The 57,671-nt window shown below is 36.2% G+C and carries 43 protein-coding genes and 1 tRNA gene (1 of these 44 only partly in view); 18 read left to right on the top strand and 26 right to left on the bottom strand.

Translation table 11 applies throughout. The features are described from left to right. The 5 genes from ACK4R1_RS05830 to ACK4R1_RS05810 form a co-directional block, all read left to right on the top strand. A protein-coding gene (locus ACK4R1_RS05830) for an AAA family ATPase (RefSeq protein WP_409684599.1) crosses the window boundary here: on the top strand, positions 1 to 41 show its 3' end. The gene continues 496 nt to the left of window position 1, outside the view; 41 of the gene's 537 nt are visible here — the last part of the coding sequence; its start codon lies beyond the left edge, outside the window; the stop codon is at positions 39 to 41. 92 nt (positions 42 to 133) lie between these two features. Next, the gene (locus ACK4R1_RS05825) at positions 134 to 2,026 is read left to right on the top strand and encodes an ATP-dependent DNA helicase RecQ (protein WP_409684597.1); all 1,893 of its coding nucleotides are present in this window, start codon (positions 134 to 136) and stop codon (positions 2,024 to 2,026) included. Between the two features lie 2 nt (positions 2,027 to 2,028). Continuing rightward, a complete protein-coding gene (gene fmt / locus ACK4R1_RS05820) occupies positions 2,029 to 2,976 on the top strand; it encodes a methionyl-tRNA formyltransferase (RefSeq protein WP_409684595.1) in 948 nt (315 codons plus the stop codon). A gap of 175 nt (positions 2,977 to 3,151) precedes the next feature. Continuing rightward, a complete protein-coding gene (locus ACK4R1_RS05815; protein ID WP_121314922.1) occupies positions 3,152 to 3,424 on the top strand; it encodes an HU family DNA-binding protein in 273 nt (90 codons plus the stop codon). A gap of 121 nt (positions 3,425 to 3,545) precedes the next feature. Next, positions 3,546 to 4,106, top strand: coding sequence for a YqgE/AlgH family protein (locus ACK4R1_RS05810; protein WP_409684593.1), 561 nt, complete (start codon positions 3,546 to 3,548; stop codon positions 4,104 to 4,106). Here ACK4R1_RS05810 and ACK4R1_RS05805 read toward each other — a convergent pair. Both ACK4R1_RS05805 and ACK4R1_RS05800 read right to left on the bottom strand, forming a co-directional pair. Continuing rightward, positions 4,103 to 4,939: an aminotransferase class IV gene (locus ACK4R1_RS05805; RefSeq protein WP_409684591.1), complete on the bottom strand. Its 837-nt coding sequence runs from the start codon at positions 4,937 to 4,939 to the stop codon at positions 4,103 to 4,105. The genes ACK4R1_RS05810 and ACK4R1_RS05805 overlap by 4 nt on opposite strands. A 48-nt stretch (positions 4,940 to 4,987) precedes the next feature. Beyond that, a complete protein-coding gene (locus ACK4R1_RS05800) occupies positions 4,988 to 5,380 on the bottom strand; it encodes an START-like domain-containing protein (RefSeq protein WP_409684589.1) in 393 nt (130 codons plus the stop codon). Positions 5,381 to 5,525: 145 nt separating this feature from the next. Here ACK4R1_RS05800 and ACK4R1_RS05795 point away from each other — a divergent pair. After that, positions 5,526 to 5,599 (top strand) — tRNA-Met (locus ACK4R1_RS05795). Between the two features lie 421 nt (positions 5,600 to 6,020). Then, the gene (locus ACK4R1_RS05790) at positions 6,021 to 14,918 is read left to right on the top strand and encodes a LamG-like jellyroll fold domain-containing protein (RefSeq protein WP_409684587.1); all 8,898 of its coding nucleotides are present in this window, start codon (positions 6,021 to 6,023) and stop codon (positions 14,916 to 14,918) included. Between the two features lie 92 nt (positions 14,919 to 15,010). Here the strand turns inward: ACK4R1_RS05790 and hisS are convergent, their stop codons facing one another. Next, a complete protein-coding gene (gene hisS, locus ACK4R1_RS05785) occupies positions 15,011 to 16,369 on the bottom strand; it encodes a histidine--tRNA ligase (protein ID WP_409684585.1) in 1,359 nt (452 codons plus the stop codon). Between the two features lie 171 nt (positions 16,370 to 16,540). On the opposite strand from hisS, the gene ACK4R1_RS05780 reads away from it, so the two are divergent. After that, positions 16,541 to 17,788 carry an ABC transporter permease gene (locus ACK4R1_RS05780; protein WP_409684583.1) on the top strand — a complete coding sequence of 416 codons (1,248 nt, stop codon included), beginning with the start codon at positions 16,541 to 16,543 and terminating at the stop codon, positions 17,786 to 17,788. Positions 17,789 to 17,808: 20 nt separating this feature from the next. Here ACK4R1_RS05780 and prmC read toward each other — a convergent pair whose 3' ends face one another. Then, positions 17,809 to 18,666 (bottom strand): peptide chain release factor N(5)-glutamine methyltransferase, encoded by an 858-nt coding sequence (prmC, locus tag ACK4R1_RS05775; protein WP_409684581.1) that lies wholly within the window; start codon positions 18,664 to 18,666, stop codon positions 17,809 to 17,811. Positions 18,667 to 18,672: 6 nt separating this feature from the next. Next, entirely contained in the window at positions 18,673 to 19,164 is a 492-nt protein-coding gene (locus tag ACK4R1_RS05770; protein ID WP_409684579.1) for a GNAT family N-acetyltransferase, read from the bottom strand. Positions 19,165 to 19,316: 152 nt separating this feature from the next. Between ACK4R1_RS05770 and ribD the strand changes: the two genes are divergently transcribed. From ribD to ACK4R1_RS05755, 3 genes are read left to right on the top strand one after another with little or no spacing between them, the layout of a single operon-like run. Next, positions 19,317 to 20,357: a bifunctional diaminohydroxyphosphoribosylaminopyrimidine deaminase/5-amino-6-(5-phosphoribosylamino)uracil reductase RibD gene (gene ribD / locus ACK4R1_RS05765; protein ID WP_409684577.1), complete on the top strand. Its 1,041-nt coding sequence runs from the start codon at positions 19,317 to 19,319 to the stop codon at positions 20,355 to 20,357. Then, a complete protein-coding gene (locus tag ACK4R1_RS05760; protein WP_409684575.1) occupies positions 20,350 to 20,958 on the top strand; it encodes an HAD family hydrolase in 609 nt (202 codons plus the stop codon). Before ribD ends, ACK4R1_RS05760 begins: the two co-directional genes overlap by 8 nt. Before the next feature lie 21 nt (positions 20,959 to 20,979). Then, positions 20,980 to 21,588: an IMPACT family protein gene (locus ACK4R1_RS05755; RefSeq protein WP_409684815.1), complete on the top strand. Its 609-nt coding sequence runs from the start codon at positions 20,980 to 20,982 to the stop codon at positions 21,586 to 21,588. Here ACK4R1_RS05755 and ACK4R1_RS05750 read toward each other — a convergent pair. Continuing rightward, entirely contained in the window at positions 21,585 to 21,983 is a 399-nt protein-coding gene (locus tag ACK4R1_RS05750; protein ID WP_176306334.1) for an acyl-CoA thioesterase, read from the bottom strand. The two genes, ACK4R1_RS05755 and ACK4R1_RS05750, sit on opposite strands and share 4 nt — an antisense overlap. A gap of 188 nt (positions 21,984 to 22,171) precedes the next feature. On the opposite strand from ACK4R1_RS05750, the gene dnaA reads away from it, so the two are divergent. From dnaA to ACK4R1_RS05735, 3 genes are read left to right on the top strand one after another with little or no spacing between them, the layout of a single operon-like run. Further along, positions 22,172 to 23,599 (top strand): chromosomal replication initiator protein DnaA, encoded by a 1,428-nt coding sequence (gene dnaA, locus ACK4R1_RS05745; RefSeq protein WP_121311646.1) that lies wholly within the window; start codon positions 22,172 to 22,174, stop codon positions 23,597 to 23,599. Between the two features lie 38 nt (positions 23,600 to 23,637). Further along, positions 23,638 to 24,105 carry a low molecular weight protein-tyrosine-phosphatase gene (locus ACK4R1_RS05740; protein WP_409684572.1) on the top strand — a complete coding sequence of 156 codons (468 nt, stop codon included), beginning with the start codon at positions 23,638 to 23,640 and terminating at the stop codon, positions 24,103 to 24,105. Next, the gene (locus tag ACK4R1_RS05735; RefSeq protein WP_409684570.1) at positions 24,102 to 24,824 is read left to right on the top strand and encodes an SAM-dependent methyltransferase; all 723 of its coding nucleotides are present in this window, start codon (positions 24,102 to 24,104) and stop codon (positions 24,822 to 24,824) included. The genes ACK4R1_RS05740 and ACK4R1_RS05735 overlap by 4 nt, the downstream gene beginning before the upstream one ends. Here the strand turns inward: ACK4R1_RS05735 and ACK4R1_RS05730 are convergent, their stop codons facing one another. From ACK4R1_RS05730 to dapF, 6 genes are all read right to left on the bottom strand, one after another. Next, positions 24,825 to 25,460: a peptidoglycan-binding protein LysM gene (locus tag ACK4R1_RS05730; RefSeq protein WP_409684568.1), complete on the bottom strand. Its 636-nt coding sequence runs from the start codon at positions 25,458 to 25,460 to the stop codon at positions 24,825 to 24,827. 97 nt (positions 25,461 to 25,557) lie between these two features. Beyond that, the gene (locus tag ACK4R1_RS05725; RefSeq protein ID WP_409684566.1) at positions 25,558 to 26,469 is read right to left on the bottom strand and encodes a DUF2279 domain-containing protein; all 912 of its coding nucleotides are present in this window, start codon (positions 26,467 to 26,469) and stop codon (positions 25,558 to 25,560) included. A 3-nt stretch (positions 26,470 to 26,472) separates the two neighbouring features. After that, the gene (gene mltG / locus ACK4R1_RS05720; RefSeq protein WP_409684564.1) at positions 26,473 to 27,501 is read right to left on the bottom strand and encodes an endolytic transglycosylase MltG; all 1,029 of its coding nucleotides are present in this window, start codon (positions 27,499 to 27,501) and stop codon (positions 26,473 to 26,475) included. 19 nt (positions 27,502 to 27,520) lie between these two features. Next, positions 27,521 to 28,045, bottom strand: coding sequence for a GNAT family N-acetyltransferase (locus ACK4R1_RS05715; RefSeq protein WP_409684562.1), 525 nt, complete (start codon positions 28,043 to 28,045; stop codon positions 27,521 to 27,523). Positions 28,046 to 28,065: 20 nt separating this feature from the next. Then, positions 28,066 to 28,419 carry a four helix bundle protein gene (locus ACK4R1_RS05710; RefSeq protein ID WP_409684560.1) on the bottom strand — a complete coding sequence of 118 codons (354 nt, stop codon included), beginning with the start codon at positions 28,417 to 28,419 and terminating at the stop codon, positions 28,066 to 28,068. A gap of 23 nt (positions 28,420 to 28,442) precedes the next feature. Then, complete coding sequence (dapF, locus tag ACK4R1_RS05705) at positions 28,443 to 29,225, bottom strand: diaminopimelate epimerase (protein WP_409684558.1); 783 nt, start codon at positions 29,223 to 29,225, stop codon at positions 28,443 to 28,445. Positions 29,226 to 29,358: 133 nt separating this feature from the next. Between dapF and ACK4R1_RS05700 the strand changes: the two genes are divergently transcribed. The 3 genes from ACK4R1_RS05700 (at position 29,359) to ACK4R1_RS05690 (ending at position 32,885) form a co-directional block, all read left to right on the top strand. Next, a complete protein-coding gene (locus tag ACK4R1_RS05700) occupies positions 29,359 to 30,753 on the top strand; it encodes a S1C family serine protease (protein ID WP_409684556.1) in 1,395 nt (464 codons plus the stop codon). Positions 30,754 to 30,905: 152 nt separating this feature from the next. After that, a complete protein-coding gene (locus tag ACK4R1_RS05695) occupies positions 30,906 to 32,354 on the top strand; it encodes a glyceraldehyde-3-phosphate dehydrogenase (protein ID WP_409684554.1) in 1,449 nt (482 codons plus the stop codon). Positions 32,355 to 32,507: 153 nt separating this feature from the next. After that, positions 32,508 to 32,885, top strand: a complete 378-nt coding sequence (locus tag ACK4R1_RS05690; RefSeq protein ID WP_409684553.1) for a hypothetical protein — start codon at positions 32,508 to 32,510, stop codon at positions 32,883 to 32,885. A gap of 52 nt (positions 32,886 to 32,937) precedes the next feature. On the opposite strand, the gene ACK4R1_RS05685 is transcribed toward ACK4R1_RS05690, so the two are convergent. From ACK4R1_RS05685 to ACK4R1_RS05655, 7 genes are all read right to left on the bottom strand, one after another. Then, a complete protein-coding gene (locus tag ACK4R1_RS05685) occupies positions 32,938 to 35,202 on the bottom strand; it encodes an aconitate hydratase (protein ID WP_409684551.1) in 2,265 nt (754 codons plus the stop codon). Positions 35,203 to 35,368: 166 nt separating this feature from the next. Beyond that, a complete protein-coding gene (locus ACK4R1_RS05680; RefSeq protein WP_409684550.1) occupies positions 35,369 to 36,484 on the bottom strand; it encodes an acyltransferase family protein in 1,116 nt (371 codons plus the stop codon). A gap of 52 nt (positions 36,485 to 36,536) precedes the next feature. Continuing rightward, positions 36,537 to 36,890 carry a hypothetical protein gene (locus ACK4R1_RS05675; protein ID WP_409684548.1) on the bottom strand — a complete coding sequence of 118 codons (354 nt, stop codon included), beginning with the start codon at positions 36,888 to 36,890 and terminating at the stop codon, positions 36,537 to 36,539. Positions 36,891 to 36,931: 41 nt separating this feature from the next. Then, positions 36,932 to 37,885, bottom strand: a complete 954-nt coding sequence (locus ACK4R1_RS05670) for an AAA family ATPase (protein ID WP_409684546.1) — start codon at positions 37,883 to 37,885, stop codon at positions 36,932 to 36,934. Positions 37,886 to 37,957: 72 nt separating this feature from the next. Next, a complete protein-coding gene (locus ACK4R1_RS05665; protein ID WP_409684813.1) occupies positions 37,958 to 39,385 on the bottom strand; it encodes a peptidylprolyl isomerase in 1,428 nt (475 codons plus the stop codon). Further along, positions 39,348 to 40,196 carry a hypothetical protein gene (locus ACK4R1_RS05660; protein ID WP_409684544.1) on the bottom strand — a complete coding sequence of 283 codons (849 nt, stop codon included), beginning with the start codon at positions 40,194 to 40,196 and terminating at the stop codon, positions 39,348 to 39,350. Before ACK4R1_RS05660 ends, ACK4R1_RS05665 begins: the two co-directional genes overlap by 38 nt. 1 nt (position 40,197) lies before the next feature. Then, positions 40,198 to 42,165, bottom strand: coding sequence for a peptidylprolyl isomerase (locus ACK4R1_RS05655; protein ID WP_409684542.1), 1,968 nt, complete (start codon positions 42,163 to 42,165; stop codon positions 40,198 to 40,200). Positions 42,166 to 42,418: 253 nt separating this feature from the next. On the opposite strand from ACK4R1_RS05655, the gene ACK4R1_RS05650 reads away from it, so the two are divergent. Continuing rightward, complete coding sequence (locus ACK4R1_RS05650) at positions 42,419 to 44,008, top strand: peptide chain release factor 3 (RefSeq protein ID WP_409684540.1); 1,590 nt, start codon at positions 42,419 to 42,421, stop codon at positions 44,006 to 44,008. Positions 44,009 to 44,079: 71 nt separating this feature from the next. On the opposite strand, the gene ACK4R1_RS05645 is transcribed toward ACK4R1_RS05650, so the two are convergent. The 7 genes from ACK4R1_RS05645 to rplJ form a co-directional block, all read right to left on the bottom strand. Then, positions 44,080 to 44,292, bottom strand: a complete 213-nt coding sequence (locus ACK4R1_RS05645; protein ID WP_409684538.1) for a hypothetical protein — start codon at positions 44,290 to 44,292, stop codon at positions 44,080 to 44,082. 58 nt (positions 44,293 to 44,350) lie between these two features. Next, positions 44,351 to 47,377, bottom strand: a complete 3,027-nt coding sequence (locus ACK4R1_RS05640) for a T9SS sorting signal type C domain-containing protein (protein WP_409684536.1) — start codon at positions 47,375 to 47,377, stop codon at positions 44,351 to 44,353. Between the two features lie 460 nt (positions 47,378 to 47,837). Then, entirely contained in the window at positions 47,838 to 48,149 is a 312-nt protein-coding gene (locus ACK4R1_RS05635) for a DUF3467 domain-containing protein (RefSeq protein WP_121311667.1), read from the bottom strand. A 117-nt stretch (positions 48,150 to 48,266) separates the two neighbouring features. Further along, a complete protein-coding gene (rpoC, locus tag ACK4R1_RS05630; RefSeq protein ID WP_409684534.1) occupies positions 48,267 to 52,571 on the bottom strand; it encodes a DNA-directed RNA polymerase subunit beta' in 4,305 nt (1,434 codons plus the stop codon). 80 nt (positions 52,572 to 52,651) lie between these two features. Further along, positions 52,652 to 56,464 (bottom strand): DNA-directed RNA polymerase subunit beta, encoded by a 3,813-nt coding sequence (rpoB, locus tag ACK4R1_RS05625; protein WP_409684532.1) that lies wholly within the window; start codon positions 56,462 to 56,464, stop codon positions 52,652 to 52,654. 267 nt (positions 56,465 to 56,731) lie between these two features. After that, positions 56,732 to 57,106: a 50S ribosomal protein L7/L12 gene (rplL, locus tag ACK4R1_RS05620; protein ID WP_409684530.1), complete on the bottom strand. Its 375-nt coding sequence runs from the start codon at positions 57,104 to 57,106 to the stop codon at positions 56,732 to 56,734. A 53-nt stretch (positions 57,107 to 57,159) separates the two neighbouring features. Then, the gene (rplJ, locus tag ACK4R1_RS05615) at positions 57,160 to 57,660 is read right to left on the bottom strand and encodes a 50S ribosomal protein L10 (protein WP_409684528.1); all 501 of its coding nucleotides are present in this window, start codon (positions 57,658 to 57,660) and stop codon (positions 57,160 to 57,162) included. Between the last annotated feature and the right edge of the window lie 11 nt (positions 57,661 to 57,671).

The following is a 57,671-nucleotide window of genomic DNA, read 5'->3' as shown; positions in this document are numbered from 1 at the left end:
TTGAAGAGCGAATTCAATATATCTTAAGCCAACTTTCTTAGTACACTTTTGTTGTAACTGCAACTCAATCTTATTTTATACCTTTATACCATAAACTGAGTTAGCTCATAACTCATAACTCATAACTCATAACTTGGATAAAGCCTCAGAAATCCTTCAAAAATATTGGAAACACAATGCTTTTCGCGAACCGCAAGAAGCCATTATAGCTTCGGTTTTAGAAGGTAAAGACACTTTTGCATTGATGCCCACCGGTGGCGGAAAATCGGTATGTTTTCAAGTTCCGGGCATGATGATGGAAGGCATTTGCTTGGTGATTTCTCCGTTGATTGCTTTAATGCGTGACCAAGTGCAGAATTTGCAAAACAAAGGCATCAAAGCCATTGCGTTGACCGGCGGAATTCATTCCCATGAGATTATCGATTTGCTCGATAATTGTCAGTTTGGGAATTACAAATTCCTTTATTTGTCTCCAGAACGTTTGCAAAACGATTGGATTTTGGAACGTATTAAAAACCTTCCTATTAACCTTATCGCCATAGACGAAGCGCATTGTGTATCGCAATGGGGACATGATTTTCGTCCGGCTTATTTGAAGATTGTGCTGCTTAAAGAATTCTTCCCAAAAGTGCCTTTTTTGGCTTTGACTGCTTCAGCGACACCACGAGTTAAAGAAGACATCATTACACAATTGAAACTCAATACGCCACAAATTTTTACCAAGTCTTTTTACCGTGATAATATTGCTTACATGGTTTTTGAAACAGAAGACAAATTGCATTTATTACAACAGATACTATATAAAAATCCGCAACCGTCTATCATTTATGTAACCAATAGAAAGTCGTGTAATGAAACGGTTCACCAATTGGAAAGTCTGGGTTTTACTGCCACTTTTTATCACGGCGGTTTGTCTTCCAAAGACAAAGAAAAACACATGCAACTTTGGATGGATGAAAAAGTTCAGGTAATTGTCGCGACAAATGCTTTCGGAATGGGTATTGACAAGTCGAATGTGAAAACGATTATCCATTTACATTTGCCACAAAACTTAGAGAATTATTACCAAGAATCAGGTCGTGCCGGAAGAAATGGCGACAAAGCTTTTGCCATTTTATTGAACAATCCATCTGATATTTTACATGCCGAAGCGCAATTCATCAGTGTTTTACCTGACAAAGCATTTTTGAATTTGGTGTTTTCTAAATTGTGCACTTACTTTCAAATCGCTTATGGTGAAGGCATTGATGAGCAATTTAGTTTTAACCTGAATCATTTTTGCACCAAATACAGTTTCCCGACTTTAAAAACTTATAATGCATTGCAGTTTTTGGACCGACAAGGCATCATTACTTTATCTCAAGAATTCTCAGAGAAAATCACTTTGCAATTTATCATTCCGTCCAAAGAAGTGATTCGCTATATGAGTTTGAATCCGAATGACGAGGAAATTCTGTTAACAATGTTGCGCACTTATCCCGGAATTTACGATATGCAAACTGCTTTTAATTTGTCACTAATTGCCAAAAAATCAAATCATACGGAAAACAGTGTGTTATCGCTTTTGCAAAAATTAAAAGAGAAAGACATTATCGAAATGGTAGCCAAGAACAATGATGCGACAATTACTTTGAATGAAGTTCGCGAAGATGAACGCACCATCAACCGCGTTTCAAAATATTTGGAAGCGCAGAACAAATTAAAAACAGAACAACTCCAGGCCGTATTATATTATAGTAAAGACACTAAATCTTGCAAGAATAAATTGCTGATGCAGTATTTTGGTGAAAGCCTAAAAGAAGATTGCGGCATTTGCTCCTATTGTATTGCTAAAAATAAAAAGAAACAAAATCCGGAAACGGTTTCCGAGAAAATTGTGGAATTATTAAGAATGCAAGATTTCAATTCGAGAGATATTCAAAAGTTGACCAAACTTCCGAAAGACGATGTTATCTTTGCGTTACAAAAGTTGTTGGAAGAAGAAACCATCAGCATCAAATCGAATAATTTATACTCCTTAAAATAAGCATGGAAAAGTTACGCATCGTTTTTATGGGAACGCCAGAGTTTGCCGTTGGCATTTTGGACACCATTATTAAAAATAATTACGAAGTTGTCGGAGTCATTACTGCTGTCGATAAACCGGCCGGTCGTGGCCAAAAGATAAAATATTCGGCCGTGAAAGAATATGCATTGGAAAACAATTTAAGATTATTACAACCATCCAATTTAAAAGAAGAAACTTTTTTGGCAGAATTACAAAGTTTGAATGCTAATTTACAAGTTGTGGTTGCGTTTAGAATGTTGCCTGAAGTGGTTTGGCGTATGCCGAAATTGGGAACATTTAATCTTCACGCCTCTTTGTTGCCAAACTACCGTGGCGCTGCGCCAATCAATTGGGCTATTATTAACGGAGAAACCAAAACCGGTGTGACTACTTTCTTTATCGATGACAAAATTGATACCGGCGCAATGATCTTGAGTAAAGAAATCGGAATCAGTTCAGAGGAAAATGCAGGTGAATTGCATGATCGTTTAATGCTATTAGGAAGCGATGCCGTTGTAGAAACTTTATCTTTAATAGAAAAAGGAAATGTAAGAACTACTATCCAAATTGATAATTCAGAAATAAAAACCGCATATAAACTCAATCGTGAAAACTGCAAAGTAGATTGGAGCAAGTCTGCTACTGAGATTCATAATTTAATACGAGGTTTATCGCCTTATCCATCGGCTTGGTGTTTCTTTAAAGACAATAACGAAGAATGGAATGTAAAACTGTATGAGGCAAAAATCATTTTGGAAGAACATAATTTTTCTACCGGTCAAATTATCACTAACAAAAAAGAGATTAAAGTGGCGGTCAAAGATGGTTTTGTCCAAATAAAAAGTTTACAATTACCGGGGAAGAAAAAAATGTTGGCTCATGAGTTGTTAAACGGCGTTACGTTTTCTGAAAGAGCGCAAGCAGAATAAGGTCTCAAGAGGATTTTGATTGGAAAAATCGATGAATAGCTCTGGTTTATCAACAAAAGCCCGAAGTTATCAACAAAAACTTGAAAAAAACGCTAAAACGCTTGTGTGGTAAGGAATTCCTATTAAATTTGTTATCATTAACAGAATGTTTAACCAACAATTAATAACTAACATTATGAACAAATCAGAATTAATCGATGCAATTGCAGCTGACGCTGGAATCACAAAAGCTGCTGCAAAACTAGCTTTAGAATCATTTTTAGGAAATGTAGGTGGTACTTTGAAAAAAGGTGGAAGAGTATCTTTAGTAGGATTCGGTTCTTGGTCAGTATCTAAAAGAGCTGCAAGAGACGGAAGAAATCCTCAAACAGGAAAAACTATCAAAATCGCTGCTAAAAATGTAGTTAAATTCAAAGCTGGTGCTGAATTAGACGGAGCAGTAAACTAATAAATTAGTTCTTCTGATATACGAAAACCATCCTGAATAATCGGGATGGTTTTTTTGTTTTTATAACAATCATTTGGATTTCTAATTTTTTTTCCCCAACTTTAATAAAAATTAACTGGAAATGATTTCGGAAAAATTGCAAAAAGGTCAATTATTAATAGCGGAGCCATCTATTATAGGTGATTTATCTTTTAATAGATCTGTAATTTTATTGGCCGACCACAACGAAGAAGGCTCGGTCGGGTTCATTTTAAACAAACCTTTAAAATACAACATCAAAGATTTAATCCCTGAGATTGATGCCAAATTTAGAATCTATAATGGCGGTCCTGTGGAACAAGATAATTTGTATTTTATACACAATGTACCTCACTTAATTCCGAACAGTATTGAAATATCCAATGGGATTTTTTGGGGTGGCGACTTCGAGTTAACCAAAGACTTAATTAATAAAGGATTGGTAAAGAAGAAAAACATTCGCTTCTTTTTAGGCTACACCGGTTGGGATTCAGAACAACTAGAGACTGAAATGCAGTCGAGTTCTTGGATTTTGACGAAGAATATTTATGAAAACAAAATTTTAGGAAAAGCTTCTACTCATTTTTGGAAAGAAAAAATCATTGAATTAGGTGGAGAATACTTGATTTGGTCCAACGCTCCTGAAAATCCTATCTTAAACTAAACAGCAATCGCTTGATTTAGTTTTGCTAATATTCTTTTAGCCATTTTAGTTTCAAATTCCTTTTTCCGATATTTTGTTATTGGTTGAATACCAATAATCACATTAGTAATAAATAACTCATCCGCTTTTTGTAAATCAAAAGGAGAAATCTCTTTTTCTACTACCTCAATATTTTCAAATTCTTTTGTCAATTTTAGGACTTGTTTTCTCATGATGCCATTCAAACATCCTTCAGAGATTGGCGGTGTAATCAATTGATTATTCATCAACATAAATAGATTTCCATTAGTGGCTTCAATTACATTTTTGTCTTCATTGATTAACAAACAAGAATCCAATTGGTTTTCTTGGGCAAAAATACTGGCGGTGATTTGAATGATTTTATTATTGGTCTTGAGCGTCGAAAGCAATTGTTTTGTAACCACAAAATCTTTATACAAATCGACTTCAAAAGATTTATCGGCAATTGAATATTCTTTATTCTTTAACTCACTCGCCTGAATTACAAACGAAACCGAATTGTCTGTTGGCGAGTAAAATCCGCCTTCATTTCTAAAAACCGTTAATCTGACACGTGCAGAATCTTGAATTTTTTGTTGATTTACCAGAGTTAAAATCTGATTTTCAAGATATTCTAAAGTAAACAACATTGGGATTTGCATTCTGATAATTCGCATTGAAGCCAATAACCTGAAATAATGGTCTTCAAAAAATAAAATTTTATTATCAACTACTTTCAAAGTTTCAAAAACGCCATCGCCATATAGAAATGATCGATTGGAAACCGATAGTTGCAATTCAGAATTTAGGATATCACCGTTAAAATTTACCATAAAAAAAGTCCCGTTTTTAGCGGGACAAATATACTGTAATAAAAATATTTATATAGAACCTATTACGTGTTTTAAGTCGGAAACTTGATTTTCCCACAAAAGTTTAGACTCTTCCAATTCATCTTCAACAGCATAATCTACTACCATTAAAGAGACATCCTTAGTGATTTCATCCTCTAAAATCCTCAATTCAAAGTAATACTCAGTATCTTTTTTATTGTCATCAACCCATTTAAACTTCACTTTCTCACCGGTTTTTTTTGAAGCCAATCGTGCATTTTCTTCTGCACCATCCCAAATAAAGGTAAAAAATTCACCTCTGGAATTTACATTATCAGCAAACCACTCTTGTAATCCTGAAGGTGTTGATATATATTGATACAATAATTGAGGAGAAGAATTCAAAGGAAACTCAAGCTCGTAGCGAATTTTACTATCCATGATGCAACAAATTTTTTGGAAATATATAGAATATAAAATCAAAAAAAAAACGTTTTTTGAAAATAAAAAAAATAACGCTTATTAGTTTGCACCCATTAATTTTAATTTTATATTTGCACCCGCATTCAGGGAATGCCTTCAGAAAGGCGAGGTAGCTCAGTCGGTTAGAGCGCAGGATTCATAACCCTGAGGTCACGGGTTCAACTCCCGTCCTCGCTACTTAAAAATCAAGGTTTTAGATTTATTTCTAAAACCTTTTTTATTTGGAGTGACTTTTAAGAGTGCCTTTTAATACTCCAAAGAATTTAATTTTAAGGATCAGCTTTGATATTCAGATAAAATTGAACTGTGAACACCACAATCATATTGCACTTTTCGGCTCTAATAAAGTTTAAATTCATTTCTTTTTATTACCCTTTTTAATTTCTACATAAAAACACATTTACAAGGTTTGCGCTTTCTCAAATTAGCTTATAGGAAAATGCTTGTAGAGTAATTTTTTGTAAGTTTTTTATATTTATAAAATGTAATATTATGCATTTCATCGATTTTTTTGTGCTTTTTGTCGATATATTAAACATTCCCTCTAAATTTGAATTGTCAAAATAAAACAAGTCACATACCTTAAATTAAAAGAGTTATGGAAATAGTACAAATTAAATTAAGAAAAAAATATACTACTCTAATTGCATTATTTGTAATTAGTCTAGGCTATACTCAATCGCAAATTATCTACACGAACTCAGGAACCTTTACTGCTCCTACCGGAGTTACTTCTATACAAGTAGAAGCCTATGGTGCTGGTGGTGGTGGTGGTTATGGAGGAACAACCAATAAAGATGGTGCCGGTGGTGGTGGTGGTGGTGGCTACTCAAGAAACACTAGTATTCCTGTAACCGCCGGAACAAGTTATACCATAACCATAGGTGCGATGGGAACTGGCGCAACATCTAGTGCGTCACCAAATGGAATGAACGGAGGCAATACTACTGCTACTTTTGGTGCAACAACGATAACCGCTTATGGAGGTATTGGAGGATTTGGCTACAGCAATGGTGGCGCAGGCGGTACAGGTGGATCAGGCTCTACCTTTAATGGAGGCTCTGGTGGTGCGGGATTGAATGGCATTGGTAGTGGTGGTGGTGGTGGTGCCGCCGGACCTACAAGTAATGGAGGTTTAGGCACAGTACCAACAGGTGGAACAGCCGGAGGAGGAAATGCAGGTGCCGGAGGAAACGGTACTACTGCTTCAAGTGGCGCAGGTTCATCTTCTATTACCAATTATGGTGGTGGTGGTGGTGGTGGAACCAAAAATTCAGCTGGAGGAAATGGCGCTCCTGGATATTTTAAGATATCTTATACTTGTCCTACATATGCGCTGACCAACACAACTACTTCAAATAGCCCTTTGTGTGGTCCTTCATCTGCTACTGTTATACTTAATTCTTCGTCTTTAGCTACTGGCTCTTATACGGTAACTTATAACCTTAGTGGAGCAACAACTGCAATAGGAAATACAGCTATTATGAATTTTACTGCCGGAACTCCTGGATCGGGAACTTTTTCAACATCAATTTTAAATCTTGGCTCTACAACCGTAACCATTACAAATTTAGCCTCTTCTTACTGCAGCAATAGTATCACAACTTTTAATACAACTAGCATTACTGCTAATATGGCTCCTAGTGCAGTTTCAGGAACCACTATAACTGCATGTTCTTCTGACACAGCTATTGCAATAACGGCAGGCTCAAGTGCTACAAATTATACAACAGTTACATGGACATCTAATGGAACAGGTACTTTTACTAATGCCAATTCATTAACAACCTGTACATACAATCCAAGCCCAGAAGATATAGCTGCCGGTGGTGTAATATTGATGCTTAGCGCTTCAAATGCAGGCTGTGCTGATGCAACTTCTACAAAAGTCTTATCATTAATTACAGCTCCAAGTGCGAATGCAGGAATAGATGTAAGCAATTGTTCAACTTTATTAGACCTTAATATCACTGACGGTGCAAATGCTTCAAACTTTACATCTGTTATGTGGACCTCAAGCGGAAGCGGAACACTTACAAATGCTGATTCATTAACTACTTGTACCTACGCTCCCAGTGCTGCAGATATAGCTGCTGGAACAGTTACGCTAACATTAACCGCATATGGCAATTCGCCTTGCGGTAATACAAGTTCAACAAAAACACTGACCATTACTAATCCTGTATCAGTAGTTGTTGGAGATGATTTTTCTATTTGCGCCTCTGGAGATGCTATTGATATTACTACAGGCTCAAGTGCAACCAATCAGACTCTTGTAACTTGGACATCAAGCGGCACAGGTACTTTTTCAAACCCAAATTCATTAACAACATGTACCTATACTCCAAGTGCGAACGATATTGCAGTAGGCGCAGTAACAATTACATTAACCGCTTCAAATACAGGCTGTAGTAATGCAACTGCGGACAAGAAGTTGGAAATTGTTGCTTTACCTACCGCTTCAGCCGGAACCACAATCAACGCTTGTACTAGCGATACTTCAGTAAACATAACTACTGGATCTACAGCTACAAATTACACAACTGTTGTTTGGACGACAAGTGGAACAGGTACTTTAGTAAATGCAGACTCACTAACTTTGGCAACTTATTCTCCAAGTACAGATGATCTGATTGCGGGTAGTGTTATTTTAACGCTTACAGCACATGCAAATTCTCCTTGTTCAAGCGTAACTTCTACAAAAACGTTAAACTTTAGTAGCCCAATGACAGCAATAGCCGGAGATGACTTTAACACTTGTTCTACTTCAGGCGCCATTAATATTACGACAGGTTCGAGTGCTAATAATCAATCCGAGATAACTTGGACTTCAAACGGCACAGGCACATTCGCCGATTCAAACTCGTTGACAACTTGTACCTATACTCCAAGTGCTGCTGATTTAGCATTAGGAAATGTTATCCTAACCCTAACCGCTACAAATTCTGGCTGTGGTAATTTAACCTCATCTAAGATGCTAACATTTGTTCCTGCTGTTACAGCAGAGGCAGGTATAGCAATAGACACCTGTTTTACTTCAGGACCTATAAATGTAACTGCTGGATCTGATGCAACAGATTACACAACTATATCTTGGACATCAAACGGTACTGGTACTTTTACTGATTCGGATTCTCTAACTTTAGCAACTTACACTCCAAGTGCTGACGATATAACAGCAGGAAGTGTAATATTGACACTTACCGCTACTGGAAATGCACCTTGTTCAACTGTAGTTTCTACAAAAACAGTAACGATAAACAATCAAGCTACCGCTGATGCAGGTTCAGATTTTTCAACTTGTTTCTCATCTGAAGCTATTAATATTTCTGCTGATTCAAATGCTACTAACCAAACAAATGTAACTTGGACTTCAAATGGAACCGGTACTTTAAACAATGCTAATTCCTTGACAACCTGCACTTACACTCCTAGTGAGACTGACCTTATGACAGGCACAGTGATTTTTACTCTTACTGCTTCAAACTCAGGATGTATTGATGCAATCGATACAAAAACAGTATCCTTTAGCGCTCTTCCTACTGCTGATGCAGGAACAACAATAAACACGTGCTCCAGTAATGGTGCTATAAACATAGCTGTAGGCTCAAGTGCAACTAACTATTTATCTGTTAGTTGGACATCAAACGGAACCGGAACTTTTACTGATGCGGATTCTCTAACTCTAGCAACTTACACTCCAAGTGCTGACGATATAGCAGCAGGAAGTGTAATATTAACACTTACCGCGACTGGAAATACGCCATGTGGTGATGTTACTTCAACAAAAAATATGGTGATTAGTCTTGGAGCAACAGCCGTAGCTGGTCCGGATTTTTCAACTTGCTACACTGCAGGATCAATAAGCATTACTGACGGTTCAAGCGCTACGAATCAAACTAGTGCAACTTGGACATCAAACGGAACAGGTACTTTTACCGATGCTGATTCTTTAAGTACTTGCACTTACACTCCAAGTGCAGAAGATATTACCAATGGAAGTGTAATTTTTACATTAACCACATCAAATTCTGGTTGTGTTGATGCAACTGCTACAAAAACATTAACCATTAGTTCTCCTCCAACTGTTATTGCCGGAACAATAGTAAATACTTGTGCTACTACAGGAGCGGTAAATATAACTGAAGATTCAAATGCTACAAATTATACTTCTATCGCTTGGACTTCAAGTGGTACCGGTACTTTTTCGAACTCAAACTCATTAACAAGCTGTACCTATACTCCAAGTGCGGCTGATATAACAACCGGAAGTGCAACATTGACAATTACGGCCAATGGAATTGCACCATGCGCAACTGTTACTGACACTAAAACAATTAACATAAGTCAAACAATGACTGCAATAGCAGGATCATCATTTACAGCTTGCTCATCCAATACTGCTATTAATGTTACAACAGGTTCTAGTGCTACTAATCAAACCTTTGTAACTTGGTCATCAAATGGAACAGGTTCTTTTACTGATCCAAACTCGTTAACTTCATGCACCTACACTCCAAGTGCAGACGATATTGCTAATGGAAATGTAATTTTAACACTTACAGCTTCAAATACAAGCTGTCCAAACGTAACTTCAAACAAAACCTTAACTTTCACAATTGCCCCTTATGTAGATGCTGGTTCTGACATTGCTACTTGTTCTACTTGTGGCACGGTAAATATTACTGCCAATTCCAATGCTTCTAATTATACGTCTATTGTTTGGACCTCAAGTGGAACCGGTACGTTTACGAATCCTACTTCACTAACCGCATGTACTTATACTCCAAGTGCAGCTGATATCACGACTAGTTTAACCCAAGGAGGTATCACTTTAACTTTAACAGCAACTAGTAGCGCTCCATGTTCTACAACAATTGCAACAAAAATGTTAGCAATCACCTCACAAACATTCAATTCATCAGGTACTTTTACTGTACCGGCCGGTGTTCATCAAGTAACAGTTGAAGCTTGGGGCGGCGGCGGAAAAGGTGGAGACGGACTAAATATAGGTAAAGTCGGAGGCGGAGGCGGAGGCGGTGCTTATTCACTAAAATCTATACCGGTTGTACCAGGAACCACTTATACGGTAAATGTTGGATTAGGCGCAACAAACGCTTCAGATGGAGGAGACTCTTGGTTTATTGATCCTTCCATTTTTCTTGCTAAAGGAGGAACTACAGCTCTAAACAATGCAGTTATTGGGGCTGCCGGGGGCAATGCCGCAAGTTGTATTGGAGACGTTACTTCAAGAGGAGGAAATGGTGCAAACGGCGTAAGTGGATCTTATGGCGGTGGTGGCGGTGCAGGTGCAGAAGCCGGTGAAAATATGGGCGTTGATGCAACTGTAAACTTAGGAGCTGTTGCCACTTGTAATGGCGGAAATGGCGGAAATGGATATACTTCTCAAAATGGTGATGGATCACCTGGTATCGCACCGGGCGGCGGCGGCGGCGGCGGACGTAGAAACGGAAACAATGGTGTAAACCAAGGTACGGGTGGTTTTGGCGCTAATGGGAAAATAATAATCAAATGGCCTGTAAACGCATTACCATCAACTATAACAAACGCTCCAGGAGGAGTAACCTCTAATTTGCAATTATGGTTACGTTCTGATTTATTAAATGGGACTACAACCGTAGCAGATAATACTCCTGTTACAACATGGTATACTCAAGCTAGAGGTGCTAATGCTATAAAACCTGCAGCTGTCGGAGCTCCGATATACCGTAACAATGCAGCCTACAACATCAACTTTAACGCTGTTGTAGATTTTACAAACCCTTACAATAGTCCTTCACAGGTTTATACTGACTTGAGCAATACAAGACAATATTTAAAAGGAACAAACGGATTTTATTCACAAGAAACTTTTGTCGTAGTTGTTCCTGATGTTACAGTAACTTCAGCTTTAAATAGTATGGATGTATTTGCCGGAAAAGGTTCTCCTTGTGCTCAAAATGCCAAATCCGGAATCACTTATGGAAATGTTGATAGTCGTTTTACTAACGAAGTATTGTCTTATACATCAGGTACAACTTCATCTTACGGAACTGCTCAAGTTAGCACGACCTCACAATACAACAGTCCAGGAATCATCAACATAAGAAATAATTCAGGAAACACCGGAATGCAACTATTCTACAACGCAAATAATATTGCAACTTCCGAAGTTAACTCAGCCAAACATAGAAATATTTATGACAGCCAGTATTGGATTGGAAGAAGTGAAGCTTGGGATGGAAGTTTGGACGGAAGAATTGCTGAAATCATTACTTATAGTTCGAGAAAGAATGATGTTACTGAGAGAACAAAAATAGAAACATATTTAGCCGTTAAATATGGGATAACTTTAGGGGTAAATGGTACTTCTCAGAATTATATTGGGTCTGACGGAACAGTTATTTGGGATGCTACTGCAAATGTTGGTTATAACTACAACATTGCCGGAATTGGAAGAGATGACTCTTCTAAATTAAATCAAAAACAATCTAAAAGTGTTAATGCCAACGCCGATTTAACTATTGGATTAGGAACAATTGCCGCTACTAATACCGCAAATACTAATGCTTTTGATACTGATAAAAAATACCTAATCTGGGGTGATAACGGAGGAAATATGAACGACTCCGGAACTGATTTAACTATAACTTTTGGCGGGACTTCTAATGTTACAACACTTACCGATCTTCCAAACAAAAAATGGAAAATTGTAGAAGTTGGTGGAGATGTTGCCACAACCAAAGTAGTCATCCCGACAGCAGCTTTTACAAGTTTACCGGCATTATCAGGAAACGACGCCTATGTTATGATTGTTGCCTCTGATGCTGCATTTACAACTAGTTTAGAAACCATATTCTTAACAGCTAATGGTGCTAATCAGGAAACCAATTATGACTTTGACGGAACGAAGTACTTCACTTTTGGAGTAGCTCATGAAAGCAAATATTCCAGACATGCCACTTTTGACGGAACTGATGATATTATGAAAGTTAGTAATAGTAACAATTTAAACAGTTCTTTTTCAATGATGACTTGGGTGAGACCAACAGGTGCAAATACTTTAGCAAACGACAGAACAATTGTATCAAAGTCTAATGGTTCAACCGGATTCAGAGTTTATTTATCTGCAAATAATAAAGTTAATGTTACTTGGACCGGCGGTACCACTTTAACTTCTACCACTGCTTTACCAAACTCTGAATGGCATAATATTGCCGTTATCTACTCTAGTGGTTCTATAAAACTTTATATCGATGGTGTTTTAGATGCTACGGTTGCTTCTGCAGCGCCTGCTTCAAACACAAACATTTTCTCTATTGGTGCTGAATACAGATCAAAATCAGACACTAGAAATTTCTTTAAAGGTGATATTGATGAATTCAGATTATGGAATAAAGCCATAACACTAACAGAATTAAGATTCGTAATGAACCAAGAAATAGTTCAAAACGGAAGTGTTACTAGAGGTGCCGTTTTACCTTCAAACATTACTAAAAACGACATTAATACTTTAAATTGGAGTAATCTTCAGGCCTATTATTCTATGAACTCTTTCATTGGCACTCACATCAATGATGATTCTCAAAATAATAACAGAGGTGATGTATTTTCTCCAAATAAAACAACAATAACAGTACAGTCTTCTCCTCAACCCTACGAAAGTGCTGCAAATGGTGCTTGGACAAGTGCTAATACTTGGACTCACGGAACAATCCAACAACAACCAAATAGCATTTCAATTGTTGACGGTACTACTCCTATCAATTGGAATATCGTTAAAACAAGCCATGACATAGGATCAACCGCAAACAAAACTTTACTTGGATTGTTTGTTACAGCAAATACACTAAGCGCTACAAACGATACAAAAATCGAATTGTCTCATTACCTAAAACTAGATGGGAAAATTGACTTAGTGGGTAAATCACAATTGGTTCAAACCAACAACAGTGACCTTGATGCTACTAGTGCAGGTTCTATTGAAAGAGACCAATTAGGTCAATCAAACATATTTAACTACAACTATTGGTCTTCTCCTGTTAGTAGCATAAATAACACTACCAACAATCATGGCTATACTGTAGCAGGTGTGATGAAAGATGGAACAACCTCTACTCCGCAAAACCTAAACTGGTCTGCCGGTTTAAATGGTGCTGCCACAAGTCCGGTAACCATTGCCAGTTATTGGATATTTAAATTCCAAAATTTGAGCAATACTTATGCTAACTGGTCTGCTGTTGGTCAAAATGGAAGTCTTTCAGCCGGACAAGGATATACCATGAAAGGGTCAAATGCTGCAACTGCCAATCAAAACTATACATTCGTAGGTAAGCCAAATAACGGTACTATAACTTCAACAGTTGCAGCCAATAATTTAAACTTGAGTGGAAATCCATTTGCTTCAGCTATCGATGCTAATCAATTTATTGATGACAATTTAAATAGCATAACCGGAACACTATTGTTTTGGGAACATTTCAGCACAAATAATTCTCACAACACTATTGACTACCAAGGTGGTTATGCAACCTATACCAAAGTAGGCGGAACAGCTCCGGTTGCTCCGGCCGGAACCAGCGGCTTGGGTTCAAGTGCGAAAGTGCCTAAAAGATTCATTCCGGTAGGTCAAGGTTTCTTTGTAACCGGTTCAGCAACTGGCGGTACTATAACTTTTAACAACAACCAAAGACTTTTTGTTAAAGAAGACAACGCTAATTCTTATTCATTATTCAGAAACAACTCAAATGCCACTGTAAATGCTGATCCAAATTACAACAACAGCGAAGATAGTTTTGGAGAAGAAGAATTTATGAAATTAAGATTAGGTTATACTTCAGCCAATAACTACCACAGAGAAATATTACTAGGCTTCATGAATGAAAATGCTACAGCTGGTATAGACAAAGGGTATGATGCTCCAAGCCCTGAGACTTTAAACAATGACATGTATTTTATTAATGGTACAACCAAATTAAACATTCAAGGGGAAGGCTTTTTCAATATCAACAATACTTATCCGCTTGGCGTTAAAAATGCTACAGCCGGTATGGTAAAATTCGGCATCAATAACAAAGAGAATTTCGAAGAAAATCAAGACATCTTTATCTATGACAATGCCACGCAAACTTACCACAATATCAAGTCGCAAAACTTTGAAATCAACCTGCCTGTAGGAACTTATGAAAACCGATTCTCCTTAAGATTCCTTAATCCATCTGCTTTGGGAACGGTTGAAAACGAATTGCAAAATGGTGTTGGAGTAACCCATTCTCAAACAGACAACATGATTAACATCAGCAATGAACTTCAGGAAGTTTCTATTAAATCGGTAGCGCTATATAACTTAATTGGACAACAAGTAATTACTTGGAAGATAGACAACCAAAATCAAGTAGAAATGCATTTACCGGTTACCGGTGTAAGTGCCGGCGGTTACATTGTAAAAATCATCACCGACAAAGGCAATATCACTAAGAAAATCTTAATTAAATAGTTTTTATATTTATTTTGACACTAAAAACGCTCTGCATAAGTGGAGCGTTTTTTAACTAAAAGCCCTAAACATTATGCTAATACTATTAACGCTTAAGCTAATTTCTCTAAAATACCCAATAAATCGGTTTCCGATTGTTCGCCGGATTTTAGGTTCTTCAAAATAAAAGAATTTCCATTAATTTCTTTGATCACAAACGGAATGTTTCTTCGCTCTGCATGTTTGAATTGCTTGTCAATTTTAGCAGCATCGGGATATAATTCTGCTTTGATATTATTATTTCGCAAAGTTGTGAGTGCTTTCATCGCTTCAAAAGCCTGGCTTTCGCCAAAATTTAAAAACATTACTTTAGTAGAAATCGTTACGGTTTGCGGAAACAAATTCAACTCTTCGAGCACCAAATAAATTCGGTCAAGCCCAAAAGAAATTCCAACACCGCTCATGTTTTTCAACCCAAAAATACCGGTCAAATCATCATATCTTCCGCCACCGCCGATCGAACCCATTGCAACACCTTCCGGTGCCGAAACTTCAAAAATGGCTCCGGTGTAATAATTCAACCCACGCGCTAAAGTCACATCCAAATCTAATTTGGCTTTTTGCAAACCAAGGTTGGTTACGTTGCCACAAATAAAACGCAACTCTTCTATCCCTTTTTTGCCTTCTTCAGAAGTCGAAAGTAAACCGGCTAATTTTTCTAATTTCTCCTGAATCGTTCCGGTGAAACTGAATAATGGCTGTACTTTTTCTAAAGCACTTTCAGAAATGCCTTTTTCTATCATCTCTTTTTTTACGCCTTCCTCTCCTATTTTATCAAGCTTGTCTAAAGCCACGGTAAAATCAATCAATTTATCCGAAGCACCAATCACCTCAGCAATTCCGGATAATATTTTACGGTTGTTGATTTTAATGGTAACGCCTTCCAGTCCTAATTCTGCAAAAACCGAATCGTACAATTGCACCAATTCGACTTCTTGCCACAAGGATGTTGAGCCAACCACATCGGCATCACATTGGTAAAACTCTCTGAATCTTCCTTTTTGTGGTCTGTCCGCACGCCAAACCGGTTGGATTTGGTATCGCTTAAACGGAAACTCAATCTCGCCTTGGTGTTGCACGACATAACGGGCGAAAGGCACGGTTAAGTCGTAACGAAGCGCTTTTTCAGATATTTTACCAGTCAGCTTTTTATAGTTAACGCTTTGTAATTCTTCTGTTGGTACTTTATCTAAATAATCTCCCGAATTCAAGATTTTAAAAATCAAACGATCACCTTCTTCCCCGTATTTACCCATCAAGGTTTCGGAGTTTTCAAAAGATGGCGTTTCTATGGGTTGGTAACCAAAATGCTCAAAATGGGAACGCATCACTGAAATAATATAGTTACGCTTGGCCACTTCTGCCGGTGAAAAATCTCTAGTGCCTTTGGGAATACTTGGTCTTTGTGCCATCTTAATTAATTATGAATTACGAATTACAAATTATCAATTGTCTACAAACACGTAATTCGTAATTGACAATTCGTAATTGACTTTGCAAATATCTTATTTTTTAAAACTATTTTCCACAACGCAGTCAATATTCTTGTAACAAAAGCTGTATTTTAGTGACAAATTACCGTTATGATTGGATTATTTAAAGAAAATGTGAAAATTGCGTTGGGTTCAATACGAACACAATTGCTCCGCACCGTATTAACGGTTATCATTATTGCCATTGGAATTACGGCTTTGGTTGGAATTCTAACCGTAGTTACCGCCATCGAATACAACTTGAACTCGAGTTTTGCTTCAATGGGTTCTAATACCTTTAACATCAATCAATACGAATTCAAAAACCGTCGCCGTGGCGGTGGTGAAGTAGAAAAAATCAATCCGATTATCACTTACACCGAAGCCAAAACTTTCAAGGATAAATTCAATTATCCTTTCACTCAAACGTCTCTTTCTTTTGTGGCCACTTCGGCGGCTGAAGTCAAATTTGAAAACAAGAAAACAGATCCTGAAATATCAGTTTTAGGTATTGACGAATATTTCTTAAACAACTCCGGGTTAGAAATTACTCAAGGTCGAAGCTTCAACACTTTTGATATTTCAAATAATATTTATGCTTGCATTGTTGGTTCCGATTTTGTTTCTGAGGACGGATTGCTGAGAGATGTCAATCCTATCAATAAAATACTAACAATTCGTGGTGCCAAATTCAAAGTAATTGGTGTATTGAAAGAGAAAGGCTCCACTTTTGGGAACAGCCAAGACTTGAGAGTTATGATTCCGATTCAAGTGGCACGCTCTATGTTTTCAGCACCTAACATCAATTATTCTTTAAGCATGATGGTGTTAAAAAAAGAATTTTTAGACGAAGCTGTTGATGAAGCTACAGTCACCATGCGTAAAGTGAGAAAATTGAATCCGGTAGAAGAAAATAATTTCGGAATTTCAAGAAGTGACGATTTGCTAAATAGAATTGCCAATTTAACAGGCTTTTTGAACGTCTCCGCATGGGTAATTGGCATCATTACTATTTTAGGTTCTTCTATCGCATTGATGAATATCATGATTGTTTCTGTAACCGAAAGAACTCGAGAAATTGGCGTACGAAAATCTCTTGGCGCCAAAAAAAGCACTATTGCTATACAATTTTTTGTAGAGACTTTAACCATTGGACAAATAGGTGGTATCTTCGGAATCATATTTGGAATCCTTGCCGGTTTTTTTATCTGTCTTGCTGCCGGATGGGATTTTGTAATTCCATGGGGTGCAATGATGGCCGCTTTTACCACCAGCTTTATAGTTGCACTCGTGTCCGGATTATATCCTGCAATTAAAGCTTCTCAATTAGATCCGATTGAAGCGTTGCGTTATGAGTAAATAGTGCGCTGTATTCAGTTTTATAGTGCTGCCAAAATCATTCGATCATTTCCGTAAATATCTTTGTGAAGTAAAACGTTCTTAAACCCAAAACTTTTGACTAACTCAACCGTTTCTTTGCCTAAATATTGATTGATTTCAAAATACAACTGTCCGTTTGGGGTTAGATTCTTTTTGGCTAATTCTGTTATTTTTCGATAAAAAAGCAAGGCATCATTGTCTTCTACAAACAAGGCCAAATGCGGTTCAAACTCTAAAACATTTGGATTAATTTCGGCTTTTTCTAAATTCCGAACATAGGGCGGATTGGAAACTATAATATCAAATTGCTGCTGTAAATCTTCAGTCTCTAATATGTTCTTCAATATAAAATTCACTTCAACTTTATTGAGTTCTGCATTTTTTTGGGCTGTTGCCAATGCCTTTTCGGAAACATCAATCGCATAAACTGTAGCATTTGGTAAATTCTTTTTCAAAGCAATTGGAATGCAACCGCTGCCGGTTCCAATATCTAAGATTCTTACTCTTGCCTCTTGCCTCTTGCCTCTTGCCTCTTCTTCTATAATTAATTCAACCAATTCTTCCGTTTCAGGTCTTGGAATCAACACATTTTCATTGACTAAAAATGGCAAACCATAAAATTCTGTCTCTCCTAAAATATACTGAATCGGTTTTTGTTTTTTTAATTCGACCAAAACACTTTCCCAACGCAACAACTGAAGCGAATCCATTACCATTTCGGGGTTTAAAGCCAAATCGATTCTTTTTTTATCGTGAAAACTTTCCAAGGTCAAATAAAAGAAACTCTCCATTTCCTTTTCATCATACAAAGAAGAAAGTTCTCGAAAGAAAGTGGTTTTGTAGTCTTTGATTAGCATTATCAATTAGTCTTTATCAGTTGTCAATTCCTTGATCATCCAAACCGGACATGTGGTGTGACCGGTATTGCCTAAAGGCGCACAAAGGTATTCAAAACCCATTTTCTTGTACAAACTTTGCGCTGCTAACATTTCGGGTAAAGTTTCGAGATAGCATTTTTCATAACCAAATTCGACTGCTTTAGCTAAACATTTTTGAATCATTTGTAAACCAATGCCTTTTCCGCGAGTTTCTTGTAAAAAGTACATCTTTTGTAATTCACAGATATTCTCAGTCGAATTTTCTAATTGACTCACGCCGGCACCGCCAACGATTTTGCCATCATTTTCGACTACAAAATAAGCTGAACGTGTTTTATTATAGGCTTCAAACATAAAATCCAATTGTGTATCGGCGAAGGCCGTTCCGGTTTTTGGGAAATTATCCGCCATAAAAACAGCCCTGATTACGGCTGCAATTTGCTGATTGTCTTCTTTTTGAATTTCCCTGATTGTCATTTTATCTAATCTTAGCAATTACAAAAATAGCGCAATTGTTTGAACCGCATAGGCACATAGAAATAATAATCCTTGAAAGTCGTTTTGATCAAAAGAGATTGCTGTGTTTCGATGTCATAAAAACCAAAGAGATAAAATCCTATTTTTGTATAATGAATACTCACGAGTTTTACATAAATCGTTGCTTAGAATTGGCCAAAAATGGTTTGGGAACAACTTATCCCAATCCGATGGTTGGCAGTGTAATTGTTTATAACGGCAAAGTCATAGGCGAAGGTTGGCACAGAAAATCAGGCGAACCTCATGCAGAAGTTCACGCTATTAATTCGGTAAAAGACAAAACTCTTTTGCCGAAAGCCACGATATATGTGTCATTGGAACCTTGTAGTCATTTTGGTAAAACACCGCCTTGTTGTGATTTAATTATCGAACACAAAATCCCGAATGTTGTAGTTGGAACTGTTGATCCAAATAGCAAAGTTGCCGGAACCGGAATTAAGCGATTAATTGAAAACGGATGTCATGTAACGGTTGGCATTTTAGAAAAAGAATGCAACGACTTAAACAAACGCTTCTTTACGTTTCACAATAAAAAACGACCTTATATCATTTTAAAATGGGCCGAGAGTAAAGACGGTTTTATCGCACCTATTACCAAAGAAAAACAAGAACCGGTTTGGATTTCTAATTCTTTCTCAAGACAACTTGTGCACAAATGGCGTAGTGAAGAGCAATCTATTTTACTCGGAACTCAAACGGTTTTGGACGATAATCCTAAATTAGATGTTCGTGACTGGATTGGAGCAAATCCGATTCGTATTATTTTAGACCGAACCGGAAAAATAAATGATGACTATTTTGTTAAAAACGGTCAAACCAAAACCATCATTATTACCGAACAAGAAAATTTAACATCAGGCGAGAATCTTATTTATGAAAGTATTATCTTTGATAAAGAACTAACCCAAAATATTGTCGGTATTTTATACCAATACGGCATACAGTCTGTTATTATTGAAGGCGGAAAACAAACCTTACAAACATTTATAGCCGACAATCTTTGGGACGAAGCTAGGGTTTTTATTGGCAATATTTCATTTAATGAAGGTGTTAAAGCACCAGTATTAAACGGAATTTCAAAAGCAACCAAAATAAAAGACGACGAACTTAAACTTTTTACAAACCATGATTAATAGTATAATTTTTGATTTTGGCGATGTCTTTATCAATCTTGAAAAAGAAAAATCGATTGAAGAGTTTAAAAAGTTAGGTCTTGAAGGTCCAAATGAAGTGCTATTGAACCAAAATGATTTATTTGAAAAAGGTCAAATCACTGATGTTCAATTTGTAGAAAGTTTTCACCAATTTATCCCTAATGCCTCAATTGAAGAAATTACAAAAGCTTGGAATTCTGTTATTGGTGATTTCCCATTATATCGTTTAGAATTTTTGCAATTGCTGTCTAACAAATACCGTTTGTTTCTTTTAACCAATACCGATTCAATACACATTAACCGATTTGAGCACAAAGTGGGCATGTCATTTTATTCCGATTTTTATCGTTGTTTTGAAAAAGTATATTACTCTTATGAAATGGGCATGAGAAAACCTCAGCCGGAAATTTTCACCACTATCATGAACAAACATGATTTGTCTCCCAAACGCACTTTATTTGTAGACGACAAAAAAGAAAACACCGATGTAGCCGAAAGTCTTGGACTACATGTATGGAATTTACAAGTCGGCAAAGAAGATGTGGTGAATTTATTTGACCAAAAACACTTACCTTTTTAATCAATAGCAATTTCAATATCAATTTCATTGAAAGACACCTATAATACTATTGCTTCACCTTCTCCGGAAATATTGTACAAAGAAAAAAACAGCAAGTTCTTTGGGTATGCTTTCCCCGTTATAAATGAAGAAGAAATCAAAATACATTTAGATTACTTAAAAAAACTGCATCACGGTGCGGTTCATTTTTGTTACGCTTACCAATTAGGAACAGAAACCCTTACTTTTCGCGCTAATGATGACGGAGAACCTAGTAATTCTGCCGGTATGCCCATTTACGGACAAATCCAATCTTTTGATGTCACTAATATATTAATAGTAGTGGTTCGTTTTTTTGGCGGAGTTAAATTAGGCGTTGGCGGATTGATATCGGCTTACCGAACCGCAGCACAAATGGCATTGGAAGAAGCTGAAATTGTTGAGAAAACAATAGACATCCATTTTCTGATTTCATTTGATTACAAAAACATGAATAAAGTTATGCGGGTTATCAAAGAAAAAAACTTGGACATCATCACTCAAAAAATGGAAGAGAGTTGTCAAATTGAAATTGCCACCCGAAAAAAAAATGCCGACAATATAATCGACATTTTTAATAATTTATTTGAAATTGAGATTCAAAAAATCTAATCTTTCATGATGTCCAAAATGTATTGCGGCGGCGCAATAGGTTTTCCCAAATTGATGTCCACAAAAACGAGTATAAAATGCGCAGTTGTTAATAACTCGTCGTTTTCATTGCGAATTTCACAATCAAATTCTATCTTCACTGAGGATTGACTTTTGAACTTGGTAATCACTGTAAGTAAGTCGTCATAACGTGCTGGCTTTTTGTAATTTATCGTCATGGAAACAATTGGCAAGGCAATTCCGTTTTCTTCTAATGATTTATATGAAATCCCTTTGTTTCTAAGCCATTCCACGCGTCCCATCTCAAAATAAGGCACATAATTTCCGTGGTAAACCACACTCATTTGATCGGTTTCCGAGTAACGAACTCTAACTTGAATTTGATGTTCTTTCATCTGTTTTTTTTGCTTTTAATCTATAATCAATAATTCTCTGTACAACAATATTTTTAAAAAATCAATACCATATAAATTTTTTTTAACGAATTTTATTCACATATTTGTTATCCCGAAAAACATGATGATTTTCATTGTCATTTTTGTCAAAATAACCTAACAATAAATACTATAATTTTTAACCAAATATGAGCAAAACTGCGCAATCGGTATGGGAAAACTGTCTTGAGTTCATAAAAGACAATATTCAAGAACAAGCTTTCAAAACTTGGTTTGAACCGATTAAGTCAGTTGAACTTACAGACAACGCTTTGTACATTCAAGTGCCTAGTAAATTTTTCTACGAATGGCTCGAAGAACACTACGTTAAATTATTGAAGGTAGCGTTAACCAAAGAACTCGGAAAAAACGCAAAGTTACTCTATAAAATCAAAATGGAAAACACTTATGGCAATAAACAACCGTTTACGGAACAATTGCCAAGTGCGCACCGCAGTCCAATAAAATCACAAGACGTTGACGCTCCGTTTAAAAACCTGAATCCCGAACTGAAAAACCCTTTCGTAATTCCGGGTATCAGAAATTTAAAAATAGAGTCGCAACTAAATCCAAACTACAGTTTTGACAATTTCCTTGAAGGCGATTCCAATCGTTTAGCGCGCTCGGCCGGAATGGCAGTAGCTAATAAACCTGGCGGAACTTCATTCAACCCATTATTAATTTTTGGTGGCGTTGGTTTGGGGAAAACCCATTTGGCTCATGCTATTGGTGTTGAAATCAAAGACAAATACCCTGAAAAAACTGTCCTTTATATTTCTGCTGAAGTGTTCACACAACAATATATTGATTCGGTTAAGAAAAATAACAGAAATGATTTTATTCATTTCTACCAGTTAATCGATGTGTTGATTATTGATGACGTTCAATTCCTTTCCGGAAAATCAGGAACGCAGGATGTATTCTTCCATATCTTTAATTACTTACACCAAAACGGAAAACAAGTAATCCTAACTTCAGACAAAGCACCGGTTGACATGCAAGACATCGAACAACGTTTGTTGTCGCGTTTCAAATGGGGATTGTCTGCAGAGTTACACCAACCGGATTACGAAACCAGAATTTCTATCCTAAAAAATATTCTATACCGTGACGGCGTTGAAATGCCGGAAGAGATTGTAGAATATGTTGCCAGAAACATCAAATCTAATGTGAGAGAATTAGAAGGCGCTATCATTTCTTTGATTGCCCAATCTTCTTTCAACAAAAAAGAAGTGACTTTGGATTTGGCAAAAAGTGTGGTAGAAAAATTCGTTAAAAATGTCAAACGCGAAATCTCTATTGACTATATCCAAAAAGTGGTTTCAGACTATTTCCAATTAGATGTAGATACTTTACAGTCAAAAACCAGAAAACGTCATGTGGTTCAAGCCCGACAATTGGCGATGTTCTTTGCTAAGAAGTTTACTAAATCTTCTTTGGCTAACATTGGTTCCCAGATTGGCGACAGAGACCATGCTACCGTTTTACACGCTTGTAAAACCGTTGACAACTTAGTTTCTACTGACAAGCAGTTCAAAAAATTTGTGGAAGATATTCACAAAAAATTATCACTATAATTTGCTTTTTGACTAAGTTTGTAGCTTAGAAAAAGAATATGCCCGTTAAAATTTTAATGGTTTGTTTAGGGAACATTTGCCGATCACCTTTGGCAGAAGGACTACTTGCGTCTAAACTTCCTCAAGACAAATTCATCGTTGACTCTGCCGGAACAGGCAATTACCATATTGGTAAGCAACCTGACCAACGTTCTATTTTGGTGGCTCAAAAAAACGGTTTGGACATTACCAAACAAAAAGGCAGACAATTCACTTCAAGAGATTTTGACGAATTTGATTATATCTATGTCATGGACAGTTCAAATTATGACAATGTAATTGAGTTAGCCAAAACAGAAGCCCAAAAAGCAAAAGTAGACATGTTATTGAACCATTTATTTCCAGGAGAAAATGTTGACGTTCCCGACCCCTATTACGGTTTACAAAACGGCTTTGACATGGTTTATGAAATGCTGGACGAAACTTGCGATATCTTGGCTAAAAAACTGATGGAAAAACACTCATGAACTCACCAAGTCTTAAAGGAAAACTATATTTAATTCCAACCACTTTGGGCGAAATGAATCCGGATGATGTTTTACCACAATCCGTAAAAAGAGCTATCGATTTTATTGACACTTACATCGTAGAAAACGAAAAAACAGCTAGAAAATTCATCAAGTCTGTCAATCCTGAAAAGGTTCAGTCAAGTTTACAACTATCTGCACTCAATAAACACACCGAAGTTTCAGAACACAATGCCATGATTGCACCTTGTTTAAACGGGGTTAACGTAGGTTTAATGAGTGAAGCCGGTTGTCCCGGAGTGGCGGATCCCGGTGCAGTAATTGTTAAGCTAGCTCATGAAAAAGGCATTCAAGTGATTCCTTTGGTTGGACCATCTTCTATCCTATTGGCCATGATGGGCTCGGGAATGAACGGACAGAGTTTCGCTTTTAACGGCTACTTGCCCATTGACAAAGGAGAAAAGAAATCGGCACTAAAAAACTTTGAAAAGTTATCCCACGATAAAAATCAGTCCCAAATTTTTATTGAAACGCCTTATAGAAACAATAAGTTGATAGAGGATATTTTACAAGCCTTACAGCCCAATACTCTTTTATGTATTGCTACCGACATCACTTTGCCAACTGAGTATATTAAAACGCTTCGCGTGGCAGATTGGAAAAAAACAAAGGTCGATTTACACAACCGACCTACTATTTTTATTATTCATAAATTGTAATTATTCTACTTTAGCATTCTTGATGGCTTTGATTGCATGCGTTTCAAATCCACCAAAATCTCTAAGATAGGTTCTCACAGAAGTTCCGTATTCGTCTTTACATTTTTTCGCACCTCTGGAATTAAGGAAACGTTTCACTGAACCGGTTCCGCCCAAATGCGCCGCAGCTAAAATACCGGATTCGGTAATCATAACACCATCAATTATTTTGCCTTCGAAATCATTGATGTACTTTCTCAACTCATATTTGTTTTTAGAAAGTAAGGCGATAAATGCTTTTTCTTGAAGTTTTGGGTTGTTCAAAAAAGCAACGCTATCGTGTATTCCAATTGTTTTTAGTGTTTCAACACCAAATTGGTATTTACCTAAATACCCTAAAGTATTGACTTTTTTGTATTTCCCTTGAGATTCTTTGTGTGCAATAGCTTCTTTGTAGCCAATAAAATATTTTGCTTTGAATGGAACATCCAAGCTAAAATAATCTATGTTGTTTTCAGATGGAAAAACGTATAAAAGTCTTTCATTTTTATCAACACGGAAACCGAAGTTGATTTGGGAATTGTATGGTTTAAAACCTGAGCTTATAAAAGCTACTACTAGTAGGATTGATGTGTAAAAAATTCCTTTTTTTATCATTAATTGTTATTTCTCAAGCGCTGTCACCGACATGAAATTACCGGGTGCAAATATACAACTAAATTTATAAAATTGAATATCAAGCAGTTAAACTACTCTAAAAATAGATTAAATGCATTTTCGACTTACCTAAACACCTGATTTCAAACGTTGGAGCCGGAATTTTAATCGAATTAAAAACTGTTAAAATTGTCTTAACGAAATGAGATTTTGTCTCGATTTTGGTCAAATCGAGGTCAAAACTAAGATAAAATTGACGGTATCTTTTACTTTCCGGAAAGAAAACGGTGTTGACGAATTCATCCTTTCCTGTAATCATGCCTTCGGCTCCGTAACCGATGGCAACATTTAACCATTTCGGAATTTTGGAAGTCTTAGCAAACGAATGAATATTAGCAGAAAGCCAATAAGTTTGACCGTTATAATCTTTTAGAATTTGTTCTTGTAAAGAACTACCCAAAACTTCAGGTCTTACAGAAGCATAAGGCGTAGTATGAAAAGAAAATTTAGGCACAATTCGCTGCTCTTTCCACAACAATTCTTGCGAAACAAACAATGCCGTTCCGGAAACATTAGCAATCACATCGCCTAAAGATGCACCCCAATTCGCGGAATAACCATCAAAAACCTCAACCGTTGTCAAAAAAGCTAAACCTAAAGTTGAGCCATAAATCAATTGACTTTTTCTACTGGAACCAGCCCATTTTAAAGCATTGGCACCAAAACTTCCCAAATGATAAGCAGAAAAAACATGGCCGGCTTTATCCATTTGCAGCCATTCGGCATTGTCATTAATAAAATGAAATTCTGAACGCGGATATTCAGCATACCAAACTTGGTTCAAACCAATTAAAGCGGTTGCGCCAATCACAACTTCGGAAATGACAACCGATTTGAGTCGGGTTGTATTTAAAGTATCAGAAGGTTTAAAAAAACGCTCAATAGAATTCTGTGCCCAAATCAAACTCGAGCAGCATAAAAACAGGATTATGTAATGCTGCTTTTTCAAAGATTAACGTTTGGTTCCCTGAGCGTTCAACCAATCGGAATATTTCTTAGCATTCACATTGTGTTGGGTAATGGTAGAAGCAAATTCGTGGTATCCAAATTTCTCCACACTGGCGCAGAAATAAATATAGTCGTGTTTTTCAGGATTTAAAACCGCATCAATTGCATCTACATCAGGCATAGCAATTGGCCCGGGTGGCAGACCTAGATTTTGATAAGTATTGTATGGAGAAACTATAAATAAATCGTTGTACAAAACCCTTTTTATTGTTCGCTCAAAATCATTGTCTCTTAGTTTCAAAGCATAAATCACCGTTGGATCAGCTTGTAATTTCATTCCGTCTCTAAGGCGATTTAAATAAACGCCGGCTACGGTAGGTCTTTCACTTTTCTTCACCGTTTCTTTATGAACGATTGAGGCTAAAGTGATTACTTGCACCGGAGTTAAATTTATTTCAGTTGCCTTAGCAATTCTTTCCTTGGTCCAAAACTTATTGTATTCGTCTAACATTTTATCTCTGAATTTTTCAGCGGAAATGTTCCAATAGAACTCATAAGTATTAGGTAAAAACATGGCAAAAACATTCTCATTGGTGAACCCATTTTTTTCCAGAAAGGTCGAATCACGGAAAGTCGCCAATAATTTTGTTGTATCAGGTTCAATTTGGGCACTAATGCGTTCGCATAAATTTTCTAATCTTTCTTGATTGTTAAAAGACAATTTAACCGGTACATTTCTCCGCATAGTAGCAACCAATTGAAATGCGCTCATTCCTTTCTTTACTAAAAATCTTCCGGCTTTTACATTTTTCGGATAAGAACGAAGACTGGCAATAAATTCGAAATCGCTCATATTTTTAACATAAGGCGAAATGATTCTTAATACATCTTCATACTTTGAATTGGTTGGAATTTCAACAAAGACCTCCGCTTTATCAAAATTGGTATTTGAAGTAAAAAATTTGATATAAACAACCAATACCACTATTAAACCAAGAGCAGCTATAATTTTAAAGAGTTTACTTTTGTTCAAAACCGAGATTATTAAAGATTTATTTTTTAATTAACTGAAAAAGCGCTTCGTCATGAAAGTGATTGTTATTGAAATTCCAATCTTTCTTAATGCCTATTTTTTCGAATCCAAATGTAGTAAAAAGCGCTAAACTCACTTTATTTTCAACGCCAATATTTGCAAATAATTGGTGCAATTGCAATTGCTGAAACGCATAATCAATAATCAAACCTAAAGCTTCTTTGCCAAAACCACTATTTCTATCGATTTCATTTTGGATAATAATTCCAACACCAGCGCGTTGATTTTTGGGATCAAAATCAAATAAATCAATTAAACCGATGGCCTCTGAAGTTTCGTTTTTACAAATGGCTAAGCGCAATTGTTTGGCTTCATAAATATCTTGATGCGCATTTTGGAGATATTGTCGAATTAAAAACTTGCTGTAAGGAGTTTGGGTATTGCTGACTTCCCAAATAGACTCATCGTTTTCAATATGATAGATAAACTCCAAATCCTCGGGTTCTAGAGCGCGTAAATAGATGGTATTTCCTTGAAGTGTCATAAAAAATTACGAATTTGAAATTACGAATTACGAACTGACTTTTGAATAGAACCAATTATTTTCAATAGTTCTTCTATATCATTTAATAAATCTTCCGATTGTTGAATTGTTAAATAATCAGAATCCCTTAAAAGTCTAATCCAATATTTTGACTCTCTTGTTTCTTTATATGCTATTGTTAGTTTAGCAAAAAAGTCTGCTCTAGACTGACCTCCAATAGATTCTTCAATATTGGCTCCAATTGAAGTTCCACTTCTCAACAACTGTTTTGATAAAACAAATTCCTTTTTTTCTTGACTTAGGTATTTATAAACTTTTATAATTTTTAAGGCAAAATCATAACTCTTTGTTTGAACTACATTTTCAGATTTCATAATTCGTAATTATAAATTCGTAATTATAAATCAATTTCTCCTTCAAACACAAAAGTCGCCGGACCTTTGAGAAAAACATTGGTGTATTTATCACCATCTTTTACAAAAGAAACTTCAAGCTTTCCACCTTGAACATCTAAATGGATATGGTGTGATTTTGTTTTGCCAATAGCGTGCATCGCAATAGCTGCTGCTGTTGCTCCTGTTCCGCAAGATAACGTTTCATCTTCTACACCTCGTTCGTACGTTCGCAATGCAAAATGATTTTCAGAAATTTGACTCACGAAATTCACATTGCTACCCGGTTTGCCATACAAATCAGAATACCGAATTTTTGCGCCTTCGTTTTTAACATCATAGTTTTTTAAATCATCTATCATAGTCACATGGTGCGGCGAACCCGTATTGAGAAAAACATAATCACTTTCAATTTTTATAAAATCTACTTCTTTCATGCCAAGCGAAACAATTCCGTTTTCAAAAATTGACGCATGATGCGGACCGTCAGTGGCAATAAAATCGGTGTCATTTTGAATCACGTTCAAACTTTTGGCGAAAGCCACCAAACATCGACCACCATTGCCACACATAGAACTTTCGTTTCCATCTGAATTGAAATATACCATTCGGAAATCGGTTTCAGTATCGTTCTCCAAAAGAATCAATCCATCAGCGCCAATACCGAAACGTCGGTCACATAGTTTTTCGATAAGTTGACTATTGGTTTTAGGAAAAATGCCCATGCGATTGTCAATCATGACAAAGTCATTTCCGGTACCTTCATATTTGTTAAATGTGATTTTCATAGTGGTGATAAGTGATACAAAGATAGCAAAATTTAAGATTGACTTAAAAATTGTTAAACGAGCGTTAAAAGGTGTTTGCCCAAAAAATGAAAGTTTTTAATTTTACTATCAAATAATTTAAATGTTAATGACTATGAAACGATTATCCAATTTATTTTTGGTTTCTTTATTAAGTGGCGCCACAACACTTGGAGCTTACAAATTATTTTTTGAAGGAAGCAGTAATCGTGACTCGATTGTGACCATGGCTTCTAATAATAACACCAGAACAGTAGGTTTATCCGGCGAAGCCGTTGATTTTACCGAAGCAGCTGCCAATGCTGTTCACTCGGTGGTTCACGTAAAAAATGTAACTGTCAGAACTGTTTCTAATCCAATTATGGAATTTTTCTACGGTCAACGTGGCGGACAACAGCAAGAGCAAATTGGTACCGGTTCGGGTGTAATTATTTCTGAAGATGGTTATATCGTAACCAATAATCACGTGATTAAAGATGCTACCGAATTAGAAGTGACTTTAAACAACAATAAATCATACAAAGCCAAACTCATCGGAACCGATTCTAAAATGGATATTGCCTTACTAAAAATCAATACCGATGAAAAACTACCTTATTCCACTTTTGCCGATTCTGATCAAGTGAAAGTGGGCGAATGGGTTTTAGCCGTAGGAAATCCTTATAATTTAAATTCTACTGTAACTGCAGGAATTGTTTCGGCGAAAGCCCGAAATTTAGACAACAGAAATGGGATTCAATCTTTCATCCAAACCGATGCAGCAGTAAATCCTGGCAATAGCGGTGGTGCATTAGTAAATACTCGCGGAGAATTAATTGGAATCAACACAATGATTTCATCACCAACGGGAAGTTATGCCGGTTATTCTTTTGCAGTTCCGTCCAATATTACCCGTAAAATCATTGAAGATATTATGGAATTTGGTGGCGTGCAAAGAGGAATTCTAGGCGTTGAAGGATCAGAATTGAACAGTCGTGCCTCAAAAGAATTTGGCATCAATGACACGGAAGGTTTCTACATCAATAAAATAACAAAAAATTCAGGCGCTGAAAAAGCAGGTTTAAAAAGTGGTGATATCATCAAAAAATTAGACAACCAAAAAATCAGTTCATTCGCTGAATTGACCGGTTACATCAACACTAAAAGACCAAATGACAAAGTACAAGTAACTTTTGTCAGAGATGGCGAAACCAAAACCACTTCGGTAACTTTGATAAAAAATGACATTTTTACTACTGAATTTAAAGGATTAGAGTTAGAAAATATTGATGCCGCCGACAAAAAGAAATACCGAATTGATTATGGTGTTCGCATTAAAGAAATCAATAACGAAAATCTGAAACCTTATTATGACCAATTAAAAGGAAATATTATTCTTTCTGTAGACAATGTAAAAGCAACCGATGTAGAAACAATATCTGCCTTTTTGAATAGAAAAGACGAAAATCGTAGTGTCAACATTCAAATGATTAACCGAATGGGACAAGTGATTCAAGTCATCATACAATAATCATCTTACTTACTTTTGGGAAAAGCCAGTCCGTTAAAGGATTGGCTTTTTTTATTGTTAAATAATTACGAAATCGTTTTCGTGAAACGCTTCTATTTTATACTTTTGCGCAAAATTTAAATTTTCAACACAACTAAACTCTTTTCTTTTTTATGAACAGCAACACTTTATACGAGAAGGAATTATCATTTCAAGCCGACAGGCGAAAGGCAGGCGTAGAATTCATCAAGATTATCAGTGATTTATGGTATGACAAATCTATCGAATTGGTTCTTTTCAGAAACCAATTAATCGACAGAAATGTTAGCGATATTATCAACTTGCATGAGTATGCAGGCGAATTTGTTCAAAAGCCTATTAACGTTTTTGATTCGGTGGAAATTGCCCGAGCGATACTGAATTTGGATTTACCGCCTTCCCGAATTGACATTGGCAAACTGACTTACGAATACCATTTAGAAGACAACAAATACCACGATGCCAGAGCTTTTGTTATTGACAAATTAAGAAATGCTAAAGATTCGAAAAACATCAAACCCAAAGATGTGGTTTTATATGGTTTTGGTCGAATTGGTCGTTTGTTAGCCCGTGAAATGATGAGCAAAATAGGCAAAGGACAACAATTGCGTCTTCGTGCGATTGTAACACGTGACCGAAATGATGCTTCTTCTTTAGAAAAAAGAGCTTCTTTATTGCGATATGATTCGGTTCACGGTGATTTTGAAGGTTCTGTTCAGGCCGATGTTGACAATAATGCCTTGATTATTAATGGCACTACAGTTCACATCATCACAGCCGCTTCTCCAGAAGAAATTGATTATACAAAATACGGCATTGAAGATGCATTATTGATAGACAATACCGGCGCTTTCACAACTGAAGAAGCTTTGAAACGTCACTTAGTTTCCAAAGGGGTAAGCAAAGTATTATTGACTGCACCGGGAAAAGGTGTGCCAAATATCGTTTATGGTGTAAATCATAATGATCATAATCCTGATAACGTTGATATTTTTTCGGCGGCTTCTTGTACTACAAATGCTATTACTCCTATTTTAGCGGCTGTTGAAGAAACGCTTGGCGTGGTAAAAGGGCATTTAGAAACGATTCATGCTTATACAAATGACCAAAATTTGGTTGACAACATGCACAAAAAATACCGTCGTGGTCGTGCTGCAGCTTTGAATATGGTTATCACCGAAACCGGTGCCGGAAGTGCGGTTGCGAAAGCTTTACCTAGTTTGGCGGGGAAATTAACTTCGAATGCCATTCGTGTACCTGTTCCAAATGGTTCCTTAGTAGTTTTGAATTTAGAAGTTGGCAAAGAAACTTCCGTTGATGAAGTAAATGCCATCATGAGAAAATACGCTTTAGAAGGCGAATTGGTAGAGCAAATCAAATATTCATTGAACAATGAATTGGTTTCTTCAGATATCGTAGGAACTTCAGCACCATCTATTTTTGACAGTAATGCTACAATAGTTTCCAATGATGGAAAAAACATAGTATTGTATGTTTGGTATGATAACGAATACGGCTACAGTCATCAAGTAATTCGTTTGGCCAAATATATTGCCAAAGTAAGACGCTATACTTATTATTAATAGTTTTATTAATTCGAAGAGAATCCGCTTAGTCAAATTAGATTAAGCGGATTTTTTATTGTTTTCAACATTTTTTTGTTAATAAATATTGCCCTTCTCAAAATAATCCCTATTTTTCGCCTGTCAAAATTAAGCCCCTATTATCAAACATTTATGAAGAAAACCATTTTTAGTCTTTTAGTACTGACTTGTTTTGCCTTTTCAGATAATGAAGAGCCAAAAGTAACTACCTACAGTTACGGTCACAACGGGATGGAATACGTAGCCCGAAACAAAAACGGAACAGTAATTATAAGTACATTCAATGCAAAAATGACAATCCGTCAAGAGATTGCCACTAAGATTTACAATATGTATTTAGATAAAAAATTAGAAAGCGATAAAATCATTACTGTTTACGGTGATGAAGCCGATGTAACCGGAAAATGTGTTATAAAAAAGAAGGACAATTTAACTGCCGTTGATTTTTACTATGAATCGGTGAGTTGGTGTTCAGGTCACAAAGAAATTTTCAAAAAGAATATAAAATAAAAAAAAGCTCAACTTAATGTTGAGCTTTTTTGATACAATATAGTTTCACTTATTATGCTTTTCCGGCGGCAATCAGGTTCAAGGCAGAACCAGCAACAAACCAACCTATTTGGCTGTCGTTATATGTGTGATTTGCTAAGATAATATCTTTTGACCCATCGGCATGAACAAACTCTAATGTTAACGGTTTACCCGGAGCAAATTCAGTTAAATCTAAGAAATTGATAGTATCGTTCTCTTGAATTTTGTCGTAATCAGCTTCATTAGCAAAAGTCAAAGCCAACATTCCTTGCTTTTTCAAGTTGGTTTCGTGGATACGGGCAAATGATTTAACCAATACTGCTTTAACCCCTAAGAAACGTGGCTCCATAGCGGCGTGCTCACGAGAAGAACCTTCACCGTAATTGTGATCACCCACAACAATTGATGGCACTCCGGCGGCTTTGTAAGCTCTTTGAACTGCAGGAACAGCATCATACGCACCGGTTAATTGGTTTTTCACTTTGTTAGCTTCCTGATTGAAAGCATTTACAGCTCCAATCAACATATTATTTGAAATATTATCTAAATGTCCACGGAAACGCAACCATGGTCCGGCCATAGAAATGTGATCTGTAGTACATTTTCCAAAGGCTTTGATTAACAATTTAGCGCCTGAAATGTTTTTCCCGTCCCAAGCATCGAATGGAGCAAGCAATTGTAATCTATCAGATGTTGGAGAAACTGCTACCTGAACTGATGAACCATCAGCGGCCGGCGCTTGGAAACCTGCATCTTCTACATCAAAACCTCTTTTTGGCAATTCATCGCCTGTTGGAGGATTTAATCTTACTTCTTCTCCTTTGTCATTCAACAAAGTATCTGTTAGCGGATTAAACGTCAAATCTCCCGAAATCGCTAATGCTGCTACCATTTCAGGTGACGTTACAAAAGCATGCGTATTTGGATTTCCGTCTGCACGTTTAGAAAAGTTTCTGTTGAACGAGTGGACGATAGTGTTTTTTTCTCCCTTATCAGCACCGGTTCTATCCCATTGTCCGATACAAGGACCGCAAGCATTAGTAAACACTTTGGTACCCATTTTCTCGAAAGTCGCGATGATACCGTCTCTTTCAATAGTGTAACGGATTTGTTCCGATCCCGGATTGATTCCGAATTCTGCTTTTGGAGTTATACCGTGAGCAACTGCTTGTTCTACAATAGAAGCCGCACGTGCCATATCTTCGTAAGATGAATTGGTACAAGAACCGATTAATCCCCATTCTACTTTTAATGGCCAACCATTTGCGATGGCTTCCTCTTTCATTTTAGAAACCGGTGTCCCTCTGTCCGGCGTAAATGGTCCGTTGATGTGTGGTTCTAATTCAGAAAGGTTGATTTCGATTAATTGGTCGAAATAATCTGCTGGATTTGCATAAACTTCAGCATCACCTGTTAAGTAAGACGCAACTTTATCGGCTGCATCCACAATATCTTGACGACCGGTTGCGGCTAAATATCTTCTCATGGAATCATCATAACCAAAAGTCGAAGTTGTTGCTCCGATTTCGGCACCCATGTTACAAATGGTTCCTTTTCCGGTACAAGACATATTGGTTGCACCTTCACCGAAATATTCTACAATAGCGCCTGTTCCACCTTTTACAGTAAGAATATCAGCTACTTTAAGGATTACATCTTTTGGAGAAGTCCAACCGTTTAATTTCCCGGTCAATTTTACCCCTATTAATTTTGGAAATTTCAATTCCCATGACATGCCCGACATTACGTCAACGGCATCAGCACCTCCAACTCCGATGGCTAGCATTCCTAATCCACCTGCATTTACAGTGTGTGAATCGGTACCAATCATCATTCCGCCAGGAAATGCATAATTTTCTAAAACGATTTGGTGGATAATTCCTGAACCCGGTTTCCAGAACCCGATTCCGTATTTATTAGAAACTGAAGAAAGGAAATCGAATACTTCTTTCGATTGTGAGTTGGCTACCGCTAAATCAGTTGTAGCTCCAACCTTGGCTTGGATTAAGTGGTCACAGTGAACTGTTGTTGGAACAGCCACTGTTTTTTTTCCGGCGTGCATAAATTGTAATAATGCCATTTGTGCCGTTGCATCTTGGCAAGCCACTCTGTCGGGAGCAAAATCGACATAATCTTTTCCACGAGTAAAGGATTGAGAAGGCATTCCTTCCCACAAATGTGAATATAAAATCTTTTCAGATAAGGTAAGTGGTCGACCAACCAACTCACGTGCTTTATCAACACGAGCAGCCATAGTAGCGTACACTTTTTCAATCATTTCAATATCAAAAGCCATAATAAATTTTGGTTAATTTGTTTGCTGTGCAAATTTACGAAAACGTTATACTTCTGAAAAGTTTTTGATTAAATAAGTTGTTCCAGCTGTATGTTTTAGCAAATAGTGATTTTTGGTTATCCTTTTTTAACAATAACATATTTTATACGTCAAAAATTGACTATTCTTAATTTTTATCTCTTAAATTCATAATTGGTTTTTCATAAAATCGGTATAAAAAATAGCTCAATAGTATGGTAATTAAGATGTAAGAACTTAAAAAAGTTACCAATTGAATATTATTTTGTTCATCGATTACAATATACTGTTTCATCAACAACAAAATCACACTGTAATGCAACAGATAAATCGAATAGGAAATCAAACTGATGAAAGTCACCGGTTTATGAAACAAAGATTTTTCATTTTTCCATTCGGATAAATAAGGCAAAAAACATGCTATAGCAATAGAAATTAAAGGAAGATAAAAAACATTCCAAAATACTGGAACTGACTCTATAAACCAACCTAAATAACCGATTCCAACAAATTGGAAAAAGAACAAAAACATTCCAACAACAAAAAGTACAACTTTATTTTTTTGCCAGAAAGAGGTGTAATTCAAATAAATCCAACTGTACAAAACACCTATAAAAATACTGTCTAAACGATAAATTACGACGGCTTTAAGTGAAAGATTCCATTGGGTTAAAGTTGTGTTTTGCGTTGTGCTTTGATAGTATATTTTGGTACAAAAAAAAATCACAATGAGTGTAATTACAGACCCTACGAAAAAGTGAGATTTGACTTTAGGCTTGACGAAACTACCAAAAAACAAAAGAAAAAATGGCAATGTAACATAGGCAAATTCTTCTACAGACAAACTCCAAGATTCTGGAAAGAAAGGCAACATCGTGGTGTTTATATTTTGAAGAAAAAAGAAATATTTCCACCAAGACAATGTTGCATAACCGACGATACTTGCGATGGCTAAATTGACCAACAAGATTAAAAAATAGTTTGGAAAAGTTCTAAACCATCTTCGTTTGAGGAATGAGAAAACTACTTTAATAGAATAATCCTCTTTGAGGTACGATTGATACAAAATTTTACCAATCAGAAAGCCACTTAAAACAAAGAAAATTTCGACTCCAAAAAAACCGAATAAGACCAATAATTTATGCCAAAATGAATCATTTTTGGGAATAATCCAAACACAATGACCAAACAACACCATTAATATGGCGATGGCTCGCATTAAGTCGAGACCGAAAATTCTTGAACTTTTTGGATTAGCTAACATATTTCAGCCTTTTTTTTAAAGTACTAAAATAGGCAATATCAATTGGAAAGCGCTAAAAAACTTTGGGCAGAAATTTATAAAACATCATGATTGCTGAACTAAATCCTAAAAAACAAAGCAGTAATCCAAAACCGAGTAATTGAAATGCTTCACCGGATGCTGATTGAAAATCATTGAATTCTGAGAATACCGCCAAAACCATATACAAGGAAAACAAGGAAATTAGCGTAGCCATTGAAAAACCAACATACTTATTTTGAAGAAAAACTTGAAGCAAGAGTATCACAAAAACCGCAAAAGCAAAAGGATTAAAATGATTTCCACCAATAAAATTATCCAGAAACCAATAAGTGCTTAATCCAAGAAGAATAAATTCAGGTAAAACGAGTACATATTTTTTCATCATTTAACTGTTTAAAAACAAATAACGAAAAAAAAGCAAACTTATTACAATAACTTATCAATAATCATTTCTTCAGTAATTCCTTCTGCGTCAGCTTTATAGTTTTTAATGATTCTATGGCGAAGAATTCCGGTTGCTACCGCTTTTACATCTTCGATATCAGGAGAGAATTTACCATTGAAAGCCGCATTGGCTTTGGCCGCTAGAATCAAATTCTGTGAAGCTCTTGGTCCAGCACCCCAATCCAAATAATTATTTACATATTCAGAAGCTAAATTGCCTTTTGGTCGCGTTTTCCCAACCAAAGTCACTGCATATTCAATTACGTTATCAGCCACAGGAACGCGTCGAATTAAGTGTTGAAAATCGATGATTTCTTGTGCTGAAAACAATGGATTGATAGTCGGTTTTTCGTCTGAAGTAGTACTTTTAACCACTTGCACTTCTTCCTGGTAAGATGGATAATCTAATTTTATGGCAAACATAAAACGGTCTAACTGAGCTTCAGGCAAAGGATAAGTTCCTTCTTGCTCAATTGGATTTTGAGTTGCTAAAACAAAGTAAGGCAAAGCTAATTTATAATTTTGACCGGCAATTGTTACCGAACGTTCTTGCATTGCTTCTAATAAAGCAGCTTGTGTTTTTGGTGGTGTTCTGTTGATCTCATCCGCCAAAATAATATTGGAAAAAATAGGGCCTTTGATAAATTTGAACTGTCTGTTTTCATCCAAAATTTCACTTCCTAATATGTCAGAAGGCATCAAATCAGGTGTAAACTGTATGCGTTTAAAATCCAACCCTAAAGCTTGCGAAATGGTATTTACCATTAAGGTTTTGGCCAAACCGGGAACACCAACCAACAAGGCATGTCCGCCGGAGAAAATACTCAGTAAAATTTGATCGACAACATCGTCTTGACCAACAATTATCTTGGCAATTTCTTTTTTAAGTTCTAATCGTTTTTGAACTAAATTTTGAATGGCAGCAACATCAGACATTTGGTATAAGATTTTTGATATTAGATATTAGATTTAAGAAGTACAATATACATTTTAATCTAACTTTAACTACTATTTTTTTTGCCAATTATTAATGAACAAACAATCTTCGTATTCTCCGTTAATTTTAATGTAGGTTTCCTTGATTTTTTCATCAGACCATTTTCCAATGGCTTTGATTTGTTTTTCTTTTAGAGCCAAATCTTTAATTTTGATATAATCTTTGGCATAATCAGCGGTATGTTCGTTGATCCTATTGGTTACAGTGATAATTTTATACTTTTTACCCGTTCTTGGGTCATCATCTAAAATTGGTGCTGTTATGGCATTGTCTTTTAAATTAGATACTTCACTGTATAAACTAGGATCCATTTTGGTTAACTCGAAATGGGTATCTTGTGTTTTAGGGTTGATTAAAGTTCCTCCATTAGCTCTGGTTTCCTTTTCGTCAGACATTGTTTTGGCTGCTTCCGCAAAAGTGATTTCCCCGCTTTCGATTTTCTTTTTGATAGAGATAATTTTTTCTTTAGCTTCTTTCAAAGCTTGGTCAGACACTTTTGGCATCATTAAAATGTGTCTTAACTCTACTTCTTGCCCTTTGATTTTCTCAACCATGATGATATGATACCCATACTCTGTTTCGAAAGGCTCCGAAATTTCGCCTTCACCTAGACTAAAAGCTACATCTTTAAACTCTTTGACAAATTGTGTTTTTCTATTAATTTTATAAAAACCACCACTAGAAGCAGATCCTCTGTCATCTGAATAAATCACGGCTCGGGTTTTAAAACTCGAACCGGCTAATACTTCGGCTTTAATTTCTTTGAGTCGATTAATGACTCTTTGTTTTTCTTCTTGAGTAATTTTTGGGGCAATTACAATTTGTGCCACCTCCATCTCCGCACCAAAAACAGGCAATTCATCCTGTGAGATTTTCTTGAAAAAATTACGGGTTTCTTCCGGTGTGATTTCTACTGCGTCGATGATTTTCTTTCTCATCTCCATGGTCAATTTATTGGTTTTAATGATGTCAAACAATTCACTTCGGAAATCTTCTTCAGAATCTTTTTTGAAATAATTGATCACCTTTTCCATTGAACCCAGTTGTTCAACCATGTAACTAATTTGCTCAGCCATCTTTTCCTTTATTTCTTCGTCTTTGACAACGATACTGTCTTGAATGGCTTGGTGAGCGTATAACTTTTCTTCTAATAATTTACCTAACATTTGACAACGGGTAATATCTTTTACTGATTGTCCTTGACTAGATAATTCTAAGAATGACTTATCTATATCTGAATCTAAAACAATATAATCACCAACTGTGGCAATAATCCCGTCAACTTTGACCTTTTTTGAGGATTTGGTTGGCTGAACAGTCTTTACCGAATCCTTAATTATTTCTTGAGCATTGGTTGAACCAACTATAAAAAATGTAGCAGTAGCGGCTACTATCAGTTGGCTATTTATAAATTTCATAATCCTTGTTTTTAATGGCATCATCGGTAATCTCTTTTTCAAATTTCTTTATTAATTCTAATTTTCTTTTGTTCAGTATAACTTCTTTCAAAGTGGGCTTGATGTATTCAAATGGTGAAATTTGATTTTTATCAATCACATTGGTGATTTTAATTAAATAGACATCGTCGTTTGACTGAATTTCAGCTTTTCTTCCGGGTTGAATAAACTCATCTCTGTTATTGGGATTAATCACCGGAAGCTTAGCATACACCTGACTCATATCAGCCCAAACTGAGTCATTTAGAGCAAAGCTTTTAAATTGCAATGCATAGGTATCCCAAAACTTTTTATCTTTTTTATTATAATCGAAAAACTTACTTCTTATGGTGGCAAAACGCGGATTATCTTTAGCTAAATTGATAAAACGCAGTCTTACTAAAGTACCGTTAGTTTTAAAATTCTCCTTGTTTTCATCGTAGTACTTTTTCAACTCTTGATGGGTTATTAAAGTATCTACAGTATTTTTAACCACTTCTTCTATATACGCTTTGGTATATAAATCTATTTTGTATTGCTTGATTAAAGCGTTGTATTCTCCTTTTTTCTTTTCACTTAGGTTTCTTTCGGCGGCTTCGATGAGTAGTTTTTGGCTTGCCCAACGATTGATGAAATCCCTAACCATAAGCACACTGTCTTCTTTTGAAGTTCCGGCCGGAACTAAAGTAGCAATGTCAGTTCTATACAAATAACTTTTTCCGACTCTGGCAATGGATTCCGGTTTTTGTTCCGGTTGAAAATAATTACAAGAACAAAATAAAACCAATAGTAAGAAAAAGCTTTTTCTAATCATTTTATGGATTCAACTGTTTTTTTACTTTTTCAAAAATGTCTTTGTTGATTTTAACTGTAAACTCTTGTTTCAAATCGTCAACCCATCTTTGCTCCAAATATTGTTGGTAATCATTTACTATTTTACCTCGGCACTCGTCTAAAGTCTTAATCCCTTTTGGCATTACTTTATCCACTTTGGTAACGAAATAGTATTCGCCTTCTTTGACAATATCAGAAATCCCAACTTCAAACTTGGTACTTTTTGGCAGGGCGTCGTTTCCTTCTTCAAAAACACCACTATTGCTCATCACATTGACAACGTTGCCCGTATTCAATTTGTCTTTAATGGCTTGCACTTCCGTTTTTTTCTTTAATAAAGCCAATGCTTTTTTTATCTCTTCCATTTTTGTGGATGAAAGTATGGTTGCTTCTACTCTATTCTTCCACTGGTGCTCATTTTTATGGTCTTCGTAGAATTTTTGCAACCCAATTGTATCTGTTTTTGCTCTTTCCCAAATTTCCTTTTCCATCAAATCAAAGAGCAATAAACCATCACGGTATTCTTCCATTACGTTAGCAAATTCAGCAAATTCATTTTCAAGATTTTCGTCATAATAAGCCGTCAATTGACTGTCTAAAAACTTTTCATACAAAGCATCAACTAGTTTAGCTATTGGTTTAACCGCAATTCCTGATTTTTGTTGTTTGTCAACAAATTCTAAAAAAGCATTACCTTCAATTTTTTTGGAATTAATAGTCAATAAAGTTGCAGTATAGTCTTTTACATTCTCAGGTTGTTTCCATTTTGAATCATAAAAATCATTGGTCACCAACTTAGAAATTGCAGCATATTGTTTGTTGTCTCTTTTGTGCGTGTATTTTTTTCTTAATTTTTCGTTTAGAGAAGCCGTAATTTTTTTAGACCTGTCGTCTTTACCGATTTTGCCTTCTAATTCATTTTTCATTTCATCCAAAGTGCGCACCGGATGCTTTTGAATCAATTTCACAATATGCCATCCGAATTGAGATTGGAATGGTGTTGAAATTTCATTTGGTGTTGACAACGAGAAAGCCACACTTTCAAACTCTTCAGAACTCAATTGTCCTGAACTGAATTTATTTAAAGTACCGCCTTTTGAAGAAGAAGATTTGTCTTCAGAAAATTGTTTGGCCAAATCCTCAAATTTTTCTCCTTGTTGGATTTTCTTGTAAATATCATTGATAGTATTCTTAGCTTTATCTTGGTCGGCATCTTCCGGTTTTGGTTTTAAAATCATGATATGAGCTACCGTAACTTCACCACGGTTATTTCTGATATCTTCCACTTTTAGGATATGGTAACCAAATCGGGTTCTGACAATTTTAGAAACTTTCCCTTTTGGCGTATTGAATGCCGCATTTTCAAAAGCATACACCATTCTGAAAGCAGAAAAATAACCTAAATCACCTTTGTTTTCTTTGGCTGATGGATCTTCAGAATACTGAACGGCCAAAGCCGAAAAATCTTCACCGGCTAACGCTTTTTTACTAATGTCTTCGATTTTTTTATACGCTTTTAAAGTGTCTTCGGAAGAAGCATTTTCATCAACTAAAATTAGAATATGAGAAGCTTTCACTTCTTTTTGCAGGCGATTATAACCTTCTTCAACCAATTCTTGAGTGATTTTGGTATCGTTGAAATAGTTTTTGGCCAATTGAGTTCGATAAGATTTCAACTCGTTTTGGTATTTTGGATTGTCTTGCAAACCAAGCTTGTAGGCTTTGTTGACTTTTAATTTGTAACCTACAAAAAGTTCTAGATATTGGTTTAAATCCTTTTGAGATTCATCTTTCACTAAATCGAGGTTCTTTTTATAAACTCTAGCAAATTCGTCAGTGTAATAGGGTTTATCATTGACGGTAAACAAAACTTCTTTTGAATTATTTTGCCCAATTCCGGCAATTGACATTGAAAAGAACAATCCTAAAAAAAACTGTTTTAAACTCATGCTATTATAATTTCTATTAAAAATTTACAATTAAATATTCGTTTTGATGACCAACCAAAAAAGCTTTGGTTTATCAAGGTAACAATCAACAAAAGTAACAATTCAAACACATTATACAAGTATCGAGCCTACTATTAACAAAATTTTATTAACAGAACTTTTACCTTATTTTTTATTAAAGAAAACTGAGCCGAAATAGATACCTAAATAATGAGTAAATAATAGTATTTTTGCAGACAATTTATCGAAAATCATGAGTTTTTTAAAAGAAATACAACGCCGCAGAACTTTTGGAATTATTTCGCATCCCGATGCGGGAAAGACAACGCTTACCGAGAAATTACTACTTTTTGGTGGCGCGATTCAAGAAGCTGGCGCGGTGAAAAATAACAAAATTAAAAAAGGAGCTACTTCCGATTTTATGGAGATTGAGCGTCAAAGAGGAATTTCGGTAGCGACTTCTGTTTTGGCTTTTAATTATCAAGACAAAAAAATAAACATTCTTGACACACCCGGACACAAAGATTTTGCCGAAGACACTTTTAGAACTTTGACGGCTGTCGATAGTGTAATTGTGGTAATTGATGTTGCGAAAGGTGTTGAAGAACAAACGGAGAAATTGGTTGAAGTTTGTAGAATGCGAAAGATTCCCATCATTGTTTTCATCAACAAATTAGACAGAGAAGGAAAAGACGCCTTTGATTTGATGGATGAAGTAGAGCAAAAATTAGGCTTAACTGTTACCCCTTTGAGTTTCCCAATTGGTATGGGGTATGATTTTCAAGGAATTTACAATATTTGGGAGCAAAACATCAATCTTTTTAGTGGTGATAGTCGTAAAAATATTGAGGACACTATTGCTTTTTCAGATATTGAAAGTCCTGAATTGGAAAAAATCATTGGTGAAAAACCGGCCATAAAACTAAGAGAAGAGCTAGAGTTGATTTCAGAAGTTTATCCGGCATTTGACAGACAAAGTTATTTGGACGGTACATTGCAACCGGTATTTTTCGGTTCTGCTTTGAACAATTTTGGAGTAAGAGAACTGCTAGATTGTTTTGTTGAAATTGCTCCAACTCCAAGACCAAAAGAATCAGAAACAAGATTGGTAAACCCCGAAGAAGCAAAAATGACCGGATTCGTATTTAAAATACATGCCAACATGGATCCAAAGCACCGTGACCGATTGGCGTTTGTCAAAATTGTATCGGGTACATTTGAAAGAAACAAACCTTACACACACGTAAGACTGAATAAAAACTTGAAATTTTCGAGTCCAAATGCCTTTTTCGCTGAGAAAAAAGAAATTGTAGACATTTCGTATCCGGGCGATATTGTTGGCTTACACGATACCGGTAATTTCAAAATTGGAGACACGTTGACCGAAGGCGAAATGATGAGTTTCAAAGGAATTCCGAGTTTTTCACCGGAACACTTTAGGTACATTAACAATGCCGATCCTTTAAAAGCAAAACAGCTTGACAAAGGCGTTGACCAGTTAATGGACGAAGGTGTTGCGCAGTTATTTACTTTAGAAATGAACAACCGAAAAGTCATTGGAACCGTTGGCGCTTTACAGTATGAGGTAATTCAATACCGTTTGGAACATGAATATGGTGCTAAATGCAGTTATGAAAACTTTCCGGTACATAAAGCTTGTTGGGTAAAACCAAACGACCCTAAAAGCGAAGAGTTTAAAGAATTCAAAAGAATTAAGCAAAAGTTTTTAGCACATGACAAGTATGGGCAATTAGTATTTTTGGCAGATTCAGAGTTTACGATTCAAATGACACAGAGTAAATTTCCAAATGTTAAGCTATATTTTACTTCTGAATTTGACTAATTGACTTAAAAAAAATCCCCTCAGTAAAATGAGGGGATTTTTTTAAAAGTTTATTTTTATTAGGACAGAAATTAAACAATTTTTCTGTTTTTTCTATAGGTGTAAATTACAAATAAAACACCAACAATGGCCAGTATGATTAATTTACTGTTTATTGGAGCGGGCTGCGGATCTCCTGGATCTTCAACTCCTCCGCCTCCATCATCATCATCAGGCTGAGCATAAAGTACAAAGTCAGACAATAACACAAAAGATAGTAGGTAAAATTTATATATATTTTTCATAGGTGTTTTATTCAAAAGGTAAATATAGTAATCATTTTTAAACTTAAAAAATTTTACTTTATCTAATTACTTTCTTTGTCACTACTAATCCTTCTTGAGATGTAATTTGAACAATAAGAACCTCGTTACTTAAACCTGCAGTGATTACCGTTTGAGTAGCATTAATTTCATTTTGGGAAACCAATAATCTTCCTCTAACATCAAATACTTTCACATTTGACATCACCTTGATCCCTGAATTTATAACAAGATTATTAGCTTCATTTTGGTGAATAACTACTTCATTCGTATTGAATGTTGGTACATCTGTACCAAGTTGTGTTTGGTAGACAATTTCGAAACGGGAAGCAAATGTACCAGCTGCTGTGGTAAAATTGTAAGCACCTGCAGATAAATTGTGTAAAGTAGAGGTTAAATTATCACGTAAATAAATCAACTGACCTGACGAAAATATTCCGGAAGAATGATCTATAGAAATACTGTGATTTCCACCAGTAGCAACTTTAAAGGATAACGGAACAACATCTGTTGAGACAAAACTTGGTCGCCCTTGAATAGAATAATTTTCATTAGCAATCAAACTTGTCAAATAAAAATCTTGGTTAATATTCTTTCCGTCAATTCCTCGGTCAATTCCGAATGTAGCATTAGACAGATAACCTACAGCCATTTGACTTAAAGGAGTTGATTGACTGGATAAATTCAACCAATAAATACCATCATTAACCGAAGTTGTCGTTTGTGAATTTCTAAAAAATTGATTTGAATTTGAACTTCTTCTCATGCTATTAGTAAAAACCAAATCGGCATCACTTTCAGCTTGCACTATAAAACCTTGTCCAACATTAATTACCCAGTTTGATTCATCTCCCTCATTGAAAAACCCTGTTCCAGTATCACCGCCAACGGCAAAATTTTGAGTATAAGCTAATTTCGTTAGAGTGGCATAAGTAGTACTAGCAGCATCATTGGTCTTTCTCCAAAAATATAAAGGTCCTGAAATAGCTGTATTAGCATCTATAAAATCGCTAACACTAATTCTTGATGGATAAGGATTCCCAACAGCATTATAACCCGTTGTCATTGCAAAGCTAATATCTCCATTATTGGCAACCCCTGAAAAAGTTCCGTTCCAAGCTGCCGGTGCTGTAGGATGATCCCATGGAGTTCGAATCAAATAACTTTTTGCCAATGCAAACTGAACATTATTGGTATCTGTTCCATTTATTCCATTTGGCGCTACTAATGGCGAAGGATATTGCAAACCTGTTAAATTGAAACCTACAGAATTACTATAATTATCTGTTACAGTATTATATACATAGAAACGATTTGGTAAAGTGGTAGGTGAAAATGCATACAATCCTTGACCCGTAACCGGTGAACACCATAAAGTGTAATCAAGACGCTTAATTGCTGAACTATTTCTCTTTACTACTGTAGTTCCTGTACCTGAATTAGCAACATTATTTACTTGAACTAAATTAGCCGTATTTTCGATAGATAATGTACCATTATTTTTAATCTCATTTGTAACAGTCAAGTCATAAGTTGAATTAACTTTTAAAGTAGTTCCTGAATCCAATGTTAAACTATTGATAGTTACATCAGATGAAATTTCAGGGAAATTAGCCGCATTACTTATTGTTACATCAGAAACTGAAGAAGGAACTGTTCCGCAAGACCAGTTAGAAGCTGTAGTCCAATTAGTGTTTGTTGACCCAGTCCATGTGATATCCGCAGAAACAGTCAATGTCCCATCCACATAGTTAACATTATAATTTGAAACTGAAAATGTACCTCCTGTAACTGATGATGGTGTTATAGCATAAGTTCCTACAGCTGCTGCTGAAGTTGCACCTGAGCTTGTTAAAACTACACTTCCAATAGTTTCTGCATTTTGTAATCCAGATGAAGTAAAAGCACTTGTCCCTAGAGTATAAGTAGTACCAAAACATTTTGTAGCATTATTAGCTGTAATGGTTAAAGTTCTTAAAGCAATATTAAATGAGGTAGCACTAGAACTAGCTGATCTATTAAACCCATCTGGACTGTCAGCAACAGTTGCGGTTACTGTATAATTCCCAGCATTAGTTGGTCGCGTTGCGCTTGGTCCATAAGTTGTTCCACTTACACCAACATAACTAAAAGTATAACTTGATCCGGTTCCAGTATTTGTAGCTGCATTTGGACCTTGCGCTAAACCTGTATAAGTATAAGAACCAACTGTTGGTGTTACTGAAGGTGAAACACTTGTATAAGTTGCTACATTAACCCTGCCGGTTGTTGTGGCAAAATAAGTATTGTTTTTATAAGTTGCTGTTGAACTAGTAGATCCCCAAGTTCCCGCATTTGTACCTGAACTTCCTAATGTTAGTGAATTGGCTGTGTAAGTTGCTCCAGTATTTATACTTGCAACAGCACCATTAATCGTAAGGTTATTTGATATTGTTAAAGCAGAAGGTAAGGTCTTTGTTCCTGACCCAGACAAAATAAGATTATTTACCGTGGTAGGTAACCCGGTAGTTGCTTGATTTGCGGTAGCATCAAATTCATAGTTAGCATTTGTTGATAAATTGACAACTGCCTTCCCACTAGACAAAGTAGATATAGAACAACTAGTTCCTGCAATTCCATTGGTATTGGCTGTTTTTAAAGTTGCCGATGATCCTAAAGTAAACGTATTTATAGTATTTGGATTCCCACTTGATGTTGAAACAATTAATTGGTTACTATTTGCGCCATTAAAATCTATTGTTCCATTAACAGTTAACACATATTGAGCATTATTCCCTCCTGCAATTGTGATAGTCCCAATCATTTGAAGAGTCACTCCACTTGCAAAAGTTAAACTACCGCTCATAGTTAAAGCTGAACCACTTCTTACAACAAAAATATCGCCTGAAGTAGTAAAATTTCCAGGAGCAGTTCCTGAACCATCTGTATTTAAGCCCCAAGTGGATGTTAAATTTGCATTACCTGTTGCTTTAGAATAATAAGTTGCACTAAAAACCGAGTTAAATAGAAACAAAAAAACAACGGTTAAAAATACGTTTGATCTTGAAGTAGGTAGAAATCTTTTCATAAATTATAATTTTTTAGATTTGAGTAAATTACACTGCGAATGTATTTTATAAAAAACCACCTAACAATTATAATTGTTCAATGGTAAAAATTATCGATGTAATCTACATATTGGACTATTCTAACATCGTTTTTGTACTACAATCCCAATTTGACAATAAAATATCCTTTACAAACACAAAACAAAGAACATTGCAAAAAAACAACAAAAAAAATTAGAATTCCTTGATTTCATCGACAAACTACATAAAAAAAATCCTAATTGTAGTCTTTAGATTATTTTTTAAAATAAATTATCAAGTTAAATAATACAAATGTATTTTACCGATTTAACAGGAAGAATACCGATAAAACATAAAAAAGTAATCTAAAAGAAAAAAACATCAGTGTAAAACCCCAAGAAGAGTTCAAAAAAAACCTCTCAATTTCTTGAGAGGCTTTCTATTTAAAACATATTTTATTTAAGCTTGACCGGCAGGTCCAAAATTCAAAGGTATCGGCGGTTGCTCTGTGTCTTTGATTTCGCCGTTGGCCAATTCAAATCGGTGGATGTTTTCGCCTAATGCTTTCAGAAATCTTTTGGCATGCTGTGGTGTTAACACAATTCTCGATTTCACTTTTGCTTTTGGCACGCCCGGCATGATGGTTACAAAGTCAACTACAAATTCTGAAGCTGAATGGTTGATAATGGCCAAGTTGGAATAAATTCCTTCAGCTGTTTTCTCATCCAACTCAATATTGATTTGCCCTTGTTGTTGATTATTATCACTCATTTGATATTAAATTTTTGATATTAGATATTAAATTTTGCTACGCATGGTAATTAAAAAGCCACTAATTTAAGATTTAAAATAGTGGCTTTTGTTTAATTTAACTATTAATATTACTTATTAATAGATGTATTCTTCTTTGTTGGCCATGATTTCATTGTAATCTTCTTTTGAACCTACAATAGTGTGATCATAATCTCTCATACCGGTTCCGGCTGGGATTCTGTGTCCAACAATAACATTTTCTTTAAGACCTTCTAAGGTATCTACTTTACCAGCTACTGCTGCTTCGTTTAATACTTTAGTCGTCTCTTGGAACGATGCTGCTGAGATGAATGATTTTGTTTGTAACGATGCTCTTGTGATACCTTGAAGTACCGGAGTAGCCGTAGCCGTAATTACATCACGAGCCACTACTTGGTTTTTATCATTACGTTTCAATAACGAATTCTCATCTCTTAACTCACGTGGAGAAACAATTTGACCTGGTTTTAACACCTCAGAGTCGCCTGCATCTTCAACCACTTTCATTCCGTATAATTTATCGTTTTCTTCGATAAAGTCAGCGGTGTGTATTAATTGCTCTTCTAGGAATAAGGTATCTCCCGGATCTTCAACCCTTACTTTACGCATCATTTGACGAATCACCACCTCAAAGTGTTTGTCATTGATTTTTACCCCTTGCAAACGGTAAACCTCTTGGATTTCATTAACCAAATACTGTTGAACAGCTGATGGTCCTTGAATTCTTAAGATATCATCCGGAGTAATCGCTCCATCTGATAAAGGCACACCCGCTTTTACGAAGTCATTTTCTTGAACCAAGATTTGACTTGATAATTTCACTAGGTATTTCTTGATTTCACCAAATTTAGATTCGATTACAATCTCACGGTTACCTCTTTTGATTTTACCAAAAGAAACTACCCCATCAATTTCCGAAACTACTGCTGGGTTTGAAGGATTACGCGCTTCTAACAACTCGGTAATTCTTGGTAAACCTCCGGTGATATCACCTGCTTTAGAAGAACGACGAGGAATCTTAACAAGGATTTTACCTGCTTTAATTTTCTCTCCATCTTCTACCATAAGGTGAGCACCAACCGGTAAGTTATAAGAACGGATTAATTCTCCGTCTTTACCATAAACCAATAAGGTTGGGATTAATTTTTTATTTCTTCCTTCCGAAATTACTTTTTCTTGGAAACCGGTTTGCTCATCGATTTCTACTTGGAACGATTGTCCTTGTTCTAAATCTTCGTAAGCAATTTTTCCGGTAAATTCAGAAACGATAACTCCGTTATATGGATCCCATTTACAGATAGCAGCGCCTTTTTCAACAACATCACCATCTTTTACATTGATAACAGAACCGTAAGGAATGTTGTGTGTACTTAATAAAATACCGGTTTTTACATCAACTAATTTTAATTCCGTTGAACGAGACACTACGATATCTACTTTGTTTCCTTCGCCATCTTCTCCAACAACCGTTTTCAAATCTTCGATTTCTAATCTTCCGCCGAATCTTGCAATAATAGCAGATTCTTCAGAAACACCACCCGCAACTCCACCAACGTGGAACGTACGAAGTGTCAACTGTGTTCCCGGCTCTCCAATCGATTGGGCAGCGATAACTCCAACTGCTTCTCCTTTTTGAGTCATTTTTCCGGTAGCCAAGTTACGTCCGTAACATTTAGCACAGATTCCTTTTTTAGCCTCACATGTCAAAGGTGAACGTACATCTACTCTTTCCAGTGGAGATTCTTCAATCGCTTTAACAACTGCTTCAGTGATTTGCTCACCGGAATGTATTAAAATTTCATTGTTCAATGGATTGATTACATCTTGTAACGCTACACGTCCTAAGATTCTCTCTCCTAATGTTTCAACGATTTCTTCATTTTTCTTTAAAGCCGAAACTTCAATTCCTCTTAACGTACCACAATCTACAGAGTTTACGATTACGTCTTGAGATACATCATGTAAACGACGGGTTAAGTAACCAGCATCAGCCGTTTTCAAAGCGGTATCCGCCAAACCTTTACGTGCACCGTGCGTAGAGATAAAGTACTCCAAAATCGAAAGACCTTCTTTAAAGTTAGAAAGAATCGGGTTTTCAATAATTTCACCACCACCAGCGGTTGATTTTTTAGGCTTAGCCATCAAACCACGCATACCGGTTAACTGACGAATTTGTTCTTTAGATCCACGAGCTCCGGAATCAAGCATCATATATACCGAGTTGAAACCTTGTTGGTCTTCACGGATATTTTTCATGGCTAATTCGGTCAATTGAGCATTTGCAGAAGTCCAGATATCAATAACTTGGTTGTAACGCTCGTTATTGGTAATAAGACCCATGTTATAGTTCGTAGAAATTACATCTACTTGCTCTCTGGCGTCAGCAATCAATTTGTTTTTTTGCTCCGGAATTCTAATATCACCTAAGGAGAATGACAATCCACCTTTGAAAGCGAATTTGTATCCCATATCTTTCATGTTATCAAGGAACGCTGCCGTTGTAGGAACATCAGTTACTGCAAGGATTTTTCCAATAATATCACGCAAAGATTTTTTAGTCAATACTTCGTTGATATATCCTGCTGCGGCTGGTACTACTTCATTAAATAATACTCTACCGGCAGTAGTTTGAATAATTTTGTATACTAATTCTCCGTTTTCATTAAAGTCTTTGGCTCTGATTTTAACACGAGCATTCAACTCAACTCTTCCTTCATTCAAAGCGATGTTACACTCTTCGGCAGAATAGAAAGTCAAATCTTGACCCAAAATAGTCATTTCAGGAGTAGACAATCTTTCTTTGGTCATATAATAAAGACCCAAAACCATGTCTTGAGAAGGAACCGTAATCGGAGCACCATTCGCAGGATTCAAGATATTGTGAGAAGCCAACATTAATAATTGCGCTTCCAAAATAGCTTCAGGTCCTAGCGGTAAGTGAACCGCCATCTGGTCACCATCAAAATCCGCGTTGAACGCCGTACATACTAACGGGTGTAACTGGATTGCTTTTCCTTCAATTAATTTTGGTTGGAAAGCTTGGATACCTAATCTGTGTAACGTAGGAGCACGGTTCAATAATACTGGGTGACCTTTGATTACATTTTCAAGGATATCCCAAACTACTGGCTCTTTTTTGTCGATTATTTTCTTAGCCGACTTTACTGTTTTAACGATTCCTCTTTCGATTAACTTACGAATAACGAATGGTTTGTATAGTTCAGCAGCCATATCTTTTGGCAAACCACATTCGAACAATTTCATTTCAGGTCCAACAACAATTACCGAACGAGCAGAATAATCCACACGTTTTCCTAATAAGTTTTGACGGAAACGACCTTGTTTACCTTTTAACGAATCCGATAAAGATTTTAATGGTCTGTTTGATTCTGTTTTAACCGCAGAAGCTTTACGGGTGTTGTCAAATAACGAATCTACTGATTCTTGCAACATACGTTTTTCGTTTCTTAAGATTACTTCCGGAGCTTTAATCTCCATCAATCTTTTCAAACGGTTGTTACGGATGATTACTCTTCGGTACAAATCGTTCAAATCAGAAGTAGCAAAACGACCTCCATCAAGCGGCACCAACGGACGCAATTCTGGCGGTATCACCGGAATTACTTTTAAAATCATCCATTCCGGACGGTTTTCTCTGTTTAGGTTTGACTCGCGGAAAGACTCAACCACTTGTAATCTTTTTAACGCTTCTGTTTTTCTTTGTTTAGACGTTTCGTTGTTAGCCGCGTGACGTAAGCTGTATGACAACTCATTTAAGTCGGTGCGTGCCAATAAATCCATGATACATTCAGCACCCATTTTGGCGATGAATTTATTTGGATCATTGTCATCTAAATATTGGTTTTCCATTGGAAGTGTATCTAAAATGTTTAGATATTCTTCTTCTGTCAAAAAGTCTAATCTTTGTAATGATTCGCCATCAGCATTTACAGCTATACCGGCTTGGATTACTACGTATCTTTCGTAGTAAATAATCATGTCTAATTTCTTAGAAGGCAATCCTAAGATGTAGCCAATTTTGTTTGGTAACGAACGGAAGTACCAGATGTGAGCAATTGGCACCACCAAATTGATGTGGCCTACTCTGTCTCTACGTACTTTTTTCTCGGTTACTTCAACACCACAACGGTCACAAACGATTCCTTTATAGCGGATTCTTTTGTATTTACCACAGGCACATTCGAAATCTTTTACCGGACCGAAAATTCGCTCACAGAAAAGACCATCACGTTCTGGTTTGTGGGTTCTATAGTTGATAGTTTCCGGCTTCAAAACCTCTCCTCTTGACTCAGCCAAGATAGATTCCGGTGAAGCTAGTCCTATCGAAATTCTGTCAAATCTTTTGATAGTATTTTTAGTATCTTTATTTCTATTCATCATAGTCGTAACATTTAAAGTGTTCAGTATTCAGTGTTCAGTGTTCAGATAGTGTATCCGAACACTGCCACTGCCAACTATTTTTATTCTTCTAATCTGATGTCTAATCCAAGACCTTTCAATTCATGCATTAATACATTGAATGATTCTGGTAATCCCGGTTCCGGCATAGTTTCTCCCTTAACGATAGCTTCGTAAGTTTTAGCTCTACCGATTACATCATCCGATTTAACAGTCAAAATTTCTCTTAGCGTACTTGAGGCTCCATAAGCTTCAAGTGCCCAAACCTCCATTTCTCCAAAACGCTGACCTCCAAATTGAGCTTTACCACCCAATGGTTGTTGTGTAATTAAAGAGTATGGACCGATAGAACGTGCGTGCATTTTGTCGTCAACCATGTGTCCTAGTTTCAACATATAGATAACTCCAACTGTTGCTGCTTGGTGGAAACGTTCTCCCGTTCCTCCATCATACAAATACGTATGACCGAATCTTGGAATACCAGCTTCGTCTGTCAATTCATTGATTTGGTCTAAGGTAGCTCCGTCAAAAATTGGTGTAGCATATTTTCTACCCAAGTTCATTCCGGCCCAACCTAAAACAGTTTCATAAATCTGACCGATGTTCATACGAGAAGGTACACCTAGTGGATTCAACACGATATCTACAGGAGTTCCGTCTTCCAAGAACGGCATGTCTTCATGACGAACAATACGAGCCACAATACCTTTGTTTCCGTGACGTCCTGCCATTTTATCACCCACTTTCAATTTACGTTTCTTAGCGATATATACTTTCGCTAATTTCAAGATACCGGCTGGTAATTCATCTCCAACAGTGATGGTAAACTTCTCTCTTCTTAAAGCACCTTGTAAATCGTTTAATTTGATTTTGTAGTTGTGGATTAAGTCGTTAACCAAACGGTTAGTTTCATCATCAGCAACCCATTGTCCTTTAGTCAAGTGAGCGAAATCTTCAACGGCATGTAACATTTTTTGAGTGTATTTTTTACCTTTTGGCAAAACTTCTTCTCCTAAATCGTTCATTACACCTTGCGATGTTTTTCCGTTGACAATGTTGAATAATTTTTCAACCAATTTGTCTTTTAATTCAACGAATTTGGTTTCAAATTCCATTTCCAAAGACGTCAAATCGTCTTTATCTTTGGTACGTTTCTTTTTATCTTTTACCGCTCTGGCGAATAATTTTTTGTCTAAAACTACACCGTGTAATGATGGAGAAGCTTTTAATGAAGCATCTTTTACATCTCCTGCTTTATCCCCGAAGATGGCTCTTAACAATTTCTCTTCCGGCGTAGGATCTGATTCTCCTTTTGGTGTAATTTTTCCGATTAGAATGTCACCAGGTTTAACCTCGGCTCCAATTCTGATCATACCGTTTTCATCTAAGTCTTTGGTAGCTTCTTCAGAAACGTTCGGGATATCATTAGTCAACTCTTCGTTACCTAATTTAGTATCTCTAACTTCTAATGAATAATCATCTACGTGGATAGACGTGAAGATATCGTCACGAACTACTTTTTCAGAAATTACAATCGCATCCTCGAAGTTATAGCCTTTCCATGGCATAAATGCAACTTTAAGGTTTCTTCCTAATGCTAATTCTCCGTTTTGTGTGGCGTATCCTTCACAAAGTACTTGTCCTAATTTTACTCGGTCACCTTTTCTCACGATTGGCTTCAAGTTAATAGACGTACTTTGATTCGTTTTTCTGAATTTGATTAATTGGTATGTTTTTTCATCCGGGTCGAAGCTAACCATTCTTTCTTCTTCTGTTCTGTCGTATTTGATAGTAATCATGTTAGCATCAACATATTCAACAGTTCCATCGCCTTCAGCATTGATTAACACTCTTGAGTCAGAAGCTACTTGACGCTCTAAACCAGTTCCTACTATTGGTGCTTCAGGACGTAATAATGGTACGGCCTGACGCATCATGTTGGAGCCCATCAACGCACGGTTCGCATCATCATGCTCCAAGAAAGGAATCAATGAGGCTGAAATCGAGGCGATTTGGTTCGGCGCTACGTCGGTATAATGAATTTCGTTTGGATCAACTACCGGGAAATCACCTTCTTCACGGGCAATAACTTTATCGGCAGTAATTTTTCCTTTGGCATCCATTTCGATGTTGGCCTGCGCAATCATTTTACCTTCTTCTTCTTCTGCACTTAAATAAATAGGCTCGGAAGTTAAATCAACTGTTCCGTTGGTTACTTTACGGTATGGTGTTTCGATGAATCCCATTCCGTTAACTTTCGCATAAACACCTAATGATGAAATCAAACCGATGTTTGGTCCTTCAGGCGTTTCAATTGGACACAAACGTCCGTAGTGCGTATAGTGAACGTCACGTACCTCGAAACCTGCTCTTTCTCTCGAAAGTCCACCAGGTCCTAAGGCAGATAATCTTCTTTTGTGTGTAATCTCAGCCAATGGATTTGTTTGGTCCATGAATTGAGATAACTGGTTCGTACCAAAGAAAGAGTTGATTACCGATGATAATGTTTTCGCATTGATCAAATCGATTGGTGTAAACACCTCGTTATCTCTAACGTTCATTCTCTCACGGATGGTTCTGGCCATACGGGCTAAACCTACACCAAATTGTTGAGACAATTGCTCACCAACCGTACGTACACGACGGTTAGATAAGTGATCAATATCATCAATTTCTGCTTTAGAGTTGATTAATTCGATCAAATATTTTACGATGGTGATGATATCTTCTTTGGTCAAGACTTGCTTTTCCATTGGGATATCAAGGTTCAGTTTTTTGTTCATTCTGTAACGACCAACTTCACCTAAGTTATAACGTTGGTCAGAGAAGAATAATTTATCGATAATGCCACGAGCGGTTTCCTCATCAGGCGGTTCTGCATTACGCAACTGACGGTAAATGTGCTCAACAGCTTCTTTTTCTGAGTTTGTTGGGTCTTTTTGTAACGTATTGTGAATGATGGCATAATCACCTTGATTCGCATCTTCTTTATGTAACAAAATAGATTTTACGTTAGAATCGATGATTTCTTCCACATTATCTTTGTCGATAATGGTATCTCTATCAAGGATAATTTCGTTACGTTCGATAGATACTACTTCACCAGTATCCTCATCAACGAAATCTTCGTGCCAAGTATTCAATACTCTCGCAGCCAATCTTCTTCCTACGTATTTCTTAAGACCGGTTTTTGAAACTTTGATTTCTTCTGCAAGGTCAAAAATTTCAAGGATGTCCTTATCTCTTTCGAATCCGATAGCACGGAAAAGAGTAGTCACCGGTAATTTTTTCTTTCTATCGATATAAGCATACATTACGCTGTTGATATCGGTAGCAAATTCAATCCATGAACCTTTGAAAGGAATTACTCTAGCAGAATACAACTTAGTACCATTAGCATGGAAAGACTGACCAAAGAAAACACCAGGTGAACGGTGTAACTGAGAAACAACCACACGCTCGGCACCATTGATAACGAAAGTTCCGCTAGGTGTCATGTATGGGATTGTGCCAAGATAAACATCTTGAACAATCGTTTCAAAATCTTCGTGCTCCGGATCTGTACAGTACAGTTTTAGTCTGGCTTTTAAAGGCACACTATATGTTAAACCTCTTTCGATACACTCTTGAATGGTGTAACGCGGTGGGTCAACAAAATAATCTAGGAATTCCAATACAAATTGGTTTCTTGTATCAGTAATTGGAAAGTTTTCCATGAAGGTGTTGTATAACCCTTCGTTGCCTCTCTCATCAGATTTGGTTTCCAATTGGAAAAAATCTTTAAAGGATTTAACCTGAACATCTAGAAAATCCGGATATTGAGGAATGTTTTTAGTAGAGGCAAAATTCAATCTTTCAGTCTGATTTGTTATCATCAATGGACAAAATTTTGATTTAAAAAAAGTAATTTTTTGTGTGTAAGAACACTGTTTAATCTATACTTTCCTTTTTTGTAATCAATACATCTTTAAAAATAAACCAGGAAATTAGTCGATTTTTTTCTTCGTATTGATTAAAAACTTTTTTCGTATTTTAAACTTATTTATAATAAAACTGTCTATAATTTTATTATACGAAAAATGGTTTAGGCCCTTGGACGCGTTTGTCCAAGGCCTAAACCTAGTTCTAAAACCGGTGTTGGATTATTTTAACTCAACAACAGCTCCAGCTTCTTCTAAAGATTTTTTCAAACCTTCAGCTTCTGCTTTAGAAACTCCTTCTTTGATGTTTGATGGAGCACCGTCAACTAAATCTTTAGCTTCTTTCAAGCCTAAACCAGTTAATTCTTTAACTGCTTTTACTACTGCTAATTTAGAAGCACCAGCATCTTTCAATACTACTGTGAATTCAGTTTGCTCTTCAGCACCAGCACCAGCATCACCACCACCAGCAGCAACTACTACCGCTGCAGCAGCTGGTTCGATACCATACTCATCTTTTAATATTGTAGCTAAATCGTTAACTTCTTTTACTGTAAGGTTAACTAATTGTTCTGCGAATTGTTTCAAATCTGCCATTTTTTCTATCGTTTAAAATGTTCTTTAATTATTATTTTTTTAGTCTGCTCTAATTATTCTGCGGCTTCGCCTTTGCTTTCTGCATTGTTCAACAACGCTGAAATAATACGTTTCGCAGGTGATTGAAGTAATCCGATGATTTCTCCAATAACTTCTTCTTTAGATTTCAATGAAGCTAAGCTATCTAAAAGGTTATCGCCGATGTAAATTTCACCGTTGATATAAGCTCCTTTAAAAGCTGGCTTGTCAGATTTTTTTCTAAAGTCTTTAATGATTTTTGCCGGTGAATTTGCGATGTCTGCGATAAAGATGGAAGAGTTTCCTTTTAACACAGATGACAAATCACCATAATCATTACTTGAAGCTTCCATTGCTTTTCCAAGCAAAGTATTTTTAACTACTTCTAATTTAATTCCGGCTTTAAAACAAGCTCTTCTTAAGTTTGAAGTCGTTTCTGCATCTAACCCAGAGGTGTCAGCAATATATACAATATTACTTTCGGCCAACTTTGCAGTTAAATCTTCTATCGCGATTGATTTTTCTTCTCTTGTCATAATAAAATATG

The sequence above is a fragment of the Flavobacterium sp. genome (assembly GCF_046293665.1).
GTDB lineage: Bacteria > Bacteroidota > Bacteroidia > Flavobacteriales > Flavobacteriaceae > Flavobacterium.
The sequence above is the reverse complement of the archived record's forward strand: the minus strand, read 5'-3'. Positions and strand labels throughout refer to the sequence as shown.

What these genes read in the sequence shown, in the direction of transcription:
- fmt (WP_409684595.1), top strand. Translation starts at nt 2,029, where the DNA reads ATGGAAAAGTTACGCATCGTTTTTATGGGAACGCCAGAGTTTGCCGTT.
- ACK4R1_RS05815 (WP_121314922.1), top strand. Translation starts at nt 3,152, where the DNA reads ATGAACAAATCAGAATTAATCGATGCAATTGCAGCTGACGCTGGAATC.
- ACK4R1_RS05810 (WP_409684593.1), top strand. Translation starts at nt 3,546, where the DNA reads ATGATTTCGGAAAAATTGCAAAAAGGTCAATTATTAATAGCGGAGCCA.
- ACK4R1_RS05805 (WP_409684591.1), bottom strand. Translation starts at nt 4,939, where the DNA reads ATGGTAAATTTTAACGGTGATATCCTAAATTCTGAATTGCAACTATCG.
- ACK4R1_RS05800 (WP_409684589.1), bottom strand. Translation starts at nt 5,380, where the DNA reads ATGGATAGTAAAATTCGCTACGAGCTTGAGTTTCCTTTGAATTCTTCT.
- ACK4R1_RS05790 (WP_409684587.1), top strand. Translation starts at nt 6,021, where the DNA reads ATGGAAATAGTACAAATTAAATTAAGAAAAAAATATACTACTCTAATT.
- hisS (WP_409684585.1), bottom strand. Translation starts at nt 16,369, where the DNA reads ATGGCACAAAGACCAAGTATTCCCAAAGGCACTAGAGATTTTTCACCG.
- ACK4R1_RS05780 (WP_409684583.1), top strand. Translation starts at nt 16,541, where the DNA reads ATGATTGGATTATTTAAAGAAAATGTGAAAATTGCGTTGGGTTCAATA.
- prmC (WP_409684581.1), bottom strand. Translation starts at nt 18,666, where the DNA reads ATGCTAATCAAAGACTACAAAACCACTTTCTTTCGAGAACTTTCTTCT.
- ACK4R1_RS05770 (WP_409684579.1), bottom strand. Translation starts at nt 19,164, where the DNA reads ATGACAATCAGGGAAATTCAAAAAGAAGACAATCAGCAAATTGCAGCC.
- ribD (WP_409684577.1), top strand. Translation starts at nt 19,317, where the DNA reads ATGAATACTCACGAGTTTTACATAAATCGTTGCTTAGAATTGGCCAAA.
- ACK4R1_RS05760 (WP_409684575.1), top strand. Translation starts at nt 20,350, where the DNA reads ATGATTAATAGTATAATTTTTGATTTTGGCGATGTCTTTATCAATCTT.
- ACK4R1_RS05750 (WP_176306334.1), bottom strand. Translation starts at nt 21,983, where the DNA reads ATGAAAGAACATCAAATTCAAGTTAGAGTTCGTTACTCGGAAACCGAT.
- dnaA (WP_121311646.1), top strand. Translation starts at nt 22,172, where the DNA reads ATGAGCAAAACTGCGCAATCGGTATGGGAAAACTGTCTTGAGTTCATA.
- ACK4R1_RS05740 (WP_409684572.1), top strand. Translation starts at nt 23,638, where the DNA reads ATGCCCGTTAAAATTTTAATGGTTTGTTTAGGGAACATTTGCCGATCA.
- ACK4R1_RS05735 (WP_409684570.1), top strand. Translation starts at nt 24,102, where the DNA reads ATGAACTCACCAAGTCTTAAAGGAAAACTATATTTAATTCCAACCACT.
- ACK4R1_RS05730 (WP_409684568.1), bottom strand. Translation starts at nt 25,460, where the DNA reads ATGATAAAAAAAGGAATTTTTTACACATCAATCCTACTAGTAGTAGCT.
- ACK4R1_RS05715 (WP_409684562.1), bottom strand. Translation starts at nt 28,045, where the DNA reads ATGACACTTCAAGGAAATACCATCTATTTACGCGCTCTAGAACCCGAG.
- ACK4R1_RS05710 (WP_409684560.1), bottom strand. Translation starts at nt 28,419, where the DNA reads ATGAAATCTGAAAATGTAGTTCAAACAAAGAGTTATGATTTTGCCTTA.
- dapF (WP_409684558.1), bottom strand. Translation starts at nt 29,225, where the DNA reads ATGAAAATCACATTTAACAAATATGAAGGTACCGGAAATGACTTTGTC.
- ACK4R1_RS05700 (WP_409684556.1), top strand. Translation starts at nt 29,359, where the DNA reads ATGAAACGATTATCCAATTTATTTTTGGTTTCTTTATTAAGTGGCGCC.
- ACK4R1_RS05695 (WP_409684554.1), top strand. Translation starts at nt 30,906, where the DNA reads ATGAACAGCAACACTTTATACGAGAAGGAATTATCATTTCAAGCCGAC.
- ACK4R1_RS05690 (WP_409684553.1), top strand. Translation starts at nt 32,508, where the DNA reads ATGAAGAAAACCATTTTTAGTCTTTTAGTACTGACTTGTTTTGCCTTT.
- ACK4R1_RS05685 (WP_409684551.1), bottom strand. Translation starts at nt 35,202, where the DNA reads ATGGCTTTTGATATTGAAATGATTGAAAAAGTGTACGCTACTATGGCT.
- ACK4R1_RS05680 (WP_409684550.1), bottom strand. Translation starts at nt 36,484, where the DNA reads ATGTTAGCTAATCCAAAAAGTTCAAGAATTTTCGGTCTCGACTTAATG.
- ACK4R1_RS05675 (WP_409684548.1), bottom strand. Translation starts at nt 36,890, where the DNA reads ATGATGAAAAAATATGTACTCGTTTTACCTGAATTTATTCTTCTTGGA.
- ACK4R1_RS05670 (WP_409684546.1), bottom strand. Translation starts at nt 37,885, where the DNA reads ATGTCTGATGTTGCTGCCATTCAAAATTTAGTTCAAAAACGATTAGAA.
- ACK4R1_RS05665 (WP_409684813.1), bottom strand. Translation starts at nt 39,385, where the DNA reads ATGCCATTAAAAACAAGGATTATGAAATTTATAAATAGCCAACTGATA.
- ACK4R1_RS05660 (WP_409684544.1), bottom strand. Translation starts at nt 40,196, where the DNA reads ATGATTAGAAAAAGCTTTTTCTTACTATTGGTTTTATTTTGTTCTTGT.
- ACK4R1_RS05655 (WP_409684542.1), bottom strand. Translation starts at nt 42,165, where the DNA reads ATGAGTTTAAAACAGTTTTTTTTAGGATTGTTCTTTTCAATGTCAATT.
- ACK4R1_RS05650 (WP_409684540.1), top strand. Translation starts at nt 42,419, where the DNA reads ATGAGTTTTTTAAAAGAAATACAACGCCGCAGAACTTTTGGAATTATT.
- ACK4R1_RS05645 (WP_409684538.1), bottom strand. Translation starts at nt 44,292, where the DNA reads ATGAAAAATATATATAAATTTTACCTACTATCTTTTGTGTTATTGTCT.
- ACK4R1_RS05640 (WP_409684536.1), bottom strand. Translation starts at nt 47,377, where the DNA reads ATGAAAAGATTTCTACCTACTTCAAGATCAAACGTATTTTTAACCGTT.
- ACK4R1_RS05635 (WP_121311667.1), bottom strand. Translation starts at nt 48,149, where the DNA reads ATGAGTGATAATAATCAACAACAAGGGCAAATCAATATTGAGTTGGAT.
- rpoC (WP_409684534.1), bottom strand. Translation starts at nt 52,571, where the DNA reads ATGATGAATAGAAATAAAGATACTAAAAATACTATCAAAAGATTTGAC.
- rpoB (WP_409684532.1), bottom strand. Translation starts at nt 56,464, where the DNA reads ATGATAACAAATCAGACTGAAAGATTGAATTTTGCCTCTACTAAAAAC.
- rplL (WP_409684530.1), bottom strand. Translation starts at nt 57,106, where the DNA reads ATGGCAGATTTGAAACAATTCGCAGAACAATTAGTTAACCTTACAGTA.
- rplJ (WP_409684528.1), bottom strand. Translation starts at nt 57,660, where the DNA reads ATGACAAGAGAAGAAAAATCAATCGCGATAGAAGATTTAACTGCAAAG.